The sequence below is a fragment of the Taibaiella helva genome (assembly GCF_003545695.1).
GTDB classification, from domain to species: domain Bacteria; phylum Bacteroidota; class Bacteroidia; order Chitinophagales; family Chitinophagaceae; genus Taibaiella; species Taibaiella helva.
Map to the genome: position 1 here is coordinate 1 of NZ_QUZZ01000008.1, position 57,671 is coordinate 57,671.

The 57,671-nt window shown below is 52.0% G+C and carries 47 protein-coding genes (1 of these 47 running past the window's edge); 22 read left to right on the forward strand and 25 right to left on the reverse strand.

Annotation, left to right across the window (positions count from 1 at the left end):
- The 4 genes from DZC79_RS13395 to DZC79_RS13415 all read left to right on the forward strand — a co-directional run.
- Positions 1-2,282 (forward strand): RHS repeat-associated core domain-containing protein (locus tag DZC79_RS13395; protein WP_317124962.1); only part of this gene is annotated, 2,282 nt, incomplete at its 5' end.
- A 595-nt stretch (positions 2,283-2,877) separates the two neighbouring features.
- Entirely contained in the window at positions 2,878-3,900 is a 1,023-nt protein-coding gene (locus DZC79_RS13405) for an RHS repeat domain-containing protein (RefSeq protein ID WP_157977132.1), read from the forward strand.
- Positions 3,901-3,926: 26 nt separating this feature from the next.
- Entirely contained in the window at positions 3,927-4,403 is a 477-nt protein-coding gene (locus DZC79_RS13410; protein ID WP_118952110.1) for a hypothetical protein, read from the forward strand.
- A 1,449-nt stretch (positions 4,404-5,852) separates the two neighbouring features.
- Complete coding sequence (locus DZC79_RS13415) at positions 5,853-6,218, forward strand: hypothetical protein (protein WP_118952111.1); 366 nt, start codon at positions 5,853-5,855, stop codon at positions 6,216-6,218.
- 166 nt (positions 6,219-6,384) lie between these two features.
- Here the strand turns inward: DZC79_RS13415 and DZC79_RS13420 are convergent, their stop codons facing one another.
- The 4 genes from DZC79_RS13420 to DZC79_RS13435 form a co-directional block, all read right to left on the reverse strand.
- The gene (locus DZC79_RS13420) at positions 6,385-7,464 is read right to left on the reverse strand and encodes a hypothetical protein (protein WP_157977133.1); all 1,080 of its coding nucleotides are present in this window, start codon (positions 7,462-7,464) and stop codon (positions 6,385-6,387) included.
- A 12-nt stretch (positions 7,465-7,476) separates the two neighbouring features.
- The gene (locus DZC79_RS13425) at positions 7,477-8,277 is read right to left on the reverse strand and encodes a T9SS type A sorting domain-containing protein (RefSeq protein WP_118952113.1); all 801 of its coding nucleotides are present in this window, start codon (positions 8,275-8,277) and stop codon (positions 7,477-7,479) included.
- A 382-nt stretch (positions 8,278-8,659) separates the two neighbouring features.
- Positions 8,660-9,106, reverse strand: coding sequence for an SRPBCC family protein (locus DZC79_RS13430; RefSeq protein WP_118952114.1), 447 nt, complete (start codon positions 9,104-9,106; stop codon positions 8,660-8,662).
- A 242-nt stretch (positions 9,107-9,348) separates the two neighbouring features.
- Positions 9,349-10,740, reverse strand: a complete 1,392-nt coding sequence (locus DZC79_RS13435; RefSeq protein ID WP_198666889.1) for a M43 family zinc metalloprotease — start codon at positions 10,738-10,740, stop codon at positions 9,349-9,351.
- 249 nt (positions 10,741-10,989) lie between these two features.
- Between DZC79_RS13435 and DZC79_RS13440 the strand changes: the two genes are divergently transcribed.
- The 4 genes from DZC79_RS13440 to DZC79_RS13455 all read left to right on the forward strand — a co-directional run bounded on the left by DZC79_RS13440 (position 10,990) and on the right by DZC79_RS13455 (position 13,072).
- Positions 10,990-11,808, forward strand: a complete 819-nt coding sequence (locus DZC79_RS13440) for a helix-turn-helix domain-containing protein (RefSeq protein WP_118952116.1) — start codon at positions 10,990-10,992, stop codon at positions 11,806-11,808.
- A 66-nt stretch (positions 11,809-11,874) separates the two neighbouring features.
- Positions 11,875-12,219 carry a hypothetical protein gene (locus DZC79_RS13445; protein WP_118952117.1) on the forward strand — a complete coding sequence of 115 codons (345 nt, stop codon included), beginning with the start codon at positions 11,875-11,877 and terminating at the stop codon, positions 12,217-12,219.
- Positions 12,220-12,281: 62 nt separating this feature from the next.
- Entirely contained in the window at positions 12,282-12,797 is a 516-nt protein-coding gene (locus DZC79_RS13450) for an anthrone oxygenase family protein (protein ID WP_118952118.1), read from the forward strand.
- Between the two features lie 86 nt (positions 12,798-12,883).
- Positions 12,884-13,072: a class I lanthipeptide gene (locus DZC79_RS13455; protein WP_118952119.1), complete on the forward strand. Its 189-nt coding sequence runs from the start codon at positions 12,884-12,886 to the stop codon at positions 13,070-13,072.
- An 86-nt stretch (positions 13,073-13,158) separates the two neighbouring features.
- Here the strand turns inward: DZC79_RS13455 and DZC79_RS13460 are convergent, their stop codons facing one another.
- Together DZC79_RS13460 and DZC79_RS13465 are read right to left on the reverse strand one after the other, a co-directional pair.
- Entirely contained in the window at positions 13,159-14,376 is a 1,218-nt protein-coding gene (locus DZC79_RS13460; protein WP_118952120.1) for a lanthionine synthetase LanC family protein, read from the reverse strand.
- Between the two features lie 152 nt (positions 14,377-14,528).
- Entirely contained in the window at positions 14,529-14,843 is a 315-nt protein-coding gene (locus DZC79_RS13465) for a hypothetical protein (RefSeq protein ID WP_157977134.1), read from the reverse strand.
- A 319-nt stretch (positions 14,844-15,162) separates the two neighbouring features.
- On the opposite strand from DZC79_RS13465, the gene DZC79_RS13470 reads away from it, so the two are divergent.
- The 3 genes from DZC79_RS13470 (at position 15,163) to DZC79_RS13480 (ending at position 19,996) form a co-directional block, all read left to right on the forward strand.
- Positions 15,163-15,729: an RNA polymerase sigma factor gene (locus DZC79_RS13470; protein WP_198666890.1), complete on the forward strand. Its 567-nt coding sequence runs from the start codon at positions 15,163-15,165 to the stop codon at positions 15,727-15,729.
- Between the two features lie 2 nt (positions 15,730-15,731).
- Positions 15,732-18,491, forward strand: coding sequence for a VWA domain-containing protein (locus tag DZC79_RS13475; RefSeq protein WP_118952122.1), 2,760 nt, complete (start codon positions 15,732-15,734; stop codon positions 18,489-18,491).
- Between the two features lie 128 nt (positions 18,492-18,619).
- Positions 18,620-19,996, forward strand: a complete 1,377-nt coding sequence (locus DZC79_RS13480; protein ID WP_118952123.1) for a serine hydrolase domain-containing protein — start codon at positions 18,620-18,622, stop codon at positions 19,994-19,996.
- A 134-nt stretch (positions 19,997-20,130) separates the two neighbouring features.
- Here the strand turns inward: DZC79_RS13480 and DZC79_RS13485 are convergent, their stop codons facing one another.
- Complete coding sequence (locus DZC79_RS13485) at positions 20,131-24,099, reverse strand: Pls/PosA family non-ribosomal peptide synthetase (protein ID WP_118952124.1); 3,969 nt, start codon at positions 24,097-24,099, stop codon at positions 20,131-20,133.
- A 126-nt stretch (positions 24,100-24,225) separates the two neighbouring features.
- Here DZC79_RS13485 and DZC79_RS13490 point away from each other — a divergent pair, with 126 nt between their 5' ends.
- Complete coding sequence (locus DZC79_RS13490; RefSeq protein WP_118952125.1) at positions 24,226-24,891, forward strand: 4'-phosphopantetheinyl transferase family protein; 666 nt, start codon at positions 24,226-24,228, stop codon at positions 24,889-24,891.
- A 62-nt stretch (positions 24,892-24,953) separates the two neighbouring features.
- Here DZC79_RS13490 and fabF read toward each other — a convergent pair whose 3' ends face one another.
- The 12 genes from fabF to DZC79_RS13550 all read right to left on the reverse strand — a co-directional run bounded on the left by fabF (position 24,954) and on the right by DZC79_RS13550 (position 38,478).
- Positions 24,954-26,204, reverse strand: coding sequence for a beta-ketoacyl-ACP synthase II (gene fabF / locus DZC79_RS13495; RefSeq protein ID WP_118952126.1), 1,251 nt, complete (start codon positions 26,202-26,204; stop codon positions 24,954-24,956).
- A gap of 30 nt (positions 26,205-26,234) precedes the next feature.
- Positions 26,235-27,773: a DHA2 family efflux MFS transporter permease subunit gene (locus DZC79_RS13500; protein ID WP_118952127.1), complete on the reverse strand. Its 1,539-nt coding sequence runs from the start codon at positions 27,771-27,773 to the stop codon at positions 26,235-26,237.
- A 40-nt stretch (positions 27,774-27,813) separates the two neighbouring features.
- Positions 27,814-28,566 (reverse strand): SDR family oxidoreductase, encoded by a 753-nt coding sequence (locus DZC79_RS13505; protein ID WP_118952318.1) that lies wholly within the window; start codon positions 28,564-28,566, stop codon positions 27,814-27,816.
- 125 nt (positions 28,567-28,691) lie between these two features.
- Positions 28,692-29,873, reverse strand: a complete 1,182-nt coding sequence (locus tag DZC79_RS13510) for an acetyl-CoA C-acyltransferase (protein WP_118952128.1) — start codon at positions 29,871-29,873, stop codon at positions 28,692-28,694.
- 4 nt (positions 29,874-29,877) lie between these two features.
- On the reverse strand, positions 29,878-31,074 hold the full coding sequence (locus DZC79_RS13515) for a thiolase family protein (RefSeq protein WP_118952129.1): 1,197 nt from the start codon (positions 31,072-31,074) through the stop codon (positions 29,878-29,880).
- Between the two features lie 37 nt (positions 31,075-31,111).
- Positions 31,112-31,699 carry a TetR/AcrR family transcriptional regulator gene (locus DZC79_RS13520; RefSeq protein WP_118952130.1) on the reverse strand — a complete coding sequence of 196 codons (588 nt, stop codon included), beginning with the start codon at positions 31,697-31,699 and terminating at the stop codon, positions 31,112-31,114.
- 642 nt (positions 31,700-32,341) lie between these two features.
- The gene (locus tag DZC79_RS13525; RefSeq protein ID WP_118952131.1) at positions 32,342-34,165 is read right to left on the reverse strand and encodes a M2 family metallopeptidase; all 1,824 of its coding nucleotides are present in this window, start codon (positions 34,163-34,165) and stop codon (positions 32,342-32,344) included.
- A 56-nt stretch (positions 34,166-34,221) separates the two neighbouring features.
- The gene (locus DZC79_RS13530; protein ID WP_118952319.1) at positions 34,222-34,671 is read right to left on the reverse strand and encodes a CAP domain-containing protein; all 450 of its coding nucleotides are present in this window, start codon (positions 34,669-34,671) and stop codon (positions 34,222-34,224) included.
- A gap of 53 nt (positions 34,672-34,724) precedes the next feature.
- Positions 34,725-35,543: a polysaccharide deacetylase family protein gene (locus tag DZC79_RS13535; RefSeq protein WP_118952132.1), complete on the reverse strand. Its 819-nt coding sequence runs from the start codon at positions 35,541-35,543 to the stop codon at positions 34,725-34,727.
- A complete protein-coding gene (locus DZC79_RS13540) occupies positions 35,512-36,258 on the reverse strand; it encodes a glycosyltransferase family 2 protein (protein WP_118952133.1) in 747 nt (248 codons plus the stop codon). The genes DZC79_RS13535 and DZC79_RS13540 overlap by 32 nt, the downstream gene beginning before the upstream one ends.
- Positions 36,255-37,397, reverse strand: coding sequence for a glycosyltransferase family 87 protein (locus DZC79_RS13545; RefSeq protein WP_118952134.1), 1,143 nt, complete (start codon positions 37,395-37,397; stop codon positions 36,255-36,257). The genes DZC79_RS13540 and DZC79_RS13545 overlap by 4 nt, the downstream gene beginning before the upstream one ends.
- Positions 37,398-37,599: 202 nt before the next feature.
- Positions 37,600-38,478 (reverse strand): diacylglycerol/lipid kinase family protein, encoded by an 879-nt coding sequence (locus tag DZC79_RS13550; RefSeq protein WP_118952135.1) that lies wholly within the window; start codon positions 38,476-38,478, stop codon positions 37,600-37,602.
- Between the two features lie 26 nt (positions 38,479-38,504).
- Here DZC79_RS13550 and DZC79_RS13555 point away from each other — a divergent pair, with 26 nt between their 5' ends.
- From DZC79_RS13555 to DZC79_RS13565, 3 genes are all read left to right on the forward strand, one after another.
- A complete protein-coding gene (locus tag DZC79_RS13555) occupies positions 38,505-39,518 on the forward strand; it encodes an App1 family protein (RefSeq protein WP_118952136.1) in 1,014 nt (337 codons plus the stop codon).
- Between the two features lie 91 nt (positions 39,519-39,609).
- Positions 39,610-39,822, forward strand: a complete 213-nt coding sequence (locus DZC79_RS13560; RefSeq protein ID WP_118952137.1) for a hypothetical protein — start codon at positions 39,610-39,612, stop codon at positions 39,820-39,822.
- 160 nt (positions 39,823-39,982) lie between these two features.
- Positions 39,983-40,699 carry a LolA-like protein gene (locus DZC79_RS13565; RefSeq protein WP_118952138.1) on the forward strand — a complete coding sequence of 239 codons (717 nt, stop codon included), beginning with the start codon at positions 39,983-39,985 and terminating at the stop codon, positions 40,697-40,699.
- A 225-nt stretch (positions 40,700-40,924) separates the two neighbouring features.
- Here DZC79_RS13565 and DZC79_RS13570 read toward each other — a convergent pair whose 3' ends face one another.
- A complete protein-coding gene (locus DZC79_RS13570) occupies positions 40,925-41,569 on the reverse strand; it encodes a M949_RS01915 family surface polysaccharide biosynthesis protein (RefSeq protein ID WP_118952139.1) in 645 nt (214 codons plus the stop codon).
- Positions 41,570-41,667: 98 nt separating this feature from the next.
- Positions 41,668-43,938: a penicillin-binding protein 1A gene (locus DZC79_RS13575; RefSeq protein WP_118952140.1), complete on the reverse strand. Its 2,271-nt coding sequence runs from the start codon at positions 43,936-43,938 to the stop codon at positions 41,668-41,670.
- Between the two features lie 176 nt (positions 43,939-44,114).
- Between DZC79_RS13575 and rimM the strand changes: the two genes are divergently transcribed.
- Positions 44,115-44,630, forward strand: coding sequence for a ribosome maturation factor RimM (gene rimM / locus DZC79_RS13580; protein WP_118952141.1), 516 nt, complete (start codon positions 44,115-44,117; stop codon positions 44,628-44,630).
- On the opposite strand, the gene DZC79_RS13585 is transcribed toward rimM, so the two are convergent.
- From DZC79_RS13585 to DZC79_RS13600, 4 genes are all read right to left on the reverse strand, one after another.
- Positions 44,631-45,269, reverse strand: coding sequence for a response regulator (locus tag DZC79_RS13585; protein WP_118952142.1), 639 nt, complete (start codon positions 45,267-45,269; stop codon positions 44,631-44,633).
- 23 nt (positions 45,270-45,292) lie between these two features.
- The gene (locus DZC79_RS13590; protein WP_198666891.1) at positions 45,293-48,268 is read right to left on the reverse strand and encodes a ligand-binding sensor domain-containing protein; all 2,976 of its coding nucleotides are present in this window, start codon (positions 48,266-48,268) and stop codon (positions 45,293-45,295) included.
- A 223-nt stretch (positions 48,269-48,491) separates the two neighbouring features.
- Positions 48,492-49,310, reverse strand: a complete 819-nt coding sequence (locus DZC79_RS13595; protein ID WP_118952144.1) for a purine-nucleoside phosphorylase — start codon at positions 49,308-49,310, stop codon at positions 48,492-48,494.
- Positions 49,311-49,408: 98 nt separating this feature from the next.
- Positions 49,409-49,963: a hypothetical protein gene (locus DZC79_RS13600; RefSeq protein WP_118952145.1), complete on the reverse strand. Its 555-nt coding sequence runs from the start codon at positions 49,961-49,963 to the stop codon at positions 49,409-49,411.
- Positions 49,964-50,178: 215 nt separating this feature from the next.
- On the opposite strand from DZC79_RS13600, the gene DZC79_RS13605 reads away from it, so the two are divergent.
- The 6 genes from DZC79_RS13605 to DZC79_RS13630 all read left to right on the forward strand — a co-directional run.
- Positions 50,179-50,739: a TetR/AcrR family transcriptional regulator gene (locus tag DZC79_RS13605; RefSeq protein ID WP_118952146.1), complete on the forward strand. Its 561-nt coding sequence runs from the start codon at positions 50,179-50,181 to the stop codon at positions 50,737-50,739.
- A 196-nt stretch (positions 50,740-50,935) separates the two neighbouring features.
- Positions 50,936-53,314: a 3-hydroxyacyl-CoA dehydrogenase/enoyl-CoA hydratase family protein gene (locus DZC79_RS13610; RefSeq protein ID WP_118952147.1), complete on the forward strand. Its 2,379-nt coding sequence runs from the start codon at positions 50,936-50,938 to the stop codon at positions 53,312-53,314.
- A gap of 46 nt (positions 53,315-53,360) precedes the next feature.
- The gene (locus DZC79_RS13615) at positions 53,361-54,539 is read left to right on the forward strand and encodes an acetyl-CoA C-acyltransferase (protein WP_118952148.1); all 1,179 of its coding nucleotides are present in this window, start codon (positions 53,361-53,363) and stop codon (positions 54,537-54,539) included.
- Between the two features lie 54 nt (positions 54,540-54,593).
- Positions 54,594-54,974 carry a GxxExxY protein gene (locus DZC79_RS13620; RefSeq protein WP_232831829.1) on the forward strand — a complete coding sequence of 127 codons (381 nt, stop codon included), beginning with the start codon at positions 54,594-54,596 and terminating at the stop codon, positions 54,972-54,974.
- Between the two features lie 88 nt (positions 54,975-55,062).
- Positions 55,063-56,859: an acyl-CoA dehydrogenase family protein gene (locus DZC79_RS13625; protein ID WP_118952149.1), complete on the forward strand. Its 1,797-nt coding sequence runs from the start codon at positions 55,063-55,065 to the stop codon at positions 56,857-56,859.
- Positions 56,860-56,971: 112 nt separating this feature from the next.
- Positions 56,972-57,671 carry the 5' portion of an OmpP1/FadL family transporter gene (locus tag DZC79_RS13630; protein WP_118952150.1) on the forward strand. The gene runs 530 nt beyond the window's last position, so only the first 700 of its 1,230 coding nucleotides appear in the window; its start codon is at positions 56,972-56,974; its stop codon lies off the right edge, out of view.

Genomic DNA, 57,671 nt, shown 5'->3' on the forward strand with positions numbered 1-57,671 from the left:
GTGGTGTGAAGCCTGGCACCGGTCCCGTGGATATGGACATACTGGACTACAAGTATACCAATGGCAACCAGCTGGATGCTGTTAGCGACCAGGGCATCGCCGACTACGGCGCAGGCGACTTCCAGAACGGCCACAGCGGCAGCGGGGACTATGCTTACGATGGCAATGGCAACCTGAGCAAGGACCTCAACAAAGGGATCGGTGGTGTTACTTACAACCACTTCAATAAACCTGTAGCGATCGACCTGGGCGGCGGTAAAAAGATCGAGTACAGCTACGATGCCGCAGGTAACAAAGTGCAGGAGCTGGTCATCTATCCCGGCCAGCCCACGAAGCGCACCGACTATATCGGCAACTTCATCTACCGGAACGACACGCTGCAGTACGCCCTTACTGCGGGCGGCCGCACCGTATTCGACTACAGCAGCACAACACCCGTAAAAGAAGAGTATTTTGTCAAAGACCACCTGGGCAATGTGCGCAGCACTATCGACATCATTACCTACGAGATACGCCAGTACCTGGCGACTTATGAAGTGGCCAGCGCCAACCTGGAAGGTATGCTTTTTGAAAAAGTAGGCGAGATACGGGACGAAAAACCTGCCAGCACCGATCCGGGCGATAGTAAGGCCGGAAGGCTCAATGGCGCCGAAGCCGGCCGTGAAGTGGGCACCTCCCTTCTGGTGAAAGTGATGGCAGGCGACCGGGTGGATATGAACGTCAACAACTATTATGAAACCTTTGAAGGCAATACTACCGAGCCGGTGACGGCTGAGCAAATGATGGGAAGTATTATCAGCACACTGACCAATGGCGTAGGCGGCCTTCCCGGTGAAAGTCACAATACCAAATTAGTTAATGAGATCTTTACCCAGGAGAATTTCTCTGCCCTGGAAAACCTGATCCAGGATCAGGGCATCGATCCCGGCCGGCCGCAGGCTTACCTTACCTATGCTCTGTTTGATGAGAATATGAAGCTGGTGAGCGAATTTGCCGGCGCCTACCAGGCGAACGGCAACGGCGCCTGGGGCAGCATCGGCAGCAATGGCGCCAAGGTGATCCCCGCCAACGGTTATTTAGCCGTATATTTGAGCAGCCGTTGGCGCGACCTGCAATGTATCCCCTGCAGCAATATGTTCTTTGATAAACTGAATGTCGAGGTGAGCAAGGGCAACCTGCTGGAAGAAAACCACTATTACCCGCATGGCCTGCCGATACAGCCGCTGAGCAGCGTGTCGACCAACTTCAGGGAAAACCGCCGCAAGTACCAAAGCAATGAATACATCAAGGACCTTGGACTGAACTGGATGGACTTCCAGGCCCGGCAATACGACCCGCAGATCGGTCGGTTCCTGGCTGTCGATCCGCTTGCCGATGCGGGCGGGCAACAGGTATGGAGCCCCTATGCAGCGATGGGCAATGCACCGGAGAGCCAAGTGGATCCGAATGGGGCACAACCTAGTTACTTCAACGTTACTAACTTCCTTCCGCAGATACCTGGCTATATAATTCGTAGTGGTGTTAACAATGCCAATGCGCCGGGTGGAATGGCCGGGTGGATGATGGAGGTTAATCTAGAAATGACCAATTCTTATTTTATTAATAGAATGTTCGGAATAGAAAGTGGTATAACTAGGGAAAGTCTTGAAAAAAATGGCTTCGTTGTTGATCAGGAAGATGCTTATAGCATATCATATCATAAGAATACCCAAACGGATCCCAATGACATAACTTCCCTGACGCAAACTTCTGATATTATAGCAAAATCTTCGGGAACAGATTGGATATCAATAGGAAGTACAGGTATTAGCTCAACGGGAACTTTAGGGAGCGCAGTGGAAAGCGTAGCAGGAACAATAAGATTAAATAAATCAAATTGGTTCAAATCTTATGGTGCACAAAGTTATGAACTACTAGATAGAGGGCGTAGATGGACTAAACAAAATACTTTCAGTTTAGCACGACGAGCGAAAGTTTTAGGACTGGTTACTTTTATCGGAGGTTCACTTCTCGACGGCTATGGTGTAGTTAATTATTACAGATATGGTGGAGAAGATCAAGACCACTTTATTGTGACACCTCATAAAGGTGTCGTTAATTTGGTTGTCGGAGGAATAGGTTTGTTTACAGGTATTCCAGGGGCAATTGGTGGAGCATTTTACTTTGGAATAGATACTTTTTATCCAGGTGGATGGTCTGCTGCAATGGATAATAATTATAATGTATTAATGCAAAACAGACAAGTAGTACAAGGATTTAAATTATTTCCTAAAGAATATTAAGTTTTAAAATAAAGGCAATGAAATTTTATTATATATTTTTTTATAAACTATTCCGACTTTTTAAATCAACGGCAAATGAAGGCTGGGAAGATTGGAAGGCGCTCGTAGCGTTGTGTCTTATTACAGTCCTGCTGCTTGTACAGGGGTATGTTTATTTCTTGGTTTTTTTCCCGGAACTGTCTTTTGACATACCGTATCCGCAGCCCACCTTATTTCTTATTTCTTTTGCTCTATGTTCGATGCACTATTATCTTACTCTTCATAAAGAAAAATGGAAAGCGTACATCGATGTCTACAACAGCTTCTCCAAAATGCAAAAAATTACATCTAGTTTGTTAATGTTTTTTTTTCTATGCCTTATTGTATGTGGATTGTTTTTTTCATTTTATAAATTAAGCCAAGTTAATTGGAGTGTTTATAGAAAATAGATATTTCCTAGTTGGCGGCACTATCCTTTCGTGTACCTGAGTTCTCAGTCTCCTTAGGGACTCTGCGGAAGGCGAGTGAGACGTTCTTTTACCGCAGCGTTTCCTGAAAGGGACGCTACGATTGGTTTCTCCTAAAAAATCTCTTTTTTGATAAGCTGAATGTCGAAGTGAGCAAGGGCAACCTGCTGGAAGAAAATCACTATTACCCGCATGGTCTGCCGATACAGCCGCTGAGCAGCGTGTCGATCAACTTCAGGGAAAACCGCCGCAAGTACCAAAGCAATGAATACCTTAAGGACCTTGGGCTGAACTGGATGGACTTCCAGGCCCGGCAATACGATCCGCAGATCGGTCGGTTCCTGGCTGTCGATCCGCTTGCCGATGCGGGCGGGCAACAGGTATGGAGCCCCTATGCCGCGATGGGCAATGCGCCGGAGAGCAATGTAGATCCGAATGGGACTGTCGCGCATAACCTTACGCTAGCCCGTCTGTTTAATAGCGATATGTTGCCTTCCCGGCGAATTGATTTCTTCCCTACTGCAAATATGTATATGCCTGGGGGCGCATTGTTTAAGAGTGGTATAGGCAGCATCTTTGATGGGAAGAGCTGGGGCGGCTTAACCGGTTCTGCACTGGAAAATTATGTCAACAGCCATGCCACACAAGCAGCAAGTATACTGGGAGAAGTATTTGAGACCGGTGCATTTGCCAGTGTTGGCAGAGCGTTGGAAGAAGGGCAAGCGCAATATGCATCAGCAATGACAAGCTATGAAAATGTGGTTAAAGGAATGGATTTTTCTGTTGACGGCGTTGGTAGTTTGCTGGTGACTTATTCCTTTGAAGGGGATGATGACAACTTAAGGGGTGGAACAAAGAAACAGCGTGACAGGGATCTTCAACAATATCCTGTAGACTTTAGAAGATGGTATCACAAAGATTATAAACCGAGCAATAACCCCGGCCGTGATTCAACCCCTGAAGAACTAGAAGAAATATATGAAGAATGGATAGACCTAGGTAGACCAACCGTTAAATTTGCTCCTTTGCCGATTGGATATAATCCAACAACGATAACCGCTAGAATCCAAATTGGAGTTCGTATTCAAATTGGTATTCAAAATGCAATCAGAGCAATTAGCGATTGGTGGAATGCTCCGTCTACTCCTTGTAATTGTGAGGACGTGAAATGATATTGTATTAAATAATAGTAATAATAATGAAAAACGCATTGTACGAAGCCATTAAATCCATAAATATTCATGAGGTTGATTATGATGATAGATTGGAGTTGCTAAAGATTTTTTTAAACACGGAAAATCCTTTGATTAGAAACCATATAGCCTTTATTTTCTCTGATTTGAATTATGTTCACGCAATCCCAAGTATAATAAAGAAGATAGAGGAGTATGAACTTTATAACAGTAATGGTTCTTTGGTATTTGCTTTAGAAAGTATGGACACCTTGCCATATTTTCTTGATATTATTCGGATATTAAGTAAGCAAGGATATGAAGCACGACTTAGTGCTCTTAATATCATCAGAAAGGATGTTCATGCCGTCTCTGAGCAACAGAAGAAAAAGGCTTTGCGGTTGCTCAAAAAATATAAAGAAAGTGAAATATTGCATGGTGTAGACCAAGGTAGCAATAGCAGCATGCATTTTATTGAGGAGGCCGAACGATTATTGCAATAGTACCTTCTTTTCCGCAGTGTCCCAGCTAGCACGAGCCCTCTCGTGTGCCACCAAGCTTTAGCATCATAGTAAGGGGTTATACATATGCAAGCATAAGTAAATTAGGTATTGTTCCTTTCCGCAGCGTACGCTGAAATTTAAAATAGGTTATAATATTCTTCCTTCTAATTGCCTAAAAAATGGCTTTCCAAAAGGATAGCCATTTTTTTTGAATTTATGCTTAGCAAGCAACTGAAGTGCATCGTAGACAAAATGACGGCGATTGATCGCAAGTTTGAATTGATTCACAAGCAACAATTACGGTAGTGCAAGGCGAAGTATCCAGATTGGATACGCATGGCGCTTGCGTCGCGCATGCTTTTGATTCTGTAGCGCCACCTTGCAGCTGTCCGCCTTCCAGTAAGGAAATTCTGTGCTTGGTTAAACTAAGCTTTTTAATGCTCTTAATTCTTTTTTTCATAAAATGGATTTAAGGTGATCAATTCTTCGAATTTAAGATGGGTTTTTACTATTCATTTAATTCATTAACCTAATTTAACCTCATTTAACCTAGGTATGCTAAAAAGGTAAGAGGCAAAGGGACAAAGCGATTCTTCTCATTTTTTATAGAAATTCTTCTCGAAACATACCAGACCTACATCCTATCTTGCTATTTAAGAAAAGCTGTCAGAAGTAATTCAACCTTTGTGCAAGAGTAAAAATATTATGCCCAATTTGAATGCTACAATGTATAGCCCTGTAATTTGGTTTATACTTGTGCATTTAGAGCACTTATTTGAACTTCTCTTTATTCCTGTCAATCAGTTTTTAAAGACAGGGCATTTTGTACACTAACATGAATATTCGATAGTAAATAGAAAAGCCATTCAAAAGGACTGCACAGAGTGATGCTGCGAAGTCACAGGTCCCTCCGGCAGATGGACCAGCAGCAAGCAATGAAATACATGGAGGGATGGCAAGACTGCTGACACAGACCTTGTGTCGGGCATGCGTTAATTCTTTTGCTTCCCTGCTATTTTTATAAATTTATGCTATAAAAAGCGATATGAATTTTTTAAGAAAGCATTGGTATGATATAGGAGCATTATTGGTAATCCTTATTTTGGCTTTCGTTTGCCTGGATGTCAATAGGCTGTCTCACTACCGGCTTTTAATGTGGCTTAGCTTGGTTTCGCTATTGCTTCACCAACTGGAGGAATACCGGATCGCAGGCACATTTCCCAGCTAGCGCACGAGCCCTCTCGTGTGCCCAACAGGCTTTATCATCATAGTAAGGGATTATACATATCCAAGCATAAGTAAATTAGGTATTATGCCTTTTCTGCGACATATTAGTTCACTTAGAGAGTACGGCAACGATAAATCGGTTCTGCGGTATCCAATGTTGGTTGCGATAGTTGGACAAAACTTCCCCATTTATTTTGTAGGTACCAACAAAATTCCAGAACAATGAGAAAATCATTTTTAGGGCTAATAATTGTTATAGCAATTAGCTGTAACAATTCCATTGAAAAAGAAGAGGCAAGAGAGAAATTGCAGAAAGCGTTAAAGACATCTATTTCCGATAACATTGAAATAACAGACATAAAGGTAACTTCCGCTATGGGAGGGGACTATACTGAAAGCTTTAACGTGCATTTTCGGAAAGAAGAATTTTGTGAAATTTTAAATAAGTTAAAGTTGAGGCCATGTTCCGGTGATTCATCTGCTTATTGCTTTGAGTATAAAACGCTCAATGGAAAGCATGAATATCTAACAAGTGTTTCGTTTTATCCGCAAAGATTAATCGTAAACTACTTCTATATAGAAGAGTAGCAATCGCCAGGCTTTATCATCCTCCTTTATCGCAGCGTCTCCTGAAAGCTTAGTTTTATGGGTAGACCTAAGCCTGACTCCTGGCTGCGATTTTAAAAGATCAAGCCACCCCTCCAAAAAAGACAGGGGTGGCTTTTTAGGTTTCCCGGAAGCTTTACGTCCGGATTTATTGGCACTTGATCACCCGCCATTTTTCATTTCGGGAAAACTCACCTGTATTTTTGGTCACCAGGGTCAGCCGGTAATACTTCTCTGTACTAAAATAGCCCGATGGAACGATCGTATTGAACACGGGTCTTAAATTGAGGTTGCCGGGGATCACGGGCGGGGGCAGGGGCATGATAGCCGTCTGTGTGCTGAAAACGGGCGCGCCCATCATAGGATCGCCTGCTGCATTGCTCCTGACTATCGTCCACCAATACGTGGATTCTGCAACAGACGAAGTCCCGTTTATCGTAATAGGCCCGCTGCTGGCAGGCGGGAAAGTAGGAGAGGCCAGGGTAAAGCCGGGAAAGGTTCTCGACTCCCGGTACAGGTTGTCTATATATAAATAACCCCAGTGCGGTCCGGGAGCGCAATCCGATACCGCAAAGTAAACGGTAATGCTGTCTACCGTAAACAGATCGGGGTTAAAGAACAGGTCTTTTAATTCAAACCGGGCCCATTCGCCGTATTGTATATCCGACACAGACTGGAAGTAATGCCGGCCGCCGATCAGCACCTTATCTTCCCCGATGTGTATGGTCGTGTCGCCGATCAGGTTGCCGGGATTCATGCTTGTCGCCAGGTTATCGCTTTTGCTTACCCACATCGTTATTGCAGGATTCGATCCGGGAGCGGAGCTGTGCCCGTTCTGGCCGATAAATGCAAGGCTGAAGCCCCAGCCCTGGCGGTGCAGGTAATAATTGGCAATTCTGTACGAAACAATCTCGGCGTTGCCGTTCCCTATCTCATCCCCGATCTTTATCGCGAAGGTATCATTAGGACCTACCACATTGGGGAATACTCTTTTAATTTTAGCGCCTACCCAATCATCGTCTCCAGGAGTAACGATCGCGTGCCTGCCCGCTACATAGCCTTCCGTAAAGGAGCTCAGAACAAGGCTGCCACCGGAATTCGGCCCGGTATAAAGCCGCCAGCCGTCCCAGGTTCCCAACTCTACATTGCCATTAATCCCCAGCTGCGCGTTGGTGCTTAGCGGCGCAGAGAGGGTCAGCAGTGCTATTAACTGAATTATTCTTTTCATGATCTGGTTTTTTTATTTGATGATGATTTTTTGGGTTTCCCGGATGCTCTTTTCCCTTTCAAAGGTCATGTAGTATTGCCCCGGAGGGAGGTCGATATCAAAGGAGCACTGTTGCCTGCCCGCAGCCAGGAACTTATTGTTCAGCAGACCGGACACTTTCCTTCCGGCGATATCGGTAAGGTATAAATCGTGCCTGCCTTGCTGAAGGACATTGAAGGTGACGCTGATCTGTCTGCCGGCAGGATTGGGGAACACGGCAAATGAAGAAGGCGCTTCTTCCAGGTAACTTTTGACAATCCTGGATTCCGATGCCAATGAACCTGTTGCTCGCCGGATATAGATTATTGTTGCAATGTCCCTGTTATCGCTATCCCTGTAGTGGAAATACCGGTTCCGGTAGTGATACCCGATCCCTGAAGCTGGCTCTTCCATATCGTACTCATCGTATATTTCTGTGCAGGTAAGGTGCTTGTAGCTGATCCCGTCAAGTTGGACGGCGATGTCAAAGTACTCCTGCTTGGAATACTGATGGGCGGCGAGTTCCGGTAAGTGGGCGATATCATCGAGGAACAGCCCGGCGGGAAAGTATTCCAGCCTTTCGATCGGCCGATAGCCGCTGTTATCGACAGGGGTCGAAAAGAGCTCAGGAGGCTGTTGATGGGGGCTGTTCTGAAGCAGGGACCTGAGCCGGTCCATCTCTGCCATAGTCGTGCTGATTTCCTTTGGCTCCCGGGATACACAGGCAACTTCAGGTTCCTGGGCATATACGGTAACAAAGGACATGGCTGCTACAGTAAGTAACGATTTTTTCATGTGTTTGGAGTTAAGAAGATGAGGAGAATAAATACAGGCCCTGCTTTAGCCGCAGGCTAATCTTCCGGCCTTTGCTGAAATGATCTCTTGCTCAACAGGAGCTTTTGCCAAGATGTACGTTTTTCTTTTTCATGAATTCAGTATTTAGTGTGAGCAATGAAGAATAGCCGGCCTTTATCGCTGCTGTATAACGAAGGAAAACACTTTGCTGCAGATGGAAAAGCCATAATTCACATCCCTGCTATTCCCTGTCATAACTGAGTACTACCCTGACATAATTATGATAATGATCAAAACGAACAATCCACCCGAAGGTGGATTGTTCCTGCGCTGATGGGGCCGGCCGCCGGTACCGGCTCCTGCCAGTCCTGCCTTACGGGTGTTATCCGAGAGTAAGCTCAGGACGTACGTCGGTAGCCAGCAAGGTATGCAGGCCCTGCCGGAGGATCTTATCCCAGGTAGTTGAGCAGCTGTCGAAGCATTCGATCCGGGGCGTCAAACCCTCATGGGTAAACCGGAGCAGGGTTTTTCCATCCTGTTCGGAAAGCTCGAAAATAATCCTTGTCCCTGTCCATTCGTCGATATCCCGGACATAGCGGATCTGGCTTTCGGTGACCAGCCATACTACACGTTCATACGGGACCATCTCGGCTACTTTCTGCGTGGACAGGTGAACGTCCTCGTACCGGTAGGCAAATTCGTCGCCGGGCTTCCCGGAGCTCCCGGTAATAGTGCCCGGCCACCAGTCGGCGGGGCGGTTGATCGCTTCAAATACCTGTGCGGGCGCCTGGTCGACGAGGATCGTTGTGCTGAAATGTTTGTTCTCCATTTTGCTTAGGTTTTATCGTACAAAGCTAGCCAGCCCCGCTATCCCTGCGGGAGGGCAAACCGGACTTCATGGCGGGGCGCATTGGACAAAATGAAACAGAGCGGGGAATAACCGTAACCTATTTGAGACGGCCTGCCGATTATTAATACATAATTAAATTGGGTATTGTGGTATTTACTGTTAAAACAGAGAAGCCTCCTGCGGAGGTGCAGGAGGCTTCTCTGTTTTATATGGCGATCTGCTTAGCGCCTGATCACGATCTGCCGGTTGTAAGAGCGGCCGCCGCCAATCACCTGCAGGTAGTAGTTGCCGTTGGCCAGGCGGCTGATGTCCACTCTGCGTATACCTGAACCGGCCTTATCATCGGCCAGCACAGTGGCGCCCAGTGTATTGATGATACGGAGCCGGTCGAATTTACCGTCGAAGCCGATATCGATATATTGTGCAGCAGGCTGGGGATATACCTTCAGCGCTTTATCCTGCGACAGCACTTCCGCAACGCTTACGGGCGCCGGTGTGTCCAGGAACAATGAGTCGCGCTGGTTGCCGCAGATGCTGCGCATATGGGCCACCTGCTTCAACGTGAACATGCTCTGGAAATTATCTTTGGAATAGTCCATGTAGTTCTCCCACAGGTCGGGCTGGTCATTGGCTGTACCGGCGCCGCAGGTGTTCAGGGTGGGAGAAGGCGGGTTGGCCTGCATGTCGGTCATGGTGGCCTGTGCCGGAGTATCGTCGATACCGTCATCACCTTGCGGCGTGCATTCCTGTCCGGCATCCGGGTCGCCCCAGATGTGCCGCAGGCCCAGGTAGTGACCCACTTCATGTACGGCAGTACGACCCTGGTTACCCATCCCGAAAGAGGATAGCTCACTGATATAGGGATTATTGTTGCCAACCGCATGGTACTGGAGGATCACGCCATCTACCATCTGGGCCAGGCCGCCGGCCTCGCCCGCCGGCCAGTTGGGTGGCAGCGGGTTTACCGGCGGGCGGGCAATGCCCATAATTGCCGGCAGCACCTGCCCGTTGAATTCAATGCGCATATCGGCGATCCAGATGTTGAGGTAGCGGCTCGTATTCCAGGCATCGGCGCCGCCGGCAGCAGTTTTCTTGATCCGTTCGATGCTGCTGATATCACCCATAGCGACAGCTACATCGCCGAAGTACTGGATGGTGGTTGGCGTACGGGTAATGCCTGTGGTCGGATTGCCGTTGGGATCTTTGGTAGCCAGGTGGAACTGGATCTCTGCATCGGCGCTGAGGGGTTTAAAGATCGCGCGCAGGTTGCCGGTGTCGGCATGGCTCTTGCGGTAAGCCTGGTTCAGCACTTTGATCTGGTTCCGGATCACCGAGTCGGGCAGGTTCCCTTTCTGTGTCGCGCCGTTCTGGTAATACACCACATGTACGACCACCGGTATATCGTATACCGTACCCGTAGGCCTGGCCTGGGCATCGGGATTGTTCAGCTGCGCCTGGATACGGGCATCATACTGTTCGCGGAAGCCGGGTGCAGCTTGCTCCATTTGTTTCCATACCAGCTCGAAGCCGCAGCGCGGGATCTTGGGAAGGGATGTTTGTGCCTGGGTTGCAAAAGGAAGGCAGGCAAATACGAGTGGAAACCATTTTTTCATAAATAACATTGCATTTTAAACGTGAGGACGATCTTTTCTATTATTAGCCGATCTGGTTCAGGACACCCGGCGGATGCAGTGATAGCTTCCGGGTGTTGAAGCAAATGTCTCTATCCTATGTTCTTTTTGTGGTTAAAAACAGTGAAATAACGTTAATTAATGTGAAGGCATTGCTTTGGCCGGGAAACCGGAAGCTGTGCGTACCGGCCGAATCGCCTTACCTTTGCTGCAACCAATCAGCCGGCCGGTATGAATTACCAGCAGATGCTTCCTCCCGATGCGCTCAGGGACTATGTCCGTTACTACTGGGTACTGGAATACACCGGTACCGACGGACTGCCGCATAGCTTTTCTCCGCTGGCCGACGGCTGCCCGGGTCTTATTTACCAGCAATCCGATGCCAATGTATTCTTCGACCGGGAAGGAAAGACGCTGCCGCCGGTGTTCCTGTATGGGCAAACCGTACGGCCGGCGGCAATCTGTATGATGGGACGTTTCCGTATGATCGGCGCCTGCCTGTCGCCTGATGCGCTGCGATCTGTTTTCGGGCTGAATGCCGCCGAGCTGACCGATACCTGCACGGACCTGGATGCCATCGCTGCCCGGCGCGGCATACGGCTGTCCGAGCGGCTGCTCTATTCGCTTAATATACCGGCGCAGCTGGGTGTATTATCGGCTTACCTGGAAGAAGAGATCCGGAAAAATAAAAAGCAGGCCGATGCGCTGACGCAGGAAGCGCTCCGGCTTATTCTGCAGTCCGGCGGCGCCATCAGTCTTAAAGAGCTGCAGCGTCAGGCCAATCTTTCCGAACGCAGCTTCGAGCGTAAATTCAACCAATACGTCGGCATCAGCCCCAAGCTCTTTGCCAAAGTATGCCGCTTCCAGTCCTCGCTCAGCCAGCTCAAAAGTAACCGCTACGATAAGCTTTCCGACATTGCCTACGATAACGGCTATGCCGACCAGTCGCATTTCATCCGCACCTTTAAAGAGTTTGCCGGCTATGCGCCTTATGAATTCCAGAGGCAGTCCTATGGTATGGCTGAAAACTTCCCTTTGCTGAGAAATTAATCCCCTGTCGGTTTTATTCTATTTACCGGCTGCCGCTTGCCGCAATTTTGTCAAAAAAAGCAAGCTATGAAACAGATCTGCAGTGTACTGGCCGCATTCCTCCTTTTTGCCTGCTGCGCTTTCGCACCGCAGCCCCGCGACCGGAAAGGCGTAGCCGCAACCACAACGGAAGATGGCGCCGTCAGGCAGAAAGCCCTGAACATCCTGGAAGCCAGGTGCAATTTTTGCCATGCTACCCAGAATCCTTCCAAAGTGTTTACCAAGGACAATATGAACGATCATGCCCGCAATATTTACAAGCAGGTATTCGTATGGCGCAGGATGCCCAAAAATAAAGCCGTAACATTGAGCGCTGAAGAAGAGCAGGCGCTCAAACGCTGGTTGAGCGCGCATACCGAGGTTAAAAACTGACCGGGACCAAAAAATAGCGACCACTTCATCCACTCCATTCTTCGCAATAAAAAATAAAGACCATGTTCACTTTTCCCCGATTACTATTGTTGCTGGCCGCGCTCACGACAGCGCTGATGGCCGGCCTGTTTTACTCCTGGTCCATATCGGTAACACCCGGTATCGGTAAACTACAGGATGCCGCATACCTCAGGGCCTTCCAGGAAATGAACCGGGCCATTCTCAATCCCGTCTTCCTGTGCTGCTTTATGGGCGCGGGTTTGCTGTTGCCTGCCGTTACGATCGCTCATTATGCCGGCCCTGTAAAAACGCAGTTCTGGCTGCTGCTGGCCGCTACGCTTTGCTACCTTATCGGTGTGCTGGTTGTGACTATGGCCGGCAATGTACCGATGAACAACAGCCTCGATGTATTTTCCATCGAAACGGCCTCTGCCACTGCGCTGGCCGAAAAGCGTGCAGGCTTTGAGCACGCCTGGAACCGGCTCAACAATATCCGCACTTTGTTCGCTACCTTATCCGTGCTGCTGGTGATCCTGGCCTGTATGTGGTCCGACGGGCGCACGGCGGCCGGGAAATAACAAGTAATTATATGTTAAACGGTGCAGCGCCTGGTGATTGCCGGTACCTTTATGCTCCTGTTTTTCTAACCAAAACTGAGCTTTTTATGAAAAAGGAAAGAATGGCTTTGCCGAAGTTATCCTTGAAGAAAGTAAGGATCGCCCCTATGGAGCACCAGGAATTGAACCGCGTGCTGGGCGGGGTAACGGGCAACTGCCCGCCACCATCTGCGGTAAGGACGATCATCGGTTGTATGCATCCCACCACTACGGTGCAGCATACTTTTGATTGCTGATAAGGAGTAATCCTGAAACGACGAGAAGTCAAGTTTCCAAAACTTTGACTTCTCGTCGTTTCATATAGTTAAGCTGCTTTTGCCGGTCAGGAGATCAGCAGGAACTCATCCCAGGGCAGCGGCTGGCTTACCGAACGGGAGATGAGGGCCAGGCCGGTGCCGGCGCTGCCGTCCAGCAGGTCCCAGCGGTATTGCCATTGCTCGTCTTTGCCCTGCCATACACGAATACCATGCTCACCCTTCTGTTCCGAGAACCGGACCAGGTCGTCTGTCAGGTTGTACCAGTCTTCCGAACATTGGTAAAAGAGCTTGTCATTGGTGGCATGCCAGAAGCGGCGGTACATCGCAGCATTGCCAGCTGTCCCGTGGCAGAGGCAGGTATCGACCACAGCACCGCTTTCCAGCGTATTCCGTTTGGTACTGTAGCGCAGGATATCCAGGGCCCTTGTGATCCATTTTTCTTCTTTGAACAGCTGACCGCATTCCCACAGGGCGATCGCTACATTCACATCGCCGTAGCACCAGGAAATGCGGCTGGGGGCCGGCGGCTTTCCGTCTATATTGAGGCTGCTCGGGTACAGTGCAATCGGCGTTTCCAGGTCGGGCTTGCCTTCATGATTCAGCACAAATTCCATAGTCTCGTAGATCAGCCGTTTGCACTGTTCCTGCGCCACTCCCGCCTTATAGATCCTGGCCAGGATAATCTGCAGCGAGCAGGTGCCATGGGCCAGGCTGAACGCATCGGTGCCGATCTCGGAAGGCGGATCGGTATGGTAGTAGAACATAGGAACACTGCGGCCTTTGGGCGTCATTACGCTGAAGGCTTCCAGCGAAGACACGAAATGCGCCAGGTGCTCGCGTACATCCTGCCTGCCGGCAAAAGAGACGAGCAGGTTGCAGATGCCCGCGCTGCCGTGCAGGAAGTCGAAATTCCTGGAAGCAAGGTGATAATTGCTTTCGGCTATAGCTGCCGTTATGAAGTCGGAAGCTAGGTCTTCTATATCCAGGTCGATGAACTCGTGTTTGTTGAGATGATGCAGCAGCCAGAAAGGGCCCGAAAGGCCGTTGCAATAGGTAAAGTTGCTGTATTGTGTGATCTCAAGCTTATTGTACAGCTCTTCCAGCAAAGGGACCGCATGGTCGAGGCTGTCGTCGATATACTGCTCATAGTAGAACATATAGAATAGAGCGCCCCAGGCGCCTTTGAACAGGTTGTCGGCGGGGAAAGCCTGGCCTTCCCGGCTTTTGCTCATGGTGAGGATATCGTTGTAGATCAGGGTGTGTTTTTCGGCTGTAGAGATCATTATCTTTTTTTATGGGAAGTTACGGTAATAAACAATTCAGGCAAAGCGGCCAATGGAATGCCGCCGGCAACAAAGATGCAGCGCTTCACTGCAAATCTTTTTCAGTGAAGGGAAGCCGGATACAAAAAAACAGATAGGGGCGAAGCACCGGATCATGAAGCGGGTAAAGGCAGGTAACGTTGCAGCGGCGCCCGCCCGGACCTACCGCCTTTGATCTCCATCAGCTTCTGGCTGCCTACGATAATACTGAAATTGATCTTAACTTCTTTAGTGTAGTAATAGCACTTCCGTTCATGGTCGTATTCGATGGGGAAGCCATAAGCGCGCATTTCTTCGATACGGTCATACATAGCACGTTCACAACAACCCAGCTTTTTGGCCAGCTGTACAGGGGTGCCGGTGCTCTTTGTCCTGATCAGGCTGTTGATCCTGTCCAGGAGGGTTACTTTCTCAAATAACTTTTTCATGTCGGGCATCTTTAAGATAGCAGCGCGTGTTTGGACGGACGCCGTATCTGTGATACAATGGTGTTTGGATGGTTGATAACTGTCAACCCGAAAATAAGCAAAATATCCCTATCCCGAACACCTGTACTTACAGGTAAAAGCCTGGCCTGTCGACATGAATAAAAGCGAATTTTTATATAACTGATACAGAGCGGGATATTGAGACCGCATTGCCGGCCTGGAGCTAAAAAGGGGGAAATATCCCCGTACTTACCTGTAAAACGAGTAATTTTCGCTCTTTCTTAAAAAATAAATCGCGCTTTCCAACCCTGGAGCGCGTTTGTTACTCTATACCCGTAAAGACCAGATTGTGATCAGCGAAAAACTACTATCCGATTGCAGGGCCATGCAGCGGAATGCCCAACGACAGCTGTACGAATATATGGCGCCCCGGTTGTACCCCGTGTGCCGGCGGTACTTGTCACAGCAAGGCGAAATCGAAGAAGCCATGGCCGATGCTTTTTATACCATACTTACCAAGCTCGACCAGCTGCGTGAAACAGCGGCCTTTGAAGCTTGGGCCCGGCGTATTGTCGTCAACTTCTGCCTCGCGGTACTGCGCCGCAGAGGACAACTGCAGGTATCGCTCGACGATCTGAAGCAGGAGCCTGTCCAGGCCGGTGCATGGCCCACCCACCTGGAAGAGGATGATATCCTGCGCCTGCTGAAGTACCTGCCCGAAGGCTGCCGTACCGTTTTCAATTTGTTTGCCATTGAAGGGTACAGTCATAAAGAGATCGCAGCGATGTTGCAGATATCGGAAGGTACTTCCAAGTCGCAGCTCAGCTTCTCGAGGAGCAAGCTGAAAGAATTAGTACAACAATTTTATTATCAAAAAGAGAACTAACAATGGAAGCCCGGGATAACTTCACAGAACAATTCACAAAAGCTGCCCGCAAGCAGGAAGATACTTCCGTCGCCTTTCCATCCATGGAACAGATATGGAGCAAAGTGGAAGAACGGCTGGATGCCGTGCAGGAAGAGGAGCTGCAGCAAAAACGCCTAATCCCCTTCTGGAAAAAAGGGATCGCCGCCGCAGTGCTATTACTGGCAGGCATAGGTCTGATTTATATCATCAGCCGGCCCGGAGATAAACCACAGGATCCATCTTACGCCAGGCAGGACAAAGGCCGGGAAAGGTCGACGGCAGGCAAAGCAACGGTACCTGCTGCAGGTACGGTAAGCACGCCGCCCCTGGTACAGCAAGAAGGGAGACCAGTGCAGCAAAGGAAGACCGTGCGACAGCACTTCATTGCACCGACGAACAGAAGCCATCGTACAGATATTGCCGCCAGAGGCCCCCGGTCGATCAGCGGTCAGGTATTGGACGATCAGGGGAAGGGTGTGCCTGGCGCATCAGTTAAGGTCAAAGGGACTCAGGTAGGAACGGTAAGCGATATCGATGGCTATTATTCACTGGAAGTGCCCGCAGGGGCCGAAGCGCTTCAGATATGGGGCATTGGTATGAAGGAAAAAGAAATAGACTTGTCCAACATCAGCGGACCCGTGATTGCCAGGCTTGACGAACGTGCCGACAATCTTGCCGCAGTGGAGATCTATGGAAAGAAGATCGATAAGCGGGAATCGGTATCCTCGATCAGTAACGTTACTGCCGAGCAGATCGTAAAAAGGCCCATTACCAATCTTATTACGGCGCCCGACGGCAATGCTGCCGGCGTCAATGCAAGCCAGGGCTACTCCCAATCGCGAATGTCTTCGGGTAGCAAGCGGCAGCAGGCACGCGAGCAGAAGCTGGCCTTAAATGAAAAGCCGGGGCATATGAAATTGCCCGAGCCTGTGCCCCCTGCAGGAGCTGTTATTACCAGTGGTGGCGGCCAGCCAGGGACTTCATCCGATATCGTCCTGCGTGGCTTCGGTAGCCTGAGCGCCAGCAATGTGCCATTGATCGTGGTCGACGGAAAGGTATATGAAGGCGATCTGAAAACTATGGATCCTAACACAGTGGCCTCAATGTCTGTGCTAAAGGATGCGACCACAACGGCGCTATACGGCGCCCGGGGCGCGAATGGCGTGATCTTGATCACCACAAAGAAAAACGCAGAGCTACAGAAGACCCTGGTCGGGAAGAAGCAGTCGTTCTTCGGCCGTACCTGGTATAAGGTAAAGAAACTGTTCAAAGGGAAGAAAGGCCGCTACAGCTTCACGCCGGCAGTAATGCCGGAAGCAACCACCGCGCAGGATGATGAAAGCTATAACCCGTTGGTCGAAAATCCCTTCGACAGTCCGGCGCGCGAGCCTTTATCCACCTTTTCCATCGATGTCGATAATGCCGCCTATACCAATATCCGCCGCTTCATCAACAACGGACAGGAGGTGCCCAAAGATGCCGTGCGGATCGAGGAGATGATCAACTTTTTCCGATACCATTATCCGCAGCCGCAGGACCAGCATCCCTTTGCCATCCATACCGAATACAGCGACGCCCCCTGGAACCCGCAGCACCGGCTGCTGAAGATTGGCCTGCAGGGCAAGACCATACCCGAGGCGCAATTGCCTGCAGCCAACCTAGTCTTCCTCATCGATGTGTCTGGTTCCATGAGCGCCGGCAATAAGCTGCCCCTGCTGAAGGCCTCGATGCGCCTGTTGCTGGGCAAGCTCCGCAGCAAGGACAAGGTGGCCATCGTGGTCTATGCAGGTGCGGCAGGGCTGGTGTTGCCGTCCACACCCGGTGATCAGAAAGAAAAGATAGCAGCGGCGCTGGACATGCTACAAGCCGGTGGCAGCACAGCCGGTGGCGAAGGGATACGGTTGGCTTACCAGGTGGCTCGGGAGCATTTTATCAAAGACGGTAACAACCGCGTGATCCTGGCTACTGACGGTGATTTCAATGTCGGCGCTTCTTCCGATGCCGATATGCAGCGGCTTATTGAAGAGCAGCGCAAAAGCAATGTCTTCCTTACCTGCCTGGGTTATGGCATGGGCAATTATAAAGATTCCAAAATGGAGACCCTGGCCGATAAAGGCAATGGCAACTATGCCTACATCGACGATATAGGAGAGGCCAACCGTTTCCTGGTAAAGGCTTTCGGCGGTACGATGTACAGCATTGCCAAGGACGTAAAATTGCAGATCGAATTTAACCCTGCCTATGTGCAGGCGTACCGGCTGATCGGTTACGAAAACCGCAAGCTGCGCACCGAAGACTTTGCCAACGATGCCATCGATGCCGGCGAGCTGGGCAGCGGCCATACCGTTACTGCTTTGTACGAGATTATCCCGGTAGGTATACAAAGTCGCTTTCTTCCGCAGGCAGCTCCTGAGTTGAAATATAAGGGTAACGGAGGAGGAGTGCAAAAGGGATATCCCGGAGAGCTGGCGACCATTCGTTTCCGCTATAAACGCCCGCAGGAAGATAAGAGTTTGGAGATCGTAAAAGCGATCGGGTACCAGCCGGTGCCGCTTGCATCCAGTTCCGGCGACTACAAGCTGGCGGCTGCAGTGGCCTGGTTCGGACTCCGGCTCAGGGATTCCGGCCTGGTACCGGATAAAAATAAAATGCATATACAGGCCCTGGCAGAAAGCAGTCTTGCCGCAAACAACGACGAATACAGTACCGAGCTTGTCCGGCTGATACGCGAGGCAAAATAGTATGTCGGGCATCGAAGGGAAGCTGCTTGCTGCACCAGATTCTTTATGCAGCAAGCAGCTTCCCGGCCGTTCACGGCGCAGCATCATCATGATTAATGGTATATTCGTAGATTCCCAGATGTCTTGCTATGAAACCTGTCTTCTTTTTCCTTTTCGTTTTCTTTTCGGTATACAACCTTCACGCGCAAAAAAAAGCAGCGGAGATCGATTCCCTGATGCAGCGGGCCTTCCGGGCCGGACTCTTCAATGGTAATGTCCTGGTGGCCGATCGGGGCAAAGTCATCTATAAGGCGGCTATTGGTTTTGCGGATGGCGCCAGAACGCTGAAGCTGACAGAGCAGTACCGTTTTCATATCGGCTCCATCGCTAAAGAATTCAACGCCGTTGGCATGATGCTGCTGCAGGAGCAGGGCAAAGTCAGGCTGGAGGATAAAGTAGCCGCTTATTTGCCACAGCTGCCTTCCTGGGCTGATTCGATCCGCGTTCGCGACCTGCTGGGCTATACCAGTGGCTTGCCTGATGTCCGCTGGACGCAGGTCCATTCCGATGCAGATAACCTGCACGACCTGCTACAGCTGAAGCAGCTGGACTTCCCGCCGGGCACCCGTTATGCCTACAACAATAACAATGTATTCCTGCAGCGCAGGATCATCGAAAAGATCACCGGGCTCTCCTTCCGGGATTTTGTAGCGCAGCAATTGCTGAAGCCGCTGGGCATCCGCAATGCCATTATGGATCCTGCGGCTTCTGATCCCCTGGTAGCGCATAGTTTCGACAATAATGGAAAGGAAGATGACCTGTCGGTTCCCATATCCGGCTGGTTGGCGGTAAACCTGGACGATTTCTATTGCTGGGCGGAAAGTATTGTGAACGGTAAGTTGATCTCCCCGGCATCGACCCGTTTCCTGCTGCTGCCTTACCCTCCGAGCAGGCAGTCAGGACTGGGTTTCAACGGGGAGATGAAGGGTGACCAGATCGTCAATTTCATACATGATGGTTCGGCCAGGAATTACCAGGCCTTGCTGGTATGCCGCCCGCAGGAAGGGAGAACGATTATTTTAATGACCAATAACCGGCAGGATAATCTCGGTGATTTTCATCGCGCCATTCAGGATATACTGGACGGAAAGCCATATCTGCAGCCGAAGAAGCCGGTGTTCCCATTATTACAGTCGCAGGTGGATAGCCTGGATGGTGAGCAGATCTTATCGCTGTATCGCCGGTTGGAAAAAAAATACAATGCCGACTATGCCTTCGACAATGAATATACCCTGAACAATCTTGGCTATTACCTTTTGGGCAAAAAGCGGGTAGCGGATGCAATCGTGATCCTTGCTTACAATACAAAGCTGTTCCCCCATTCGGGCAATGTGTTCGACAGTCTTGGCGAAGCTTATTATACAAAAGGCGATAAGCAAAATGCCTTGCTGAATTATAAGCGTTCGCTGGCCCTGGATCCCGCTAACACCGCGGCGAAAAAGATCATCGCCGAGCTGGAGCGTTGAGTCCTGGATATTAGATATTCGACCTTAGGCGTTGAATGTAAAGTATCAGGTAATAGGCGCTGGGTATGAATTTTGCAATTTGGTCATTGGAATTTTTTTATTGGATATCGGAATTTGGTACTTGAAATTTGATCCTAAAGGGCTTTCACCGGGCTGCCGGTCCAGGCGGTTTGCGGGGCCAGCTTTTCGCCTTTCATCACCAGCGATAAGGGCTCCAGCTTTACTTCATCGCCGATCTCGCTATCGTACAGGATAATGCTGCGTGCGCCAATGCTGCAGCGTGCGCCGATACTGACCGGGCCGACTTTCATGACCCTATCCTCGAACAAGTGTGTTTGTGGCCCGCAGTCTTCGTTCAGCGCCGCGTCGTCGCCGATACGTACCATATCATGCTCGGTGATATCCGTCGTGTTCAGCCATACCCGCCGGCCGGTCCTTACACCCAGCAGGCGCAGCGCCCAGGATAGGAAGGGCGTACCTTTTAAGTATTCCAGAAAGAAAGGTACGGCCAGTGCTTCGTAAGTGGTAGTAATGGCCTCACTGCGCCATACCTTATGCGTCCACATCGGCTTTTGTTCCTTGATGTAACGGCCAACGGTGATCCACTTCAACAGAACGGTAGTGAAGAAGGCCGGTAATCCCATGTAAAAAAGGTAATAGAATGGCAGCTTGGGCAGTTCGCGTAGAATTTGCGACAGGCTGCGTTCCTTGACCAGGTCGTGGCAATAGGCGACGAACAGTACGCTGCAGCAGATGATCACTGTTTCGGGCAGGATAATGCGAATACCTTCGATGAAGCCGCGCGCCAGCCGGCGCCACCAGGAAGGATTGGTGGTAAGCGCAGCATCGTAGCTGCCGCTGTCCTGGCGTTTGGGCAGAGCGATCGCGGGCGAGCCGAACCAATCGCCGCCGGCCTGTCCTTTCAGCTGCTCTTCCGTAGGCGGGACCGACAGCACACCGATCAGCATATTGTCGCCCAGCTGGTAGCCCTGCGGTATCAGCGCGCTGTTGCCGACAAAGCTGCTGTTGCCGATGCGGGTCTGCCCGAGGATCAGCCGCTGTGCCCTGATGTCTTCTTCACCCAGGCTCACGGCATCAGCGATGAAAGAGCCTTCACCGATCTCCAGCATTGTGTGCGTGACATTGCTGGCCGTGGAGATTTCGGTATTGCGGCCGATGCGCGCACCCAGCATCCGGAAGAAAGAAGAAACGTATACCGTGGCGAAGATGGGGTGCAGCACGATCAGCGATATAGAGATCAGCTGGTCGGACAGCCACTTGCGCACATAAACGGCGCTGAGCACAGGGTAGGTGCCGGGTTTGATATTCCGGAGCAGGAGCCGCGACAGCAGCACGGTTTCTATGGCATACAGGATCACATAGAGGATCGTCAGCAGCGGTACATGGATAAAATAGCTGAAATTATAGTCCGGTGCGCTGAGGTCAAGATAGTTGAGGATCTCGATCACGGGTATCAGCGGCAGCAGGATGATGATGGGAAAGGCAATCAGCAGCAGGGTATAGAGCAGACCGTAACGCTTGCGTTTCAGGTAAGAGCTGGGCAGGGGCTGCGGCAGCTCCTCCGGCTTGCGGACGCCTGTACGCTCGGCAGGACTGCCCTTCCATACTTCACAGGCTTTTATCGTCTGCCCGCTTTGCAGGTGGCTCAGGTCCTGCAGCTCGCCCCAGTCTTCCACAACTGTGCCGCCTGAAAGTACGGCGCTGCTGCCGATATAAGCATGCGCACCGATACGGATCTTCCGGAACCGGATCATGCCGTGCTCTACCGTCACATTGTTCAGCACCACCTGTGAGCTGATGCTGGCGTCGGCACCTATTTCCAGCAGGTCGTGCGCCCCTATGGTGATCGAGCTCAGCTGGGCATCGGGGGCAACCTTTGTACCTAACATTCTAAGGTATACCGGATAGATCGGAGTACCGTTCAGGAACTGGGAAGGCACCAGCCGCTGGATATTGCTGGCCAGCCAGTAACGGAAATAGTAAGCGCCCCACAATGGGTGATCGCCTTCCTTAACCCTGCCCAGCAACAGCCACTTGCAGCCGACAGACAGGAAAGAAAAGAAAGGTGGGATAAGGCAGAAGAGGCAAACAGCTGTCAGCAAGGCCCAGCCCCGGTTGTCGTGCCCGCTTTCGGTCCTGGCCACCACATAGTAATACCCGAGATAGGGCACAAAGATCTGGATCGCGAACAGACCGTAGATCACCAGCAGGGACAAGGCCTGGGCTAATCCACAAAGGAAATACCGTAAGGGCGGCACCTTCCGGAACGCTTCCTGCGGTGGCGCTTGCCCGGTTTTTGCTTCAGCCTGTTCCCAGGCCTTGATCAATGCGCTGACCGGCCTGTTGGTATAGATATCTTTCAGCGAAGCCTGCGGGACATGCGCCTCTTTGCGAAGCCAGGAGGCAAAAGTGGCCGCCAGCAGCGAATGCCCGCCCAGGTCGGTGAAAAAATCTGCTTCCGGGCCTATCTCCCTGCCGGGAAATACGTAACGTAGCCCTGCCATCACCCTTTCGGCCAGCGGCGCGTCCGCATGCACCTCGATAGTTTCCTGGGCTTGTACTTGTGATAATAAGTCCGGTACCGGTAAGGTTTTGCGGTCGATCTTCCCGCTGGGCAGGCGGGGCATCTTATCCAGGCTGACGATGGTCAGCGGCACCATATAAGGGGGCAATACTTTCGCGAGCTCGGTCCGGGCCGCCTGCTCTTCCCAGGGCCGCCCGGCTTTCAGGGTAACATAGCCGACGAGCTGATCCTGCATATTGGCATCTTTCTTTAGCGCTACAGCAGCGGAAGCCACCGGCTCCAGTTCATTGAGCCGGGCCTCGATCTCGCCCAGCTCGATACGGTAGCCCCGTAGCTTCACCTGGTCGTCGAGGCGTCCGTGGAAATCGATGCTGCCATCTTCACGCATCACTACCGCATCGCCGCTCAGGTAAATGCGGTCGCCGGGAAGCGCTGCCAGCGCGGCGGGCTTCGTCCTGAATTTTTCCAGGGTTAGTTCCGGCCGGTTCACATAGCCTTCGCATACCCCAGGTCCCGAAATGATCAGCTGGCCTTCGCTGCCGGTGGGCAGCAGGTTGAACTGCTCGTCGATCACCGCCAGGTTGTAATTGGGCAGCGGGCTGCCTATGGTGATGGGATCGCCGGGCCGCAGCGCGATCATCGTGGTGGTTACGGTCGTTTCCGTGGGGCCGTAGCTGTTGTAGAAAACATTCTTGCCTGGTTTGCTCCAGCGGTTCAGCACCGCTGTAGTGCAGGCTTCCCCGCCGGCATTGATCAGCCTGAGCGTGGGAATATCGTCGTCGATTACGGCGAGCAGGCTGGGCACGGCATGCAGTATCGTGATCTGCTGCGCACGCAGCGTATCGCTCAGCTCGTCGATGGATTTGGCTGTTGTCGCATCGGCCACCCATAGGGTAGCGCCCGCCGAAAGGCTGATCCAGGTTTCCTCGCACCACATATCGAAGGACACGGAAAAGCCCTGGTATACGATGTCGGTATCCCTGATCTGCAGCACACTTTGTTCCGAGCGGATCAGGTGGCAGATATGCCGCTGCAGGATGGGAATGCCTTTGGGCTTGCCGGTGCTGCCCGACGTGTACAGCACATAGGCTCGATCGTCAGGTCCGGGTCCTTTGGGTACACTTATCGTTTCCGGTATCTCGTCCTGGGCAGGAACGCGGTATACGGGGCAAGACAGCACCGGATCGCCGTCGCTGAAGCAGGCAGCGGCGCCCACTTCTTCCAGCACGATCTGTACCCGCTCTTCAGGCATTTCACGGTCCAGCGGTACATAAGCTGCCCCCGATTTGACAATGCCCAGGATCAGCGCATGGAGCGCCAGCCCCCTGCTTTGCCACACACCTACCGAATGCCTGCGGCCGATCCCCCGTGCCGTGATATATGCAGCAATGGCATCGCTCCAATGGTCGAGCTGCGCGTAGCTTAAACGCGTGTCATTAAAGACCAGCGCGGTTTTCCCGCTGTACTGCGCCGCCGCTTCCCGGAAGATGCCGGCGATAGTTTCTTCCCGGATCAGATCGGGGCGGTGGTCCCCCTTTAAAAGACTTGTGGAAAGCATAGGTTGGTGTTACAGGGTAAATTTATAGTATTTTTTCAAGCTTTACCCTGCCGTTCATTTTGCCGTATTTTCATTAGTTTGTAAATTCGGCCTTGCGAAAAACCAATAAACATTCAGGAAGGATTTATGAAGGTTCATGTATTTTATACAGAAACATCTTCTGAGGTAGGGCCGGAGGTTTATACCCGATTATTGCAGTCGTTTCCGGAAAAGATCAGCACAAAAATTCAGAAATATACCGGCGAGAAAGAACGTCGTCAGCGTACTGCGGGCAAAGGCTTATTGCGTTATGCCCTGAAAAAGCTGGGCCGCTATCCTGCCGTATCGCTCGATGACTACGGCTATACCGCCCTTCACCAGCCCATACTGATCAATTCGGACATCCAGTTCAGCATCAGCCACAGCGGTAACCTGGTACTGTGCGCCCTGGTAGAAGGTGAAGGAGAAAAAGTGGGTATCGATGTAGAGCGGCTGAAGCCGGTGAAGCTTGAGCTGATGAAATTCTATTTCGATCCCGATGCCTGGCAGGAGATCGTCAATGCTCCCGATAATACACTGGCATTTTACCTGCACTGGACCATGCGGGAAGCCGCCATCAAGGCTTCCGGCCTCAGCCTGGAGCAGATGGAGCTCTCGGCGATAACGACGGAAGACAATACGATATTGCTCCGGGACGAGCTGTACTACAGCCGTATCTTGTCGCTCCGCTACGACTATGTGGTCTGCCTGGCTTCCGATAAGGAGATCGAAGCCGTTGCGCTTACCGAGCTGAAAATGGAAGAGCTTTTATAACATGGGCTGGTAGCGGCGTTGCTTGCAACGCCGCTACCAGCCCATGTTCGCTGAATATACCTTTAGGATCTGTATTGCTTAAACACCGTGCTGGCGGTATGTCCCCCAAAGCCGAAAGTGTTGTTCAGTGCATATTCCAGGGACTGCTGTAGCGGTTTGCCCAGCACCAGGTTCATGCCTTCCGGCAAGGCTTCATCCGGGTGGGCCGTATTGATCGTAGCGGGAATGATGCCCTGCTGCACAGACAGTGCGGTGATGATGCTTTCTACTGCGCCGGCTGCGCCCAGCAGGTGCCCGGTCATCGATTTCGTAGCGCTTACGGGTACGGCATAATCGCCGAATACCTTTTTGATCCCCACGAGCTCGCTGATATCACCCTGCCCGGTCGAAGTGGCATGGGCATTTACATAGCCGACCTGTTCCGGGCGGATACCGGCATCCTTCAACGCTCTTTGTATGCCCAGCATCGCGCCGATGCCATCGGGCGGCGTTCCGGTAAGGTGATAGGCATCTGCAGCCATACCGCCGCCTGCCAGCTCTGCATAGATCTTTGCGCCCCTTTGCAGGGCATGTTCCAGCTCTTCAAGGATGAGCGCGCCACCGCCTTCGCCGATCACAAAGCCATCGCGATCGCGGTCGAAGGGACGGGAAGCGCCTTCGGGATCATCGTTCCGGCGGGATAAAGCCTGGGAAGCATTGAAGCCGCCTACAGATGAAGGAGTAATGCCCGCTTCTGAGCCGCCGGCGATCATCATCGTCGCCTTACCCATACGGATGGTGTCGAAAGCATTGATGAGCGCAGTATTGGAGGAAGCGCAGGCCGATACTGTGGCATAGTTGGGACCGTGCAAGCCGTGACGAATGGAAATAGCGCCTGCAGCGATATCGATGATCATCCGTGGAATGAGAAAAGGGCTGAAGCGGGGCGTACCATCGCCTTCATAATATTCCTTCAGCTGCTGCTCAAAGGTGCCAATACCCCCATTGCCCGAAGCCCAGATCACACCCACTTCATAGCGTTCTTCTGCGCTCATGCTTTTAAAGTCGAGCCCGGCATCGGCTATCGCCTGGTCGCTGGCCGCGATCGCATACTGGGTGAAGAGATCGTATTTCTTCAGCTCTTTCTTTTCCATGTAAGCTTCGGGGTCGAAGCCTTTTACTTCACAGCCGAAGCGGGTTTTGAATTTCGATGCGTCGAAACGGGTCAGGAGGGCGGCGCCGCTTTTGCCGGCAAGGATATTGGCCCAGAACGATTCCACCGTATTGCCCAGGGGCGTTATGGCGCCCAGGCCGGTAATCACTACTCTTTTCATAACAGGTTTGTTTAAATATAGCGCCTTTGGCTAATGATCCGATAAGACCACTGCGGGCTTCGCCTGCTTTCTTTTTGCGGCAAGCAGCAGTAAAGGTAAGGCAATCAGGAACACACTGCCGATCACAAGGTAAGCATCGCTAAAACTCAATAAGCTTGATTGCCGTCCGATGCTGGAGTCTATCGCTTTAAGCGCTTCCTGCCTGGCTTCGTTCCAGGCGGCTCCTTTGCTCATAAAATACCGGGTCATCTGCTGCAGGCGCCCGGTCGCCAGCATGTTGTCCGGGGTAAAATGAGATACGAGGTCTGAACGGTGCACAGCATTGCGATTAGCCAGGTAAGTATTGACCAGGGCCAGGCCGAAGGAGCCGCCGAGCTGCCGCATCATATTGTTGAGCGCAGCGCCCTGCGGCATATCTGCCGGTGGCAGCGTCGATACGGCCAGCGTAGTAAGCGGTACCGTAACGATGGCCAGCCCCAGGCCGCGCCAGACCAGCGCTGTGGTGAGCAAGGGCGCCGAGGCATCACCGTTCATCCGGGACATCTGCCAGCTGAACAAGGCAAAAAGAAGAATGCCTGTAGCGATCATGTAGGCCGGCGCAACGCCTCTCTGCAGCAGCCTTGCCGAAAGGATCAGCCCGGCTATGGCAATACAGGCCCCCGGCAGCAGCAACAGGCCGGTCTGCGTAGGGGTGAAGCCCAGCAGCCGCTGTGCAAAAACCGGTGTGAGGAACACGGAACTGAACATACCTACCCCGGAAATGAAGGTGAGCACGGCGGCGATCGCAAGGTTCCTGCTTTTGAGCACCCGCAGGTTGACCACAGGCTTCTCTGTGCGCAGCTCCCACCAGATAAACAGGACCAGGCCGATGGTGGCAACGACGCTCAACCCGACGATATAAGGCGTTTCAAACCAGTCTTCCGTTTCGCCGCGTTCCAATACCGTTTGCAATGCGCTGATGCCGATAGCCAGCAGCAGGATGCCCGTCCAGTCTACCTTCCCCGCTTTCTGCCGTATCAGCGGCTCATGCAGCAGGAGGAAGCAGGAGCCGGCCACCAAAAGCCCCAGCGGCACATTGATATAAAAGATCCAGGGCCAGGAATAATACTCGGTAATATAGCCGCCCAGGGTAGGGCCTATGGTCGGTCCTACGAAGACACCGATGCCGAACAAGGCGCTGGCAACGTTCTGCTTTTCCCTGGGGAACAGCTCGAATACGATGGCCTGGGATACCGAGAGCAAAGCCCCGCCACCCAGGCCCTGCAGGAAACGGAAGGCTACCAGCATCCAGATGTTGGTAGCCTGTCCGCACAGGAAAGAGCATAAGGTAAATGCCAGTATCGACCCGATATAATAGTTGCGGCGGCCCAGCTTTACAGCCAGGAAGCTGGTGATGGGTATGATGATCACGTTGGCGATCGCGTAAGAGGTGATCACCCAGGAAGTATCTTCCAGCGTGGCGCCCAGATTACCGCTCATGTGCGATAAGGCAACATTCACGATTGAAGTATCGATGAGCTCCATCATGGCCGCCAGGATGACTGTGACCAACAAAACTTGCTTCTGCATTTATTATACCGATCGGTATATTTTTAGGTTTTAAAAAAGATCAGGCATTGGCGCGACTGGCATTCACGGCCGCAAAAGCACCCTGAGGATCGGCATGGAGCAGCTGGTAGATCTGTTCGGTAGCGCCTACACGGATCTCATACTCGTCTGCAGCCAGGGCCGTCATCAAGGCATCTGCTACAGCCTGCGGCGGTATCCCTTGCTCTCCGCCGATTTCTTTGGAAAATTCGGTGTTCACCAGGGGCGGCATCAGCTCGAATACTTTTATGGCGCTTGTCTGGCTCAGCGTAAAGCGCAAGCTTTGCGTGTAGGAATGCAGTGCAGCCTTGGTATCGGAATAGGTGGGGATATTTACACCGGGCACAAAAGCCACGATAGACGTTACATTGACGATGGCGGCTTCGGGTTGGCGCGATAGCAATGGCAGCAGGCGTTCGTTCAGGTCCAGTACGGAGAAATAATTGGTCTGCATTTCAGCCTTCGCCTTCCGGGCCGCGTCTGCCTTATCGTTCAATGGATAAGCATAAGCATGGCCCGCATTGTTGATCACCAGGTTCAGCGCAGGGAATTCTTGTTCCATACGCTGTGCCAAAGCCTGTATATCTTCTGCCTTTGCGATGTCGTTAACGATGGTCGTTACTTTGCCCAGCTGGCCGGCTGCCTGTTTCAGGCGTTCTTCGTTCCTGCCGGTGATAATCACTTCATTTCCTTGTCCGATCAGGGCGCGGGCGATCTCCAGGCCTATGCCTGCGCTGCCGCCGGTAATCAATACCGTATTGCCGCTTGTTCTCATTTTCGTTTTGATTTTAAATGATGAATAATAATTGTTATTTCCCGCAGTGTCGCTGCAAGGATATTTCCTTTTCTTTATTTTGCCCACTGAGGCAAATGGACATCTGTATGGCAGGGAATGGCATCTTACCGGTGATGCAGGTTTTCGATCACCATAGCAGAAGCTCCGCCGCCGCCATTGCAGATAGCTGCCACGCCATACCTGCCACCTTCCTGCTGCAGCACGGAAATAAGGGTAGTGAGGATGCGCGCGCCTGAAGCGCCTATCGGATGGCCGAGGGCTACGGCGCCGCCATAAACATTAACCTTATCGGGATCCAGTCCCAGCAGCTGCTGGTTGGCCAGGATTACCGCTGCGTATGCTTCATTGATCTCCAGGTAATCGATATCGTTCAGCTGCAGACCGGCGCGTTTCAGTGCTTTGGGTATCGCTATGGAAGGCGAGGTGGTAAACCATTCCGGTTCCTGGGCCGCGTCGGCAAAAGATAAGATACGCGCCAGCGGCTTCAGCCCGCGTGCCTGCGCGACCTCGCCGGAGGCCAGGAGCAGCGCAGCTGCACCATCGTTAAGGTTGCTGGCATTGGCTGCGGTAATGGTACCGCCCGTCTCAAAGGAGGGCGTCAGTTTGCTCATTTTTCCCGGGATCACCTTGTCTACATCTTCATCACGGTCGATGATCGTATCGCCTTGCTTCCCGTGAAAGGTTACCGGCACGATCTCGCGGGTGAACTTACCTTCCCTGGTGGCCTTCGCGGCTTTTTCGTAGGAAGCCAGCGCATAGGCGTCCTGTGCTTCCCGGCTCAGCTTAAAGTGTCGTGCCGCGAGCTCGGCAGCATTGCCCATATGGTAGTCGTGGTAAGCATCCCAGAGACCGTCGCGGATCATGCCGTCGGTGAGCGTGGCGTCGCCGTATTTCTGGCCTTTGCGCAAAGGCAGGTAGTGCGGGGTATTGCTCATGCTTTCCATGCCGCCGCTGATCACCAGCTGCGACAGGTCCAGCTGTATCTGCTGTGCGGCGATCATAGTGGCTTTCATGCCGGAGGAGCATACCTTGTTGACGGTTGTGCTGTCTTGGGTCGCGGGAATGCCTGCAAAGATAGCAGCCTGGCGTGCCGGGGCTTGGCCAAGTCCGGCTGAGAGTACATTGCCCATATAGCTTTCGTCGATCAGTGCAGGGTCTATGCCGGCCGCGGTATAGGCGGCTTCTATGGCGATGGCACCCAGCTCGGTCGCTTTAAAGGAAGAAAGGCTGCCCATGAGGCCCCCGATGGGCGTACGTTTGGCGGAAACGATGAATACTTCTTTCATAAGATCAGAGGGAAATGTTTTCGATAAGTATAGCGGTGCCCTGTCCTACGCCGATGCACATGGCGGCAATACCGTAACGGGCTTTGCGCCGTTGCAGCTCCAGGGCCAGGTGCCCTGTAATGCGGTTGCCCGAGCAACCGAGCGGATGGCCGATAGCGATGGCACCGCCATTCACATTTAGCTTGGCTTCCGGAATGTCCAGCTCTTGCATGCAGCAGAGCACTTGTGCAGCAAAGGCTTCATTGATCTCGAACAGGTCGATATCGCCGATGGTCAGGCTGGTTTGCTGCAGCAGCTTGCGGACAGCAGGTATGGGACCGGTTCCCATAATGTCGGGATGTACGCCGGCAGCAGCGGCGGAGACGATACGGGCCAATGGGCGCAGGGAAAAGCGCCCCAGGACTTCTTCAGACGCGACCATCATCGCGCTGGCGCCATCGTTGATCCCGCCGGCATTACCCGCCGTCACGGTGCCGTCGGCACGGAAGGCTGTACGCAGGGCACTGAGCTTTTCCATAGAGGTATCGGGGCGTACGGCTTCATCCCCGGGTATACCGGCTGTTTCCTCTACACCGGGAACGGCGATCAGCTCGTCTGCAAATTTTCCTTCCTGCCAGGCGGTCAGGTAACGCTGGTGCGACTGCAGGGCATAGCGGTCCTGCGCTTCCCGTCCAATAGCCCAACGTTCAGCAACTCGTTCCGCAGTCTCGCCCATGCTGAACGGGGAGTAGGTCTTTACGAGCTCCGGGTTGTAGAAACGTGCACCCAATGTAGTCTCAGCCATTTGCTGGTTACGGTCGAAAGGCTTTGTCGCTTTGGAAACGACCAATGGGGCACGGCTCATGCTTTCCACGCCACCGGCGATCACCAGGTCGGCCAGGCCCGTGCCGATCTGGGTAAAGGCATTGATCACCGATTGCATGCCGGAAGCACAGAGCCGGTTGACGGTGTAAGCCGGAACGCTTACCGGCAAACCGGCACGCAGCGCAGCAAAGCGGGCAATGTTGCGGTTGTCTTCGCCGGCCTGGTTGGCGCAACCGAAAATGATCTCGTCTATTGCTGCTGGTTCTATGCCGGGATGGCGTTGCAGCAAAGCTTCCAGGGTATAGGCCGCCAGGTCGTCGGGTCGTATGCCGCTGAGCTTGCCGCCATATTTCCCTACCGGGCTGCGTTGGTAACCGGTGATGTAGGCTGCTTTCATATTTTATACCGATCGGTATATTTTTAAATAAAAAAAATCAGAACAAGTCTTCGATCATTTGGGTAACGGATTTCATAATCGCCTTCCGGTATTCGGGTTTCCCGGTCAGGTTAGCGATCATGATCATCCCCTCGATAGTAGCCATTATGGTTAAAGCCACCTGCTCTGGGTTTACTTCTTTTGCGATCTCGCCGCTTTGTATCCCTTTTTCAATCAGGGTAACAATGCTTTTCTTCCAGCTCATAATGGCTTCCCTGGCTTTCTGCTTTAGCTGCGGATGCGTATCGTCGGCTTCTATCGCCGTATTCAGCATAGGACAGCCGCCTTCGGGAAAGGGAAATTTCTGGAAATGTGTATAGACGTCGGCATAGGCCATCAGCTTGCCTTTAATGGTTTGCTGCTTCGCTACTTCCGTGCGCAGAATAGTGCGCACCTTGCTGATATTATAGTCGAACACGGCAAGGGCTACTTCATCTTTACCGCCGAAGTTGCCGTAGATGCTGCCTTTGGTAAGACCGGTGGCATGGGTAATATCCTGCAGCGAGGTACCGGCGAACCCTTTTTTGTTGAAAAGGGACGCAGTTTGTGCAATGATATACTGTTTTGTTTTTTCAGCCTTGGTCATGATGGGTTGCTACTGATTGACGGGACAAAATTATACCAATCGGTATTATTTGCAAAATAATATTTGCATAGCGCTATTGAGCGGCTCGATAACCTTTCTCTCACTGTGTACTTTTTCTCCCAGCGGCGTAACGCCGCTGCGGTAGCTTTTTTTTATAACATTCCCTTTGTCATGCTGAATGGAACTTGCGCAGCATGCGGAATGAAGTATCCCCAATGCTTATTAATGGCTTGAGATACTTCGGTTGCTGCGCAGGCTTCAGTATGACAAAAGGGAGTGTTGCAGTATACAATATTGCTCACAGAGACACTAAAATTTTTTCACTGTGACTTTTTCTCGCGGCAGCGCAAAGGTGTTGTGGTGGTTTTTTATAACATTCCCTTTGTCATGCTGAATGGAACTTGCGTAGCATGCGAAACGAAGCATTCCCAATGCTTGTTAGTGGCTTGAGATACTTCTGTTGCTGCGCAGACCTCAGTATGACAAAAGGGAGTGCTGCAGTATACAATATTGCTCACAGAGACACTAAATTTTTTCACTGTGACTTTTCTCGCAGCGGCGCAGCGCCGCTGCGAGAAAAGCTAAACTTGTGTCTTTGTGCCTTCGTGAGAAAAATAAAAAGCTACCGTGCGGAACTATTGCTCAGAGCTGCTCAGGCAGGCTGTACTTGCGGCCGGTATTCTGCTGCTTCAGCCAGGAGACCAGCGGCTGGAAGTAATCCAGCATGGCTTTGCCATTTAGGTCGTCGCCGGTGGAGGCCTTCAGCACTTCGCGCCAGTCTTTGGCCGAGCCGTTTTCCAGTATGGTCTTCAGGAAGCTGCCGATCTCCTTGTTGCCATAATAATTGGTCGCCTGTGGGGCCTGCTTCAGGATGTTTTTAGCAATATGATTATGCAACTGGTACAGGATCACATAAGATAACGCATAGTCATAGTACTGTGCAGGATCGTCGTTGATATGTGTCTTGGTGGCAGCATCACAATACGCTTCACCACGTTCGGCAGGTGGTACAATACCCTGGTATTTTTTGGCCAGCGCCCACCAGCGCTTATTGAACTGGTCGGGAGGAAGGTTATTGCTGTACAGCTCTTTTTCAAAATTGCTCATGGTACCGGAGCAGAAGAAAATGAACACAACGGTATTCATGGCTTCTTTCAGCAGCGATTGTACACTGTCAGTCTGTACACCGGCATCAATAAGCCCGCGGCCCACAAGGTAAGGCTTTTGCATGGCCGCCAATCCCATCATGCTGCCAACAGCTTCGTGATAGGCCCTGTTGGCGCCTTCGCGCAGCAGCATCGGCACTTTGGGATTACTGTAGGACAGGTAATAGTAGATGTGTCCCAGCTCATGGTTGGCAGTCTCGAACCATTCGGCATTCGGCTCCACGCTCATCAGGCTGCGCACGTCCTTATCGAGGTTCATATGCCAGGCCGAGGCATGGTTGTTCTTTTTTACCGCAGAATCGGCAGGGTAAGGATACAGGCTGGATTTGTCCCAGAAAGATTGAGGCAGCGCCGGGAAGCCCAGGCTTACATACAATTTTTCTCCTTCTTTCACGATCCATTCGGGCGTTTTCTTGCCCAGCACGCTGTCGAGGTTAATGCCCTTCACGTTGACGATCGCGCTCCAATCCTGTCCCCAGCGGTTGCTGAGCCAGTGCGCGGGAATATAATCGGGCACTTCTTTTACGCTGTATTTTCGGGCCAGCTCATAACGCATATAGGTATGCAGCTCGCGGTACAGGGGCCACAGATCGGCCATCAGCTTATCCATGGTCTGCATCATCTCATCGGCGTTCATGCCATAATCGGATACCTGGTAGGCAAAGAAATCTTTGTAGCCCAGTGCCTGCACGGTCTTGTTGCGCAGCTCGCGGAGGTTGACCAGGCCGCTTTTCAGGGTCTTGCCTACTTCTTTGCTGGCATTCCAGGCGGCGAGGCGCTTGTTGAGGTCGGTCGCAGATTTAAGGATATCGTCGATCTCGTTGGTCGAAACTTTTTTACCCTCCAGCAGGTACTGGTAGCCGTACAGCTTTTGCGTCTGATCGCTTTCTGCTTTAATGCGTTGTTTCACCACATCGGCGATAGTCTGCGGATTATTGGCGGCGAAATACAGGATATGCTCCAGCTGCTTTACCTGTATGGGCGTAAGCTGGTCTTTGATCGCCAGGAATTTCTTTGCCTGTTCGATATTGGCCGCGCTGCCGGTAAATTCGGCTGTAGCTTCATCAGCCTTTTGCTCGGCCAGGGCATTGATGCTGTCGCCGGGTTTGATCTCGATATTGGCCTTCCAGTGAGCTTCGGAAGCGCTGGTGTACAGGGCCACATATTTTTGCGTATAGCTGTCGATAAAAGCCTGAGCGTCCTTTTGCGCGTCGCTGCTGCCCCCGGCGCTTTTATCGCCGCCACAGGCGCCGGCGAGCAGAGCTGCACAGGCGGCAAGGTAGAGGAATGTTTTTTTCATCGGAAAAGCGGATGGTTTACGATCCGCTCACCAAATATAATCAAATGCTGCGTGTGCTATCGTTTGAGGAAGAGCTGGGTAAAATAAAGCCGTCCGCCTTTGCCTTTGGCCACACCGATGCCGATAAGGTCGTAATTGCCCAACATGTTTTTCCGGTGACCTTTGCTTTTAATCCATCCGTCGACCACCTGGCGTGCGTCCATGTCGCCATAGGCCACGTTTTCAGCCGCCGCTGCCACCCGGCCGATCTGCTTCGATACAGCGCCGACGCGATCGTTAAAGCCTTCATGACCGAAGCCGGTACGGCCCCTGGCCATATCGCGGCTATGCTCTTCGGCCTGGTCGCTGGCTTCGCTGTTCAGCTTCAGAGGGGGCTTGCCTTTGGACGCCCGAAATTCGTTGGTATAGCGCAAGATGTCGTCGACCAGGGAGCCGGCGAATACGTGGGGCGCCGCAAACAGGGTTAGGCCAAGGAGCAGGACAAGGGAAAACAATCTACGGGACATCATCTTTTCTTTTCTTCTTAAACAAGGTAAAAGGGGATAGGTTTAATGGCGGATCAGTATTCGTTTCTGATCTGGCCGGCTTCCGGCAGGCCTGCCTTATTTCTGACGAGGTCGCTATGGGTATCGAAAGTACAGCCGGCTTTGCTGAAGTAGGCAAAAAGGGCTTCCAGCCTGTCAAGCAGCTTTTTCCCATCGTTCCGTTTGATGAGCGCGGGAAGGGGATAACCGCTGAGATCGGTGAATTCCCAGGGATGCACGTAGAGCACGATATAGCCGTCTCTGGCCATTATGCGGCGGCACATCATTTTGTACAGGCTTACAGGCGCATTCTTGAGCATCAGCCAGAATACGGGCAGACGCAGCAGGGGCGTTACGCTGGCGGGAAGTATCCAGAGGTTGTCGCGCGAATAGAGTGTACGGCTGGCCCTCAGGTGATTATAGCGGCCGGGCAGCCAGGTAGGGTGCAGGGAAGAGTCGTAGCTGTAGCCTGCGGCCGCTACGGCTGCTGCATCGATATCCTGCATCAGGGGCATGCGCAGGCCGGCGATCTCCTTGCCGGTAATGGCGGACAGCACCTGCCGGGACCGGGCCAGGTCGGCGGTCTCGAAACGATTATGGTAAAAGGTATGCGAAGCGATCTCATGCCTTTCAGAGAGTCGCCGTACATAATCGGGATAGTGCTGCGCCCAGAAGGCGGTGGTGAATAAGGTGCTTCGCACCTGGTATTTTTCCATCAGCGCCTCGAGCAGCTGCATGCCCTGGTAGCTGACTTCCAGCTTGGTTTGCAGAGACAATTGCCGGCCGTACTCTTCGGGAATATCGAATTCCTCCAGGTCGACGCTAAATAATATCTTTCCTGGATTGTTTCCCATTTTTCTTCTTTAGGAGGATACGGATGAGGTTGCGGAATTCCTGCTGCATGATCTTGCGGCTGAAGTTGGTCATCTCGGTGCCTGCTACAATATTGACATCGATCTCGCGGATGCGGATATCGGTAATACGCCCGGCCAGCAGGATGAATTCCATATCGAAAAGGAAACGGTCGGTGGTCGTTTGCAGGAACAGGGTCTTTCCCAGCTGGTTGAAGCCTTTGATGCCGGCCTGGGTATCGCTTACGGGCAGACGCAAGAGGAAGCGGTTGACAAAGGCCAGACCTTTCGATACGATCTTGCGCTTGAGCGGCAGATGGCTGAAATAGTTGCCGCGGGTACGGCGGCCGGTCACGATATCTACGCCTTCCTGCAGGGCCTGGTACATGGTGCTGATAATATCGAGGCCAAAAGGGAAATCGTTGTCGGAATAGATGCAATAGCTGGTTCGGGCTGCGGCTACGCCGGTGCGGAGGGCATGGCCCTTGCCCCTGTTGTCGGGATAGCAGATGATCTCGACATGAGGGATATGCGCGCGCAGGTAAGCCATCTCGGTCTCGCTGAAACGCTGGCGGGATCCGTCGTTGACCACGATCACATGGATCAGGTTCCGGTTGCCGCCGAAATGCTCGTCGATAAGCCTGGTGAACTTGCGAACGAACTTCTGCTCCCAGCCTTGTTTGGGATTGTAAAAGGGTATAACGAGATCCAGCATCATAGGCTGACAGGTTTAGCAGCGATGCCTTGCTTACGGAGCGAACCTGCGGTATAGATGAGGATGTCGGCCATAATGAACAAACTAAGCACGCATTTGAGGTAATAGTGGTAGCGGAAATCGTCGAAGGCCCTGGAGATGTCGGTAGGGATAAGGGTCGCCACCAGCATAGTGGTCCAGAACAGGATCGACGATATTTTATTAGGCGGCCTGCTGAGATACCAGATGGCACAGCCGGCAATAGCAATGATATAGGTGGCGGATTCGGAGGCCCGGTTGAATACAATGACCCAGATCAGCAGGAAGGCTACGATATGGCTTTTCTCCTTTTGCCGTTTGAAGAACTGCATAACCATAAACACGGCAAGGATGAGTAATGCGCTGACCAGAATGAACTGCTCGGGCAACACTTCATCGAGGTTCTTCAATACGCCGTAGATGGAGTAGCTTTCCTTGATACCATCGCCGGAGATGACCTGCAGCCAGTCGCTGTAATATTGTATTGCCGTATGCGGAGACACAAAAAGCAGCAGCAGCAGATGGAAGGCGATCATCCAGAAAATGCCGTAGAATATCATTTTATACCAGTTGCGGTAGTATAGACAAAGCAGGCAGATAATACCCCCATAGCCTTTGATGAGAAAGCAGAGCACGATGAACATAGATGCCCAGAACAGCTTTTCTTTTTCCATCAGTATCCATACAAGCAACATGAAGGAAAGGACGAAAGGATTGGTTTGCGTATGATCCAGGTTGTTGTGCAGGTCGAAGAGCAACAGGAGCAGGAAGGCTTTTACTTTATTTTCGGGCAGGGGTATTTTTTTGAAAATGAAATAGCAGCAGACGGAGATCGTACAAAGCCACACGACCAGGCCCACATAGAGGGGCAGCAGGGCAAAGGGCATAAAGAGTACCGGGAATACAGGATTGTAGTAAAAAAAGTCGAAATACTCCTTGGGGTAGGCCACATACAGAGGCATACCTTTGAGCAGGTGATAGCTGGACGACCGGAAGATGTAAAAGTTGTTGTTCTGATCGATCAGGATCAATTGCACACAGGATACCACGGTGATGGCGAGGTATAAAAAGGCAATTGTCCTGCTGTTGAGCAACAGGGACTTAAATTTACTTACAGGGTTCATATGCGGTTCAAATGCCAATCGGAACAAGTTCTCCGGCGCTTCAGGTTCAGGGAATTACCGGATTACCTAACCAAAACGGTCCGGGGGCTATAATATTGCCATTACCCGTTCCGGCCAGTGTGCAAAGATAACCCGCCCCGGGACATCCGGCGCGGGAAGTGCAGAATATTTTCAAGGCCCGGATCTTATCGCTGCGGTAGTTTCAATAGATGACAGAGAGTGCGTCCGGCAGCAGCTCGGCGCGCAGCTCATTGACCTTGCCCCGGTATTCGCCGTCGACCTGGAAATGGGCTTTGCGCGTTGAGCGGATCAGCAGCGAACGGGTCTGGAAGAGCTCCGTCTTGCGCGGGTTGAAGGGCAGCCGGGTAAAGCCCATTTTAAGGATCTCGACCAGGGAGATCCTGCGCACGATCACTACTTCAAACAGGTCGTCGTTGAGCCGGCCTTCGGGGTTGATGCGGATACCGGTGCCATAGCTGGTGGCATTGGCGATCACGACCATAACGGCTTCGCGTTCTACGGTGCGGTTGTTGATGCTGAATACGGCTTTCATGCGGGAATGCCGCCACAGCACTTTCCAGGCGGCCCTGGCATAGCCCAGCATGCCGCGCTGAGGCAGGGTGTCGAAGGTTTTGACCACATAGGCATTGAAGCCGATATCGCTGAGGTGGATACACAGTTCGCCGTTGACGCGTACCAGGTGAATGCGATGGGGCCGGCCCTCCATCACCAGCCGTAACGCTGCCTCCGGTTCCAGTGGGATCTGCAGCTCCTTGGCCATGCCATTGGCCGAACCGGCGGGTACAATGCCCAGGGGAATACCGGTCCCGATCAGCATTTCGGCCAGCAGCTTGATGGTGCCGTCGCCACCTACTGCTACAACGCGGTCGGGACGGGTGGTCAGCAATATTTCTTTTAGCGTATCGCACTCGCCACTGTCGTCTAGCAGGTGGAGTCCTGCAGAAACGGTGGGGTAGTCTTTGAAGAAGTCTTCAATAAGGATTTCAAAATTGACGGTATGCTTACCCGAGCCGGGATTGATCACAAACAATAATTTTAATTCGGATGTTATGCTGTTCATCGGATTGCTGAAAATCGGTTGGATCTATGAGGCGACACCATTCGGGGCTTAACCTACAACGAAAACCATTTATAAAAGTTTACCAGGGCTACGGGCATACCGGCAGCCTGGTGGTGTACGGACACGTTTTCCATAAGGAGCCTTACCGGTTCAGGAGCTTCCGGAACAGCCTCCTGCTGAACCTGGTGCAGCTGCTCCGGCTGTTCTTTGTCAAGCCCGTCCCTTATGTCCGGCTACGGCTGCAATGTTATGGCCAGGTGCTGGAAGGGCACAGCGAATATGATGGCTTCTTTCGCTTTGAGTGGGCTTCGGCGTATACGCTGGCGGCAGGCTGGCATCCTTTTACCGTAAGCAGCATCGCTGAAGATGGCACGGCGGATACTCCTGCCGAGGGCCGGCTATGGGTGCCGCATGTCACACAGTTCGCTTTTATTTCCGATATCGACGATACCATTATGAAATCCTACTCGGCTACGGTGTTCCGGCGGCTATACGAGCTGCTGGCGCGTAATCCCGAGCGCAGGAAGATCTTCCTGGAAACCGCAAATCACTATAAGCTGCTCTCGCTGGCGCATACCGATGCGGCAATGCCCAATCCGCTCTTTTACGTATCAAGCAGTGAGTGGAACCTGTACGACTATCTCGGGCGGGTGTTCCGCTACAACAACCTGCCGCCCGGTATCTTTTTGCTGAACCAGATCAAGCGATGGTTCGAGCTGCTGAAAAGCGGGAAAACAGGTCATTCCGGTAAGCTGATCCGTATCTCGCGTATCCTGCAGGCTTTCCCGCGGCAGCAGTTCGTGCTGCTGGGCGATAATTCGCAGCAGGACCCTTTCCTGTACAAGGCGATCGCAGAGAAGCATCCGCAGCAGATCCACGCGGTGTATATCCGTAATGTGCGGGCTTCCCGCGCAGAAACTGCCCGCAACCTGCTCGCCGGCCTGCCGTCGGGCATTCATTCCTGCCTGTTTGTACACAGCTCCGAAGCCATTGATCACGGCAGGGCTATCGGTCTGTTGCCAGCCCATGGCGAATCCTGAGAGCAGAAGTTGGCATTACTTTAGGCTTTGACCCGGGAACAAAAAGATTTTCCTCCTGTTGGTATGCTATAGCCGACAAAAACAACGCCATATGAAAAAGAAGATGCTTATTGCACTGGCTGCTACAGTTATTGGAGGATTCCTGTTCACTTCCTGCAACAAGGATTACGATTGCGTATGCAAGCTGAACGGTGTGGAAACCTACCGGTACTCCGTGAGGGCCAAGACCAGGAACAGTGCCGAAGACGATTGCAACCAGAAACAATCCTCCCTGGGTACGACCTACCAATGTTATATTGAATAGCACAGTATTTATGAAACAAAAGCCATCCGTTAGGGATGGCTTTTGTGATATATTGCCTTTTGGTTTGTAGCCGGAAAGGATGGATTTACAATTATTAACGGATCATCCCCGTGATTTAGCCCCGAAACCTGTATTTTAGTGGCTCATTTATAAAAATGCTATGAAACAAACAACCAGGATCCTGTTTGCCGGAATGCTTTCCCTTACTGTATTTTCCACAGCGCAGGCGCAGGATGTAAAAGAAATCGTAAAAAAGCACAATGAGGCTATAGGCGGCACCGCCAACTGGGCCAAGATCACTTCGATGAAAAAAGAAGGCAAGGCCAACATGAATGGTTCAGAAATCGATATGATTATTGCTGTGCTGAAGGGCAAAGGTCTGCGCCAGGATCTCGTTATTGGTGGCGTGAGCAATTATTTCATCATTACGCCTACAGGCGGATGGTCCTTTATGCCGATCCAGGGCCAGACCAAGCCCCAGGCTATGCCCCAGGAGCAGTTGAAGGATGCTGCCCAGCACCTCGATTTCCAGGATAAGCTGATGGATGCCGATGCAAAAAAGTATAAGATCGAGCTGGCCGGTAAAGAGGATATTGATGGCAAGCCTGCCTACAAGCTGAAGGTAACCGATGCCGAGAAAGAGGAGCATTCCTATTATGTCGATGCCACGACCTGGTATCTGGTGCGGGCGGTAGAAAAAACGGAAATGATGGGACAGAGCATGGAAGTGGTTTCCAACTTCAGCAACCACACCAAACTGCCGGAGGGTATCGTGCTGCCGATGAAGGAAGAAGCCGGAATGTCGGGCTCGCTTACCGTGAGCAAGGTGGAGCTCAATACGATCAAGGACGAAAGCTATTTCAAAGTGCCGGAATAAACGAAGCTTGATGAAAAGCAAAAGGCCGCCTGCAATCATTGCGGGCGGCCTTTTGCTTCCGGTCGATACCCGGAAATAGGATGTCTTGTATTAAGGCTGTTTCAATACCGATAATGAGCTATCATTGAATTCAGCATAGACTTCCTTCAGCTCAAGGTCTATTGCCGGTATCTAAAAGGTAGAAATTAAGCAAGAAGTCAAGTTTTTAAAAACTTGACTTCTTGCTTAACCCTCGTGGAGGATAATATCCTGCTCCTTACGCATCCGTTGCATCACCGCTTCAATCTTCTGGCGCACAATAGCGGGCAGGGTCTTGAATGCAGCGTCGTATTGCAGGTGCCGGCAATCGTCCAGCACACATTCTATCGCCCTGATCGCATATTTTTTGCCCCGGTATACCAGTATCAGCTTCACCCGCTGAACCGGATTATCTTCCGAGGCGGTACCATACACGATCAACGGATCAACATAGCCATCACCATCGAAGTCGGTAAAGCTGCTGTATTTGGTCCAGAACCAGATATGATGCTCGGGCAGCAGGTCTCCGGCTGCCTTATCTGCTACTGCATCTTTAATATTCCATTTGTCGAGGTAACCGCCATGGTCGTTGATGAGGCATGTGGCTTTCAGCGCAGTATTAGCGGTATCCTTGTCCTTTATTGTTGCCTTGTTCTCGCACAGGACGATATTCCATACACCGCCTTTGTCGCTATACTCGTATACGCGATATACCGGCATGCCCTCATAGGAATCGCCTAGCAGGTCGGCCACTTCTTTGGCGCTCCATATCCGGGACGGGGTTACCTCCTGAGCAGCGATATGGGCAATAACGCTCAGCAGCAGTCCCAGGAATAATGAGAACGTTTTCATGTTATGTTTTTTTTAGGTAAATAGGGCAACTTTTTACAAGAAGAGCTGCTACCTGCCTGGTAACAGCTCTTTATATTGTCAGATCAGAATTTGCATGCTTATTTGTCCCACTCAGTGGTCGGAATCTCTTCTACGGGTTCGGCAGTATCCATACCCGGGTTGACCGGGTTCCCGGCGCTGTCTACGCCGCCGCCGGCGCCGTCGTCATAATATTGCCCTCCTGTTGCGCCGAGGTCGCCACAATTGTTGAAATCTGCCGGCTCCTGGAACTTGGCCGCAGAGGTAATACCTGTCTTATTATCGGCCAGCACTTTCTTGAAGAAGTAAGCCCATATCGGCAGCGCTGCAGCGGCACCCTGACCCTGGCCGGTGCTGCTGAAACGCAGGAAGCGGTCGTCACAGCCTACCCAGGCGCCTGCCAGAAGCTGCGGTGTATAACCGATGAACCATGCATCCGCCTGGTTGTTGGTCGTACCGGTTTTACCGGCCATTTCGCCGCTAAGGCCATAACGGTAACGCAGCCTTTTTGCCGTACCGATCTCGGTAACGCCTTTCATCATCAGCACCATTTTGTAAGCGGTCTGTGCATTGATGATTTCTCTCTGCACAGGAACAAAGCTTTCCAGCGGGTTGCCGTTTTTGTCTTCTATCTTGGTCAGGAAAACCGGTTGCGTATTGATGCCCCTGTTGGGGAACATAGTATAGGCCCACAGCATTTCAAACAGGGAAATATCCGATACGCCCAGCGCTATAGAAGGCACCTGCTCGATATTGCTGCTGATGCCGCATTTGTGTGCGAAGTCAATAAAGGAGCTGATGCTGACCTGGTTAAGCAGGTACAGTGAAGCATTGTTGACAGAAAGGGCCAGAGCCGATTTCATAGACATGCTGCCATACTTGGCGCCACCCGCATTGTACGGTTTGGATTGGCCGGCAAATACCTGGGGTGCGGTGCTTACCGAGCTGCAGGGTGAATAGCCGTTATCGACCGCAAGGGTATACAGCAGGGGCTTGATTGTAGAGCCCACCTGGCGTTTGGTGCCGATATTAACGTGGTCGTACTGGAAATATTCGTGATCAATGCCGCCTACCCAGGCCTTTACTTCGCCGGTATAAGGGTCCATCGCCATAAAGCCGGCAGACAGGAAAGCCCTCATATACTTGAGCGAATCGAGTGGCGACAGGGTGGTATCTTTCATGTGATCCTTGGTTTCCCAGGTAAACACCCGCATGCGCACCGGCTTATTGAATTCCTTCATGATGTCGGCCTCGCTCATGCCCTCATCTTTGAGCGCCAGGTAGCGGTCCGAGCGCTGGATCAGGTTTTTGAGGGCCTCTTTGGGCTTCCCTTTCAGCCATACCGTACCATTTTTGATCTGGGGCTGGGCGGCAAAGGCGCTCTGGAGGTCTTTCATGTGCTGGGCTACGGCCTCTTCGGCATAGCGCTGCATGCGCGGATCAATGGAGGTGTAGATCTTCAGGCCGTCCTTGTAGATATCGTAGTTGTCGCCGTTGTCCTTTTCATGCGCTTTACACCACTTCTTCACTTCCTGCTCTACTACCTGGCGGAAGTAAGGCGCCGGGCCTTCGTGGCTGTCGAGGCGCTGATAGGTAAGCTTCAGCGGTTTTTGCTTGGCCTCTGTGGCCGTGGCGCCGTCGATATAGCCGTATTTTTCCATCTGGTCGATCACCGTATTGCGGCGGCCCAGCGCCTTCTCGGGATTACGCCGTGGGTTGTAGATCGTATTGCCTTTAAGCATGCCCACCAGCACTGCTGCTTCTTCGATAGTCAGCTTGTCCGGCGTTTTGCTGAAAAAAGTGAGCGCAGCATTTTTGATGCCGTAGGTATTGTCGCCAAAGGGTACCGTATTCAGGTACAGGGTAATGATCTCGTTTTTCGTCAGGTTCTTTTCCAGCTTTACCGCCACGACCCATTCCTTCAGCTTCTGCACCACGCGCACCAGCTTGTTGGACGCGCGGTTGTCGTTAAACAGGTTCAGCGCCAGCTGCTGGGTGATGGTGCTGCCGCCGCCCTTGCTGCCCATAAAGGCGATCGCACGCATCACGGCCACGCCGTCGATGCCGGAATGATCTGCAAACCGCTCATCTTCCGTAGCAATAAGCGCATTGAATACATTGGGAGAGATCTCGGAATACTTTGAGTTGGACCGGTTCTTGATATAATATTTACCCAGAAGGCTGCCATCAGCGGCATACACTTCAGAGGCGACAGAACTCTCGGGATTCTCCAGCTCCTTCATGGAAGGCATATAGCCCAGCCAGCCCAGGCTTATAGCGGTGATCAGGAGGATGAATACAGCTAATCCTGCAAAGAAGATTCGCCAGATAATTTTAACAGACCTCGACATAACAAGAAATAAAAGCAAAAAGACAGGCAATTGCAGCAATAGCCTGCTTTCCAGGTGTAAAAAAAGGAATTTTTAGCCATTATGACAAGGAAAATGCCTTTCTGCATCAGCACCGGCTGAAGTTTTAACAAATAACGCAGAGTATCTTTGCGCTCTTAAAACAGTACCGGAATCACATGAGCTATAGTCCTATCGGGAAAATAACAGGTACGCACGGCCTGGAAGGCAGGGTAGTGCTGCATCACCAGCTTGACGACAAGCAAATATGGAGCAAGCTGCCTCATATCTTTATCGAGCTGCGCCGCGAAAGCTATATTCCTTATTTTATCGAGGAGCGTAAAGTGATGGGGCCCAATGAAGTGCTGCTGAAGCTCGACGAGATCGATTCTGTAGAGCAGGCGCGTACCCTGAACGGCAAGCAGGTGTACCTGGAAGAAAGCGTTTTTGCCAGGCTCAAGCCAAAAGCGGTGTCGGTGAATATGATCGGTTTCCGCATCGTGGACCGTACAGCGGGTGAACTGGGCACAATCGACAACCTGTTTGAAACGCCCGGGCAGGTGCTGGCCACGGTACAGTACAAGGGCAGGGAAGTGATGGTGCCCCTGGTCGATGCCACGATAGTGGGCATCGATGCCGCCCGTAAAGTGGTGGAGGTCGATCTGCCCGATGGTTTGCTGGAAGTATACCTGTAGCTATATTTCTCCCCGGTAGGCCTTGCTGATCACTTCGGCTTTGCTGTTCACATGCAGCTTGCGGTAGATATTCTTGATATGGAAGCGTACGGTGTCCATCGACATGCTGAGCTTATCGGCGATCAGCTTGTAGCTGAGCCCTTCAGTGAGGGCTTCCACGATCTGCTTCTCTTTGGGGGTAAGTCCTTCGGTCTTGTATTTCTTTTCGGGGATGAAGTAGTTCATCACTTTCCGGGCAATGGATGGCGACATATAGCTACCTCCGGCTTTGATCTCCATGATCGCCTTATAGATCTCCGGCATGGGCGTGCCTTTCAGCGCATAGCCGGTAGCACCGGCGCAGATAGACTGGAATATCTTGTCGCTGTCGCTGAATACCGTCAGCATAATAATATCAGTATCGGGAAACAGGGTGCGGATCATTTTGATGCCTTCGATGCCGTTCATGCCCGGCAGGCCGATGTCGTTCAGCACCACATCGGGCGGATGCTTGATATTCCCCTGGGCAAAAAAGGCCTCCATGCTATCGACGGCCAGCACGCTTTCCACATCTTCCATACCTTCCAGGTATTCCTTCAGGTTGGTCCGGATGTCTTCCACATCTTCGATGATCGCGATATTCAGTTTCTTGTTGCTCATTGATTCTGTAAATTTAGCCCTGTTCAATTGCTTACCTCCACGGTAAAGTGATCGTCGCCGGTATGCACCGTTACTTTCGCGCCTACTCTTGCGGCCCGCATGCGCATATTGCTTAGCCCCTGGCCGGTAGATTGCTCGTTGCTGAAGCTGCCGGCCCTGTTGTTGGCGATCTTCAGCAGGAACTGGCGGTCGCTGATCTGGTAGGTGATCGCCACATGAGTAGCTTTGCTGTGCTTGGCAATATTATTCACCGCCTCCTTGAAAATAAGGTAAATCTCGCCGCGGGTGTCGGACGAGATCGGCTGGTTCAGATCGGTGCCGGATAATACAAAGTTAACATCTATTCCCAAAGAAACGAGCATTTCCTCAGCATGCTCGCGCATCCGGTCGAGCAGGTTGCCGGCAAAGTCGTTCCGCGAATCTATGGTCCACAGCACATCGCTCATGGAGGCTACCGCATTACGGCTCAGCTCGGCTATCTTCTCCAGCTTGGCATTGCGTTGCTCTTCTGTGTTGCGGCTGTAGCGCAGGTTATCTGAAAACATGGTGATCCTTGTGAGCAGGCTGCCTACTTCGTCGTGCAGGTTACTGGCGATCTTCATGCGCAGGTGCAGGATATTTTTGAAACCCTGGTACTTGATCTGGTAGGCCGAATAGAAGATCAGGGCCAGGCCCAGCAGCAGCAATGCAAAGAACCACCAGGTCTTGTAAAAAGGCTGCGTCACTTTCACCCGGAAGGTGAGCACGTTGGCCGATGAAACCCCGCGCGGGTTGATGGCTTTGACATCGATCATATAGCTGCCATAAGGAATGCCGCCCAGGTTGAGGGTATGGCGGTCGTCGAGCGAAACCCAGTTGTCCGATAGCTCCCTGATGCGGTAGCTGTAGGTGCTGCGCTGGGGATCGCTGTAATCGGTGCAGCCGAAATGCAGCTCCAGCAGCAGGTCGGAAGGCTTTTTTACAATGGTGTTGTCGGTAGCGCTGCTGTTGCGCAGCAGCTGGATGCTTTGCGTTTTTTCGTTCCAGCCCGAGATGCCCGAAGCAAACACTTGGAAGGGTTCCGGTTCGCCAAAGGCAGCCGGATCGAAAAAGGTAATCCCATTGATGCTGCCGAAGTACATTTCGCCTGTGCTTGTGGTCATAAAGGAGTTTTGGTTGAACTCGTTTGAGCTGAGGCCGTCTTCTTCGAAGTAGTTGGAAAAGGTCTGCCGGTCTTTCCGGTAGCGGTCGAGCCCGTTGAAAGTGCTGATCCAAAGGATATTGCTGTCTTTCTGCTGCGGCAGTATGGCGTATACTACCTCGTTGCTGAGCCCGTCCTGCCTGCGTATGTACCGTACCGATTTCAGGTCGGGCGATACCACATTGATGCCGCCGCCATTGGTGCCGAGCCAGAGATAGCCCTCTTTGTCGCGGCCGACGAAAAGAAGGTCATTGTTGCTTAGCGTCGGTTTGGTCTTTGTGTTCAGCTGGTGCATTATCCCCCTGGCAGGATCGACAATGAACAGCCCATTCGCAGTACCAACATAAAACAGGTCCTCGTTATCGCTGGTTGCAATATAACGCACCCTGCTGCCGATGTCAAAAGCGTCGTTCTGGTGCGGTGTCATCGTGTTCGCTACGGGGTCGTAAGTAGCAAGGCCGGTGCCGCAGCCGAGCCACAGCCGGCCCTTATTATCCTGTACAATGGCGAAAATGCCTTTGACCGGGTTGTTCTTCAGGTTAACGCTGTAGTCGAGCGTTTCAAATATCTTTTTCCTTTTGTTGAAGCGGAGCAGCAGCTCAGAATCAAAGCCCAGGTAGATATAGTTGCTTTCCGTTTCGGGAAATAGCGTATGGGGTGTTACCGGGCCGGGATAGGCCCTGGGGTTACTTTGGATCACCGCATCGGAATTGCGCATATAGCTGCGCCATTCCCTGCTCTGCCGGGAATAATGCCAGATGCCATTGTATGACGAAACATAGAGATCACCGTTGTCGTCTTCAATGATCTTGCGGGTGCTTACACGGTAGGGAAAGCTGTAAAGCCCTTTGGTGAACCGCTCGGGATGGTCCTCTACCTTGATCAGTCCTTTATTGGTGGCGACCCAGATAATGCTGTGCTCATCGACAAAGAGCGAATAATAATTTTTGCCTTCAAAGATATCGGGATACTTTTTGGACAGCTCGCTGATCTTACCGCTGCGGAGGTCGATCACAAAGAACGCATAGTTGTTGCACAGCAGGTAGAGCCGCTGGTCCCTTACTGTCGCCTGTATGATTCCATAGGGCAGCGCATCGATCTTCTTCTTCAATTCGGGAGGCAGCATGCTTCTCAGCGTATGGCTATCGAGCAGCGACAGCCTTCCGGTATAGCTGTTCAGCAGCAAGGTATTTTGGGTATAGGCGATATAGGTAAAAGGGCCCTGTCCGCTCAGCTCGGAGCGTACGCGGATATCGCCGTTTTGCGGATCGACCTGATAGAGGTTCCCGTTGTTCACCAGCAGTTGGCCATTCATCGCAGCAATCTGGCCGATGCTGCGGGCGGTGTCGGGCATCCGGCAAAGCAGCTGCAGCCGGTTGCGGCTATCGAGCCGGGCCAGGTAGCCAGAACCGAACGATATGTAGGCGGCGTGGCTGTTCCGGTCGACAAAAATATAGTGGGTTTTTTTCCCTGCCCATGCCGCGCCGGTCGGTTCAAGGGCTGGGATGGCAGTGGTGGTTAAGGTAGCCAGGTTTACTGCGAACAGGCCGATATTGGTCCCTACCAGCATTTGCTGCCCGGTCTCGTCCAGCGCCAGGCAGGAAATATGCCGGTTGGATAAGGGCCCGCTGACACGGGTAAAGGTATAGCCATCAAAAATATTCAGTCCATTGTGTGTACCGATCCATATCAGGCCGCGGCTGTCTTTCTCTACCACGATCACGTCGTTGCCGTTAAGCCCGTCGCGGCCATCGTACAGCACAGCTTTCGCCGATACCCGCAGTGCGACGCACAGCAGCAAGCCGGAAACAATCGTCACCGCTACACGAATACCCGACCCTGTCTTGTTTATTCCTTTCGTAAAACAATAAAGCATGCCGGAAGCTAAGATAATAACTTTCGCGGCAGGCTGTATCAATTAAACAACCCTGCCAGCCTCTCTTAGCAGAATGAGCAATATAAAGCATCTTCCCGCTTGCCTGAAGAAAAAAGGAGCTGCCCGGGGTACCGGGCAGCTCCTTTCAGTATGCTCAGGAATAGACTTAATTAATGGTCTTGATCAACTCCGACACGATAGCCGCCAGCTTGGGTGCGGCTGCATTGGCAGCTTGCAGCACTTCTTCATGAGTGATCACATTGAGCTCATCGCGTATGCCCAGGTCAGTAATGATGCTGGCAGCAAACACTTTCATACCGCCATGTATGGCCACGATCACTTCGGGCACGGTGCTCATGCCTACGGCATCGCCGCCGATCACATGCAGCCAGTGGTATTCGGCGCGGGTTTCGAAGGTAGGTCCCTGCAGTCCTATGTACACGCCTTCGTGCACCGGGATCTCCAGCTTGCGGGCAATATCCTTTGCTTTGGCGAGCAGGCCCAGGTTGTAGGGCTCGCTCATGTCGGGAAAGCGGGTGCCCAGGCGGTCGTCGTTCTTTCCGCGCAGGGGATGCTCGGGAAATTGATTGATGTGGTCGCGGATGAACATGATGTCTCCCACTTTAAACGCAGGGTTCATACCGCCTGCGGCGTTGGACACGACCAGTGTTTCCACGCCCAGCGCCTTCATTACTCTCACGGGGAAGGTCACTTCCTGCATCGTATAGCCCTCGTAATAATGGAACCTGCCGGCCATCAGCATAACCTGCCTGCCTTTCAGCGTACCGAAGATCAGCTTGCCCGCATGGCCTTCAACGGTGCTGTGGGGAAAATTGGGAATATCGGCATAAGGGATCTCCACTTCAGCTTCCACTACCTTGGCGAGGTCGCCCAGGCCGCTGCCCAGGATAATGCCCGCAAGGGGGGCTTGTTTGATCTTACTTTGTATGAATGCAGCGGTTTCCTGTATTTGTTCAAAGGACATTGAAGGATGCGGTTTTTAAAAATGGCTGCAAAGATAATTTTAAATCCATATGAAATCCCCGCACGGCGAATATTAACCTTTTGCTCTTATTGCTGGCCTTAAAGCAGGATATCATTATGGGGCTTCTGCAGTGGTACCACGATAGCATCGTCGCTTTGCGGCAACTCGGCCGGGTATTTCTGCTCCATGTTCTCCATGGCGGCCTTACGCTTCAGCAGCTGCTCTACCAGCAGCTTCATGTTTTTGCCGGCAATGTGCAGGATGCTGTTCTTGAGCCGGATGGTGGCCAGCATGCGGGCAATGAACAGCAGGAGCAAGGCCACGACAATGCCCATGCCCCGCACAGCCCAGTACAGGGTTTGCAGGTCGCCGGTTTTATAGCGTTCGCCCAGCGAAGTATCGTGCTGCAGCTGGCTGAGGTAATAGAAAGGGTAAAGCTTGTCGGCAAACAGCACGAAGGCAATGCAGCCCAGCATCAGCAACCAGCACAGGATTTCCATAAATACGATAAGTCCTGTATGGAACAGACGTTTGGCAGCCGGCTTGCGCAACGACGTAGCCATGGGGTCGATCAGCGTCACCTGTTCATTAACGGTCTTCTTCTGTTCCTGGAAATCCCTGATAAGGTCTTCCTGCAAATTGAGCGGCTTCATGATGGATGCGTATAAAAGATGAAAGGGTTGATGGAGCGAAAATATTTTAAGTCCCTATAAAAATCAAAAGAAACGTTAAGAAGTTATGCACATCACACCTCTCCGGAAGGATAAAAAGGGGATCGGTTAGTGATGCGTTAATGCCCGGTAAGTGCTAACTTACTCTTTTTTAATCAAAATGAACGTTCATTCATTTTTTTGCTTAATATTGTTACATGGACAAAAAGCAGGCCATTCTCAAAAGTGTCTTGAAGCTGGTCAACCGCGAAGGATTCTACCACCTGAACATGAAAAAGATAGCGCAGGAAGCCGGCGTTGCCGCAGGCACCATTTACCTCTACTTTAAAGGTAAGGAGGACCTGATCAATGCGTTGTACGGAATGATCGTCAATGAATTTAACCTGAAAGTGCTGGAAGGTTACGATGACGGCAAGCCGGTACAGGCCAATTTTTTCAGGATGATCGATCTCGCCATTGATTTTTACCTGGGAGAGCCAGACAACTTCAGCTTTATCGAACAATATACTTATGCCCCCTTCCTGTTCAAGGAGAACCAGGATGAAAATTTTACCCTGTTGCTGCCCATTTATAAAATGATGCGGGAGGGGAAAAAACAGGGTGTTATCAGGAACATTCCCGACGCTGTTTTGTTAGCTCTGATCCACGGACCGATGAACACCATCATTAAGCTGCATCTGGCGCACAAAACGGACCTGAACAAGAAGGGCGCCAAGCAGAAGTTCCATGAAGCGGTGTGGCAGGCTATCAGTGTATGATATACGAGCCAGGATTTAAGAATCAAGAACCAGGTATCAAGTACCAAATTTCAAAAATTTAAATTCCAAGTTTCAGAATCCAAATTCCAGAAGCAAAATTCTAAAATTCAAATGCCCAATACTTGAGACATCATACACTAATACCCAATACGAACATCTGTCATCTAATATCTAATTTCTAATAGCTAACCTCCAAATGAATCGGATCATTAAAAAAGTAGCTGTGCTGGGGTCCGGGGTAATGGGCAGCCGTATCGCCTGCCATTTCGCCAATATAGGACTGGAAGTGCTGCTGCTGGACATTGTGCCCAAGGATGCGCCCGAGGGCGACAGCAAAGCCCGCAACAAGATCGTGAACGACGCGCTGGCCTTCGCGCTCAAATCCAATCCTTCTCCTATCTACAGCAAGTCTTTCGCCGGCCGGATCAGCACCGGTAACTTCGACGACGATCTGCCCCGTATTAAAGATTGCGACTGGGTGATCGAAGTGGTGATCGAAAGGCTGGACATCAAGAAGCAGGTGTTTGCCAATGTAGAGCAATACCGGAAGCCCGGTTCGCTCATCACCTCCAATACTTCCGGCATTCCTATACACCTGATGGCCGAAGGTCGCAGCGAAGACTTCCGGAAACATTTCTGCGGTACACACTTTTTCAACCCGCCGCGTTACCTCAGGCTGCTCGAGATCATTCCTACTGCCGATACGGAAAAGGAAGTGGTGGATTTCCTGATGCACTACGGCGAAAAATTCCTGGGCAAGACCACTGTACAGGCTAAGGATACACCCGCCTTTATCGGTAACCGTATTGGTGTGTTTAGCATGATGAGCCTGCTGCAGTATGTGGAGAAGACCGGTATGACAGTGGAAGAGGTGGACAAGCTTACCGGACCTGTGGTGGGCCGGCCCAAGTCGGCGACCTTCCGCACTGCCGATGTGGTGGGAATAGACACCCTGGCCCTGGTGGCCAGCAGCCTGGTAGAAAATGTACCCGGTGATGAAGCGAAGGATATGCTGAAAGTGCCCGACTTCGTCAATAAGATGATCGCCAACAAATGGCTGGGCAGCAAAACAGAGCAGGGCTTTTTTAAAAAGGTAAAAGGAGAGGATGGCAAAAGCGAGATCCATGCCCTGGACCTGAAGACGCTCGAGTATAAGCCTTCGCAGAAAGTGAAGTTTGCAGCCCTGGAAGCGACGAAGCCGGTGGACGACCTGCGGCAGCGGCTGCGGATGTTGATCGCTGCCAGGGATAAGGCCGGTGATTTTTACCGCGCTACCTTATTCCCGCTGTTTGCCTATTCAAGCCATCGTATCCCGGAGATCTCCGACGAGCTGTATAAGATCGATGATGCGATCAAAGCCGGCTATGGCTGGGAGCTTGGTCCTTTCGATACCTGGGATGCCCTGGGCGTGGAAGCCACGCTGAAGGCGATGGAAGAAGCCGGCAACAAGCCTGCCCAATGGGTATACGATATGCTGTCTGCCGGTAACAGTACCTTCTACAAGGTTGAAAACGGTCATCGGCTGTATTATGATATTCCTTCCAGATCCTATAAGATCATTCCCGGAACCGAAGAGTTTATCCTGCTGGAAAATATAAGCGAGAGCAAGACCTTGTGGAAGAATAGCGGCACCACGCTCACCGACATTGGCGATGGTATTCTGAACCTTGAGTTCCATACCAAGATGAACAGCATCGGGGGAGAAGTGCTGGAAGGCATCAACAAGGCCATCGACCTGGCCGAGAAAGAATACAAAGGCCTCGTGATCTCCAACGAGGGCGCCAATTTCAGCGCCGGCGCCAATGTAGGCATGATCTTTATGATGGCCGTAGAGCAGGAGTATGATGAGCTCGACTTTGCCATACGCCAGTTCCAGAACACGATGATGCGCATCCGCTATTCTGCCATACCGGTTGTGGTAGCGCCGCACAATATGGCCCTGGGCGGCGGCTGCGAAATGTGCCTGCATGCTGATAAGGTGGTAGCGCATGCCGAAGCATACATCGGCCTCGTCGAATTCGGTGTGGGATTGATTCCCGGAGGCGGCGGCTCCAAGGAGTTTGCCGTACGGCTGTCCGATTCCCTGCACGAAGGCGATGTAGCCCTCAATGCTTACCGCGATCGCTTCCTTACCATAGGCCAGGCAAAAGTATCTACCTCGGCAGAAGAAGCCTTTGAGCTGGGCTACCTGCGCCGTGGTACCGATAAAGTGGTGATCTCGCGCAACCGCCTGCTGGCCGAAGCTAAAGCCGAATGCCTGGACCTGGCCAATGCCGGCTATGTGCAACCGGCGCACCGGAAAGACATCAAAGTGCTGGGCAAGCAGGCCCTGGGCCTGGCCTACCTGGGCGCTAATTCTATGCTCACGGGCAACTACATCAGCGAACACGATGTCAAGATCTCGCAGAAGCTGGGCTATGTGCTGGCCGGCGGCGACTTGTCGCAGCCTACCGAAGTCAACGAACAGTATCTGCTCGACCTGGAACGCGAAGCCTTCCTCAGCCTCACTACTGAGAAGAAGACCCTGGAGCGTATCCAGTCGATATTGACCGGAGGTAAAGTATTACGTAACTAAAAAACGCTGCGCCTTTGCGCCTTTGCGAGAAAAAATAAAAATTCAAATGAACGCATATATCGTAACCGGTTTCAGAACAGCAGTGGGCAAAGCGCCCCGGGGCGGCTTCCGTTTCACCCGTCCCGATGTGCTGGCGACAGATGTGATCAAACACCTGATGGCGTCGGTACCCCAGGTCAATGCCGAACAGGTGGATGACCTTATCGTGGGCAATGCCATGCCGGAAGCCGAACAGGGCCTCAACTTTGCCCGTTTTGTCTCTTTAATGAGCTTCGATACCGATAAAATATCGGCAATGACCGTAAACCGCTACTGCGCCTCGGGACTGGAAACCATTGCCATCGCTGCGGCCAAGATCCACAGCGGACTGGCGCACTGCATCATCGCCGGCGGTTCTGAAAGTATGAGCCTTATCCCCATGGGTGGCTGGCGCGTGGTGCCCGACCCGGATACTGCGCTGGCGCATCCCGATTATTACTGGAACATGGGCCTTACCGCCGAGCAGGTAGCCAAAGAATACAAAGTAAGCCGCGAAGACCAGGACCAGTTTGCTCTGCATTCGCATGAGAAAGCCCTGAAAGCCATAACAGAAGGCCGCTTTAAAGAGCAGATCGTACCGGTGACTGTGAAGGAAACCTACATCGGCGCCAATTGCGGTAAGAAAAAGACCCGCGAGTACGTGGTCGATACCGACGAAGGGCCGCGCGCCGATACCTCCGTAGCAGCGCTGGCCAAGCTGAAGCCTGTGTTTGCCGCAGGCGGCAGCGTTACCGCGGGCAACTCTTCGCAAACCAGCGACGGCGCGGCTTTTGTAATGGTAGTGAGCGAACAGTTCCTGAAAGAAAATAACCTTACTCCTGTAGCGCGTATGGTAAGCTATGCCTCTGCCGGCGTGCCGCCCCGCATCATGGGTATCGGGCCGATAGAAGCCATTCCCAAGGCCCTGAAGCTGGCCGGTATGAAGAAAGATGATATCGATCTTATCGAACTGAATGAAGCTTTCGCTTCACAGTCGCTGGCCGTGATCAGGGAGCTGGGTCTGAACCCGGATATCGTCAACGTCAATGGTGGAGCGATAGCTTTAGGCCATCCTTTGGGCTGTACCGGGGCCAAGCTTACAGTGCAGGTATTGGACGAGCTCAAACGCCGTGAGCAGAAATACGGCATGGTGACTATGTGTGTCGGTACAGGGCAGGGTGCTGCGGGTATATTTGAAAGGCTGTAACCACCACAAAGAGACAAAGGATGCGCCAAGAAACGCAAAGACAGTATTGACTATATGATGTCTGAAAACGAATTGTCTCATAAAGTTATTGGCCTGGCCTTAGCAGTTCATACAGCGCTCGGACCTGGACTCCTGGAAAGTGCATATAAGGCTTGTTTGTTTTATAAGTTACAGCAGTCCGACCTGTATGTTGAAGTTGAAAAGCCTATGCCTTTGGTTTTCGAAGAGGTTAGGTTGGATTGCGGATACAGGATAGACTTGTTAATAGAGAATAAGCTGTTGGTAGAACTAAAAAGTGTCGATGCATTGCATGATGTGCACTTGGCTCAGACATTAACTTATCTGAAGCTTGTTAACTACAAGCTCGGTTTATTAATCAATTTTAATGTTGCACGACTTAAAGAAGGTATCAAGCGTATTGTTAATGGCTTATGAGCGCTATACTTTGTGTTCTTCGCGCCATTCTTTGCCTCTTTGCGGTTAATAGAAAACGAATAATCTAAATCATAAAATTATCCATATCATGTCTGATACGATTAAGCTTGCTTCTGCAATCAAAGGCGGCGAATTCCTGATCAAGGATACTAAAGCCGAAGATATCTTTATTCCCGAAGACTGGAACGAAGAACAAAAGATGATCGCGGAAATGTGTCGCGATTTTCTCAAACAAAATGTCGATCCCAACCTCAACCGCATCGACGAGCAGGAAGAGGGCCTTATGCCTTCCCTGCTGGACAAGGCCGGCGAGCTGGGGCTGCTGGGGATGAGCGTGCCGGAAGAATATAACGGCGTAGGTAAGGACTTTGTGACCTCCATGCTGACTACCGAAGTATTGGGCGCCGGACATTCTTTTGCGGTGGCCCTTTCGGCCCATACCGGCATCGGCACTTTGCCCATCCTTTACTATGGCAATGAAGAGCAGAAGAAAAAGTACGTGAGCAAGCTGGCCACCGGCGAATGGAAAGGCTGCTATTGCCTTACAGAGCCAGGCGCAGGATCGGATGCGAATTCGGGCAAGACCAAAGCCACACTTTCCGCCGACGGCAAGCACTATATCCTCAACGGTCAGAAGATGTGGATTACCAACGGCGGCTTCGCCGATATTTTCACCGTATTTGCCAAGATCGATGATGACAAAAACCTGAGCGCATTTATTGTAGAGAAAAGTTTTGAAGGCATATCGCTGAATCCCGAAGAACATAAAATGGGTATCAAAGGCAGCTCTACCCGCCAGGTATTCTTCAACGACTGTAAGGTGCCGGTAGAAAACCTGCTGTCCACACGGGAGAACGGCTTCAAGATCGCAGTGAATATCCTGAACCTGGGCCGTATCAAGCTGGGCGGTGCAGCGCTGGGCGCTTCCAAGGAAGTGATCAGCAAAGCAGTTAATTATGCCGGGGAACGCGAGCAGTTTGGCCGTCCCATCTCCAAGTACGGCGCCATTAAATACAAGCTGGCCGAGCAGGCGATCCGTACATACGCTTCTGAAGCTGCGGTGTACCGCGCCAGCCAGAATATCGAGGACGCGACCAATGCTTATATCGCCGGCGGTATGGATGCCGCGCAGGCCAAGCTGAAGGGCACGGAGCAATTTGCTATAGAGGCGGCGATCATCAAGGTGCATGCTTCCGAGGTACTGGACTATGTGACCGATGAGGGCGTGCAGATCTATGGCGGTATGGGCTATAGCGCCGAAGCGCCGATGGACCGCTCTTACCGCGATGCCCGCATCAACCGTATCTTTGAGGGTACCAACGAGATCAACCGCATGCTTTCTGTCGACATGATGCTGAAGCGCGCCCTGAAGGGAGAGCTGGATCTCATGGGACCGGCACAAAAGGTAGCCGGAGAGCTGATGAGCATACCGGATTTCGGAGTGCAGGAAGAGGGCCTTTTTGCCAGGGAGCATCAATACATATCCGGCTTCAAAAAAGCGATCCTGATGACAGCCGGCGCTGCCGTGCAGAAGCTGATGCAGAGCCTGAGCAAGGAGCAGGAAGTGATCCTGTACCTGGCCGACATGCTGATCGAGCTGTATGTCAGCGAATCAGTGCTGCTGCGCGTGGAGAAGCTTGTCGCCCGTACCGGCGAAGAGGTGGCAAAGGAAAAGATCGCCATAGCTAAGGTTTATCTTTTCGATGCCGCCCAGCGCATACACAGCGCAGGCCGCAATGCGCTGAACGCTTTTGCCGATGGCGACGAGCGCCGGATGATGATGATGGGGCTGAAGCGTTTTACCAAAACGGACGACTTTAATACCACCGAAGCCCGCAGGGCTATTGCTGCCAAGCTGATCGAAGCCAATAAGTATTGCTTTTAACCAATAAAGCAGCGGGAAGGCAGCACCTTCCCGCCGCTCCAGTTTTTCCGAAAGCCCTGTTGCCGGGATACGGATCCACAGGTAATCCATTCAATAACCCAAAACAAAAAAGATGAAAAAGATCTGTACGCTTACCGCTACTGTCCTGCTGGCCTCTTCGATGGCTTTCGGGGGCAGCTTCCAACTTAATCTGCAAGGTATACGGCAAACAGCTATGGGCGGAACAGGTGTGGCCTGGCCCTGGGACGCTTCTACTATCTTCTTCAACCCTGGTGGACTATCCCGGTTGAGCGGTATACAGGCCTATGGCAGCGTCAACATCGTTACGCCCAACGTGAAGTATGTGCAGACGCCAACCGGTGGCTATTCGGCCAGCTCCAATACACATACCACCACACCCTTTGCTGTATATGTAGGCGGCCCTATCAGGAAGGGTAGCAAGATCGGTGTGGGCCTGGGCATTTATACGCCTTTCGGCAACAAGCTCGATTGGGGCAATACCTGGACCGGCCGCTACGTAGTGGAATCGATCAGCCTGCAGAGCTTTTTCTTCCAGCCGACAGTAAGCTATGCCATCAATGATATGATCTCGGTCGGCGCAGGCTTTGTCTACGCCAGGGGTACGGTGGATATTGAAAAAGCGATCCCGGTGCAGGATATCAATGGCAACGACGGACAAGCCAAATTAAAGGGCAACGCCAACGGATTTGGCTTTAATGTCGGTGTACAGATCAAAGCGACGGAAGACCTCCAGTTCGGTGTTTCCTACCGTTCCAAAGTGAAAATGGATGTCAATGGCGGAGATGCTACCT

Bases quoted from the DNA above. Each gene is read 5' to 3' on its own strand.
- DZC79_RS13460 (WP_118952120.1), bottom strand. From the start codon at position 14,376: ATGATCTCTACAGCCGAAAAACACACCCTGATCTACAACGATATCCTC.
- DZC79_RS13450 (WP_118952118.1), top strand. From the start codon at position 12,282: ATGTTCACTTTTCCCCGATTACTATTGTTGCTGGCCGCGCTCACGACA.
- DZC79_RS13475 (WP_118952122.1), top strand. From the start codon at position 15,732: ATGGAAGCCCGGGATAACTTCACAGAACAATTCACAAAAGCTGCCCGC.
- DZC79_RS13540 (WP_118952133.1), bottom strand. From the start codon at position 36,258: ATGATGCTGGATCTCGTTATACCCTTTTACAATCCCAAACAAGGCTGG.
- DZC79_RS13505 (WP_118952318.1), bottom strand. From the start codon at position 28,566: ATGAGAACAAGCGGCAATACGGTATTGATTACCGGCGGCAGCGCAGGC.
- DZC79_RS13585 (WP_118952142.1), bottom strand. From the start codon at position 45,269: ATGAGCAACAAGAAACTGAATATCGCGATCATCGAAGATGTGGAAGAC.
- DZC79_RS13595 (WP_118952144.1), bottom strand. From the start codon at position 49,310: ATGTCCTTTGAACAAATACAGGAAACCGCTGCATTCATACAAAGTAAG.
- DZC79_RS13535 (WP_118952132.1), bottom strand. From the start codon at position 35,543: ATGGGAAACAATCCAGGAAAGATATTATTTAGCGTCGACCTGGAGGAA.
- DZC79_RS13485 (WP_118952124.1), bottom strand. From the start codon at position 24,099: ATGCTTTCCACAAGTCTTTTAAAGGGGGACCACCGCCCCGATCTGATC.
- DZC79_RS13490 (WP_118952125.1), top strand. From the start codon at position 24,226: ATGAAGGTTCATGTATTTTATACAGAAACATCTTCTGAGGTAGGGCCG.
- fabF (WP_118952126.1), bottom strand. From the start codon at position 26,204: ATGAAAAGAGTAGTGATTACCGGCCTGGGCGCCATAACGCCCCTGGGC.
- DZC79_RS13425 (WP_118952113.1), bottom strand. From the start codon at position 8,277: ATGAAAAAATCGTTACTTACTGTAGCAGCCATGTCCTTTGTTACCGTA.
- DZC79_RS13620 (WP_232831829.1), top strand. From the start codon at position 54,594: ATGATGTCTGAAAACGAATTGTCTCATAAAGTTATTGGCCTGGCCTTA.
- DZC79_RS13480 (WP_118952123.1), top strand. From the start codon at position 18,620: ATGAAACCTGTCTTCTTTTTCCTTTTCGTTTTCTTTTCGGTATACAAC.
- DZC79_RS13510 (WP_118952128.1), bottom strand. From the start codon at position 29,873: ATGAAAGAAGTATTCATCGTTTCCGCCAAACGTACGCCCATCGGGGGC.
- DZC79_RS13500 (WP_118952127.1), bottom strand. From the start codon at position 27,773: ATGCAGAAGCAAGTTTTGTTGGTCACAGTCATCCTGGCGGCCATGATG.
- DZC79_RS13545 (WP_118952134.1), bottom strand. From the start codon at position 37,397: ATGAACCCTGTAAGTAAATTTAAGTCCCTGTTGCTCAACAGCAGGACA.
- DZC79_RS13410 (WP_118952110.1), top strand. From the start codon at position 3,927: ATGAAAAACGCATTGTACGAAGCCATTAAATCCATAAATATTCATGAG.
- DZC79_RS13430 (WP_118952114.1), bottom strand. From the start codon at position 9,106: ATGGAGAACAAACATTTCAGCACAACGATCCTCGTCGACCAGGCGCCC.
- DZC79_RS13455 (WP_118952119.1), top strand. From the start codon at position 12,884: ATGAAAAAGGAAAGAATGGCTTTGCCGAAGTTATCCTTGAAGAAAGTA.
- DZC79_RS13575 (WP_118952140.1), bottom strand. From the start codon at position 43,938: ATGTCGAGGTCTGTTAAAATTATCTGGCGAATCTTCTTTGCAGGATTA.
- DZC79_RS13565 (WP_118952138.1), top strand. From the start codon at position 39,983: ATGAAACAAACAACCAGGATCCTGTTTGCCGGAATGCTTTCCCTTACT.
- DZC79_RS13415 (WP_118952111.1), top strand. From the start codon at position 5,853: ATGAGAAAATCATTTTTAGGGCTAATAATTGTTATAGCAATTAGCTGT.
- DZC79_RS13600 (WP_118952145.1), bottom strand. From the start codon at position 49,963: ATGAAGCCGCTCAATTTGCAGGAAGACCTTATCAGGGATTTCCAGGAA.
- DZC79_RS13610 (WP_118952147.1), top strand. From the start codon at position 50,936: ATGAATCGGATCATTAAAAAAGTAGCTGTGCTGGGGTCCGGGGTAATG.
- DZC79_RS13625 (WP_118952149.1), top strand. From the start codon at position 55,063: ATGTCTGATACGATTAAGCTTGCTTCTGCAATCAAAGGCGGCGAATTC.
- DZC79_RS13530 (WP_118952319.1), bottom strand. From the start codon at position 34,671: ATGTCCCGTAGATTGTTTTCCCTTGTCCTGCTCCTTGGCCTAACCCTG.
- DZC79_RS13420 (WP_157977133.1), bottom strand. From the start codon at position 7,464: ATGAAAAGAATAATTCAGTTAATAGCACTGCTGACCCTCTCTGCGCCG.
- DZC79_RS13520 (WP_118952130.1), bottom strand. From the start codon at position 31,699: ATGACCAAGGCTGAAAAAACAAAACAGTATATCATTGCACAAACTGCG.
- DZC79_RS13515 (WP_118952129.1), bottom strand. From the start codon at position 31,074: ATGAAAGCAGCCTACATCACCGGTTACCAACGCAGCCCGGTAGGGAAA.
- DZC79_RS13465 (WP_157977134.1), bottom strand. From the start codon at position 14,843: ATGAAAAAGTTATTTGAGAAAGTAACCCTCCTGGACAGGATCAACAGC.
- DZC79_RS13570 (WP_118952139.1), bottom strand. From the start codon at position 41,569: ATGAAAACGTTCTCATTATTCCTGGGACTGCTGCTGAGCGTTATTGCC.
- DZC79_RS13435 (WP_198666889.1), bottom strand. From the start codon at position 10,740: ATGAAAAAATGGTTTCCACTCGTATTTGCCTGCCTTCCTTTTGCAACC.
- DZC79_RS13445 (WP_118952117.1), top strand. From the start codon at position 11,875: ATGAAACAGATCTGCAGTGTACTGGCCGCATTCCTCCTTTTTGCCTGC.
- rimM (WP_118952141.1), top strand. From the start codon at position 44,115: ATGAGCTATAGTCCTATCGGGAAAATAACAGGTACGCACGGCCTGGAA.
- DZC79_RS13440 (WP_118952116.1), top strand. From the start codon at position 10,990: ATGAATTACCAGCAGATGCTTCCTCCCGATGCGCTCAGGGACTATGTC.
- DZC79_RS13615 (WP_118952148.1), top strand. From the start codon at position 53,361: ATGAACGCATATATCGTAACCGGTTTCAGAACAGCAGTGGGCAAAGCG.
- DZC79_RS13525 (WP_118952131.1), bottom strand. From the start codon at position 34,165: ATGAAAAAAACATTCCTCTACCTTGCCGCCTGTGCAGCTCTGCTCGCC.
- DZC79_RS13560 (WP_118952137.1), top strand. From the start codon at position 39,610: ATGAAAAAGAAGATGCTTATTGCACTGGCTGCTACAGTTATTGGAGGA.
- DZC79_RS13605 (WP_118952146.1), top strand. From the start codon at position 50,179: ATGGACAAAAAGCAGGCCATTCTCAAAAGTGTCTTGAAGCTGGTCAAC.
- DZC79_RS13550 (WP_118952135.1), bottom strand. From the start codon at position 38,478: ATGAACAGCATAACATCCGAATTAAAATTATTGTTTGTGATCAATCCC.
- DZC79_RS13555 (WP_118952136.1), top strand. From the start codon at position 38,505: ATGAGGCGACACCATTCGGGGCTTAACCTACAACGAAAACCATTTATA.